We start from the raw sequence: 57,050 nt of genomic DNA, 5'->3' as shown, positions 1-57,050 counted from the left end.
TCGGGCGCGGAGACGGCGATCCGGGCGGCGAGCGCCACCTGGTCGGCATGGTCGACGGCCCCGGCGGCCCGCTTGCGCGCCTCGAACGCCTCGACCAGCGGCAGCAGCGCCACCCGCGCGCGCTGCCGCGCCAGCACGTCCAGCACCGGCTTGTACGGGCCGCGCTTGCCCCTGGCGTCGGGATAGCCGGCCACCTGCGCCTCGAGCCGCGCGGTCCACGCCCGCAGCGCGGCCGGGCTGAGGTCGTGCTCGCCGAGCTCGGCGGCCAGCGCCAGCACGTCCTCGGTGGTGGTCAGCGGGGTCAGCGGGACGTCGTCCATGTCGCCGGTCCAGCCGGAGACGACGGCGGCCGCGTGCCCCCAGCACATGGCCGGGCCCAGCACGCCGGCGCCGGGCTCGACGCCGATCCGCAGCCCGTGCTCGGCCACCAGCGACGCGGCGTAGCCGTGGTAGGTCGACACCGTCGGCATGGCGACGGCCAGGCGGTCGCGCAGCTGCGCGTCGGTCTCGGGGTGGCGGGCCAGCGCACCCAGCCGCAGCCGGATCCGCTCGTTGAGCTCGCTGGCGGCCTTGCGGGTGAAGGTCAGCCCGAGGACCTCCTCGGGGGCGACCAGCTCGTTGGCCACCAGCCAGCAGACGCGGGCGGCCATGGTCTCGGTCTTGCCGGACCCGGCTCCGGCGACGACGACCAGCGGCCGGTCGGCCGGCGCGGACACCACGCCGGCCTGCTCGGGCGAGGGCGCGTAGGACAGCCCGCAGCGGGCGGCGACCTCGGCGGGGTCGAGCAGCCGGCGCGTCCGCACCGGCTCGGGCACGCCACCGAACAGGTCGTCGTCGAAGGAGAGCTGGTCCTCCACCGGAGCCGGCGTGCGCCGACTCACGAGGTGACCTGCCGGCCGCGCTCGTGCAGCGGGCAGCTGCGCCGCGCCGGGCACCGCGAGCAGTGGCTGCCGGTGCGCACCTCGAAGGTGGCCGCGCCCATCCCCTCGCCCACCTCGGCGACCAGCTGCCCGGCCCAGGTCTCGCCCACCGGTACCTCCGGCGGCAGCGGGTCCTGCGCCTGCTCCTTGGCCTTCGTCCCGGTGCCGACCTGCAACAGCGCGGCCCCGCCGGGCGTGCTGCCGCGGTCGCCGAACGCGCCCGCGGCGACGGCCACCTGGTAGGCGGCCAGCTGCCCGTGGGTGTCGATCTCCTTGGCCTGCGTCCGGCCGGTCTTGAGGTCGACGACGACCAGGCGGCCGGCGTCGTCGCGCTCGAGCCGGTCCACCTGGCCGCGGATGCGGGCGCGACCCACGGTGACGTCGAAGTCCGCCTCGGCGGCCAGCACCTCGCGGCGGTTGGCCGCGTGCCAGCCGAGGAAGCGCTCGAGCATGTCGCGGGCCGCGATCCGCTGCCGCTGGTCGGCCCAGCCGGGACCGAGGTCGAGGGCGTCGAGCTCCTCGACCAGCGCGGCCCGCGCCTCGGCGGCCGGCAGTCCCTCGGCCACCTTCTGCGCGACCGCGTGCACCGCCGACCCGACCGTGCGGGTGCTGTCCGGGGCGGCCTCGGCGCCCACCGCGCCGAGGACCCACTTCAGCGGGCAGCGCTGGAAGGTCTCGATCGCCGACGGGCGCACCCGCACCGGGTCCTCGCCCGGTACCAGCGGGGCGTCGTCGGACAGCGGCGCGAGGCCCCACCAGTCGGCGGGCGAGGCGCCGGGGACGCCCTCGGCGGCCAGCCGGTGGAGCACCGCGGCGGCCGCCGAGCGACGGGCGGGGTCGGTCCGCGGGTCGCTGACCGCGCGGCGCAGGTCGGCCACCAGCGCCGGCAGCCGCAGCGAGCGCGGCAACGGCGTCAGCGGGCGCCCCTCGTCCGGCGGGGGGACGACGAGGTCGAGGAAGCGCGAGGCGGTGGCCCCGGCGTCGGGACCGTCCAGCGCGCCCTCGACGGCGGTCACCAGCAGCCGGCGGCGGGCGCGGGTGCAGGCGACGTAGAACAGCCGCCGCTCCTCGGCCAGCATCTGGGTGCGCCGGTCGACCGAGGTGCCGTCGACGCCGGCCACCCGCTCGACCAGCAGCTCGGTGCCGAGCAGGGTGCCGCGGTCGCGCAGGTCGGGCCAGATGCCGTCCTGCACGCCGGCGACGCAGACGACGTCCCACTCCAGGCCCTTGGACGCGTGCGCGGTGAGCAGCCGGACGGCGTCGGTGGCGGCGTCGCGCTCCATGCCGGTGAGACCGGGCAGCTCCTGGGCCGAGAGGTGCTCGACGAACGCGGCGACGGTGGCCGAGGGCAGCCGGTCGACGAAACCGGCGGCGGCGTCGAAGAGCGCGACGACGGCGTCGAGGTCGCGGTCGGCACCGGCGCCGGCGGCTCCCCCGGCGGCGCTGGCCCGGGCCCACCGGCCGGCCAGGCCGCTGCGCTGCCACATCGCCCACAGCACGTCCTCGGCCGTGCCGTCGCGGGCCAGCGCGACCCGGCCGGCCGCCAGCACCGCGGCGACCCGGCGGGCCGGACCGGCCAGGGCGGGGGGCAGCTCCTCCAGCAGCGCCTCGTCGGCCAGGGCGCCGGCCAGCGGCGCGCCCCGCTCGTCGGCGTCGACGCCGCGCTGGGCCTGGGCGGTGCGCACCGCCCGGCGCAGCCGGCGCAGGTCGAGCACCGTGGCGCCGCCCAGCGGGGACGCCAGCAGCGCCTCCGCGCCCGCCTCGTCGAGCGCGAGGGTGCCGGGCCCCGCGCCCGGCCGGGGCAGCAGCGCGCTCAGCGCCGCCAGCAGCGGCGCGACGGCCGGCTGCGCGGCGAGCGGGAGGTCGTCGGCGGACACCTCGACCGGCACGCCCGCCGAGGTGAGCGCGCGGCGCAGCGGGCCGATGGCCAGCACCGTGCGGACGACGACGGCCATCTGCGACCACGCGACGCCGTCGACCAGGTGCGCCCGGCGCAGCGTGTCGGCGACGTAGGCGGCCTCGACGGCGGCCGAGCCGAACACGTGCACCTCGGCCCGCCCCTCGTCGACGCCCTCGGCCGGCTGCAGCCGGCGGTGCTCCCACGGGCCGGGCAGCGCCTCGGCCACCCGGCGGCTGACGTCGAGCAGCACGGGGCCCGAGCGGCGGCAGACCCCGAGCGAGAGCCGCTGCGCGGACCGGCCGTCGGCGGTGCGGAAGCGGTCGGGGAACTCGACGATCCCGCGCGGCTCGGCGCCGCGGAAGGCGTAGATCGCCTGGTCGGGGTCGCCGACGACGACCAGGTCGCCGCCGCCCCCGCCGAGCAGCTCGAGCAGCTCGACCTGCGCGGGGTCGGTGTCCTGGTACTCGTCGACGAACAGCCAGCGGGCCCGGGCGCGCTCCTGGCGCAGCAGCTCGGGGTCGTCCTCGAGCTCGGCCATCGCGGCCCGCACCAGCTCGGCCGGGTCGTAGCCGGACGCGTCACCGCCGCCGGCGGTGGAGAACGCGGTGACCGCCTCGTACTGCTCCTGGAACGCCGCGGCGTGCAGCCACGCCTCGTTGCCGGTCTCCCGGGCCCACGCGGCCAGCAGGTCGGGGTCGACGCCGCGCTCGGTGGCCCGCAGCAGCAGCTCGCGCAGCTCGCCGCGGAACCCGGCGGTGGACAGTGCCGGCAGCAGCGACGCCGGCCAGCGCACCCCGCTCTCCCCGGCCAGGTCACCGCGCAGCAGCTCGGCGACGACGGCGTCCTGCTCGGCGGCGGTGAGCAGCCGGGGCGGCGCCTCCCCGCGCAGCAGCGCCGCCCGCCGGAGCACGCCGTAGGCGTAGGAGTGGAACGTGCGGGCGAGCGGCTCGCGGATCGTGCGGGCCACCCGCGCGGTGATGCGGGTGCGCAGCTCGGCGGCTGCCTTGCGGCTGAAGGTCAGGACCAGGATCTGCTCGGGGTCGACGCCGCGGTCGATGCGGGCGGCGACGGCCTCGACGATCGTCGTCGTCTTGCCGGTGCCCGGTCCGGCGAGGACGAGCAGCGGGCCGCCGGCGTGGTCGACGACGGCCTGCTGCGTGGGGTCCAGCAGCGGCGGGCGGACCGGCTCGGGGTGCGGCTGCACGAGCCGGTAGACCGGCGCCGACTCGTCCCCCCGGAGTGCCACCCTCCGATGACACCACGGTCCGCCGACAACGGCGGGCACCTCAGAGGAACGACGCGGACCCCAGCGCGGCGGCCGCTGCGGTGCAGGCGGCCGCCCGCACCGTGTTCCACCGGGTCCAGACGCGCAGGTGGCGGGCCCGGACGGCGTCACCCTCCGGTGTGCCCGGCACCGACCGCCGCAGCTCCTCGTCGAGCGGCACGTTCGCTACCGCGGTGACCAGGACCGCACCCGCGAGGTGGGCCGCGGCCCCGGTCAGCACCGGCGCCACCGGTCCCCCCGCCGGGCTGGACGGCCACGGCGGCCGGAGAACGCCGCGATGACCCCGGCCACGACCGCGCTGCCGAGGGCCGCGGCGAGCACGGGCGCCGTCGTCACCCCACCGGCTCCGGGTGCAGCGCACCGGCGAGCGCGGCGGCCCGGAGGTGCCCGGCCACGTCGGCCGGCGGACGGCCCAGGGCCTGCCGCACGCCGTCGCCGACCGCGCTGTTGCGGCCGTCGAGCACGGTCGTGAACAGGTACGTCATCAGCGCGACCTCCTCCGCCGGGACCCCCAGCCCGCGCAGCTCGGCGGCCCAGGCGTCGGCGGGAACGCGCTCGTACCGGACCGGCGGACCGCCGGCCCGCCCGACCTCCGCAGCCAGCTCCGCGAAGGTCAGCGCCCGTGGACCGGTGACCTCGTGGACGCGGCCGGCGTGCCCCGCGTCCACGAGCGCCGCCGCGGCGACGTCGGCCACGTCGTCGGCGTCGACGAAGGGCTCTCCCACGTCGCCCGCGGGCAGGGCCAGCAGCCCCGCGGCGACGGCGTCGCGGAACGCGCCCTCGGTGAGGTTCTGCACGAACCACGACGCCCGGACGACGGTCCACGCCGCCCCGCCGGACTCCGCGACGGCGCGCACCCGCGCCTCGGTGTCCTGCGCCTCGGGCTCTCCCCGGCCGGACAGCAGGACGAGCCGCTCCGCACCCGCGGCGACGGCGGCCGACGCGAGGTCGGCCACCGTCCCCGGCGCACCCGGGACGGCCAGGTCGGGCGCGAAGCACAGGTACACGGCGCGGGCACCGGCGACGGCGGCCGGCCAGGTGGCGCGGTCCGCCCAGTCGAAGGGAGGCGTGCCGGCGCGGGAGGCGACGCGGACGGGCAGGCCGCGGGCACGCAGCCGGGCGGCGACGCGGCGGCCGGTCCTGCCGGTGCCGCCGAGGACGAGGACGGGTCGGTCGGTCTCTGTCATGCCCCGAGCCAACCGCCGGGAACCGAGACGCGGAATGGTCGAGCGGCTCAGGGACATGCGTCGGCGTCTACGCTCCGCCCGTGGACGCCGTCGCCGCACTGCTCGACGGCCCGCGGGCGCGCGGGGCGTTCGTGCTGCGCTCGCTGCTCGCGCCGCCGTGGTCACTGCGGATCGAGGACCGGGCCCCGCTCACCCTCGTGACCGTCGTCAGCGGCCGGGCACACCTGCGCTGCGACGTCGACGGGGAGACGACGCTGACCGCCGGCGACGTCGCGGTGCTGCGCGGCCCGGACGGCTACACCGTCGCCGATCCCCCTGGCACCCCGCCGCAGGTGGTGATCGGCCCCGGTCAGGTGTGTACGCCCGTCCCCGGCTCCGGCGCACCGCCGATGACCGACCTCGGCGTGCGGACCTGGGGCAACACCGCCGAGGGGGGCGACGTCCTGGTCACCGGCACCTACCAGGCGCACGGCGAGGTCAGCCGGGGCCTGCTGGCCGCCCTGCCGCCGCTGCTGGTGCAGCGCGCCGGCTCGGTCGAGGGGCCCGCCGGGACCTGGCTGGCGCGCGAGGCCGGGCGGGACGGCCCCGGGCAGGCCGCCGTGCTCGACCGGCTGCTCGACCTGCTGCTGGTGGCCACGCTGCGGGCCTGGTTCGACCGGCCGGAGGCCGAGCCGCCGGGCTGGTACCGGGCGGCCGCCGACCCCGTCGTGGGTCCCGCGCTGCGGGCGCTGCAGTCCTCCCCCGCCCGCGCGTGGACGGTGGCCGCCCTCGCCGCCGAGGCCGGCGTGTCGCGGGCGGCGCTGGCCCGGCGGTTCACCGAGCTGGTCGGCGAGCCGCCGATGGCGCACCTGACGTCGTGGCGGCTGGCGCTGGCCGCCGACCTGCTCCTCGAGCCGGGAGCCACGGTGGCCGCGGTGGCGCGCAAGGTGGGCTACGGCACCCCCTACGCGCTGTCGGCGGCCTTCACCCGGGTGCGCGGCGTCAGCCCGCGGGACCACCGCGCGCGGGCTCGTCCCTCCCCGCCAGCCGGAGCAGCATCGTCCCCGGGTGCGGAGCGGACGGCACCGGCGTGAAGCCCAGGCGCTCGTACAGCCGGCGCGACGGGTTGCCGTCCTCGACGCTGAGGCTCAGCGCCGCGATCGACCGGCGCCGCGCCTCGGCGATCGCGGCCCGCAGGAGGGTCCCGCCGGTGCCGGCACCCCGGTAGCCGGGGAGGACGCACACGCTGAGCTCGGGGACCCCCGCGGCGACGGACCCGTAGCCGGGCCGCTCGGCCGGGAAGGAGCGCACCCACACGACCCCGGTGGGCAGGCTCCCGGCGGTCGAGACGAGACCGAAGTCCCCGGCGGCGGGGTCGATGCGGCAGTACTCCGCGAGCTGCGGATCGGCGTCGACCCCGGCGAAGGAGATCCGGTCCCCGCACCAGTTCACGTCCAGCCACGTGGCCACGCGCAGCAGCAGGCCGTCCGACGGCAGCAGCGGCCGGAGCCCGGTCCCCGTCACGGCCAGGCGACGGCGGCCAGGTCCACCCGGCCGTCGCGCACGGGCACCCCCTCGCCGGCGAGCAGTTCGAGCTGGCGCACCCGCACCGGCTCGGCGCACGTCCCGTCGGCGCGGACCACCCGGTACCAGGGCACCGCTCCCCCGCCGCCGGACAGCGCCCGGGCGACCCGCCGCGGCCCCACGCCCACGAGCCGTCCGATGGCCCCGTAGGTGCTCACCCGCCCCGGCGGGATCGACTCGACGACGTCGTAGACCGCCTCGTCGACGTCGGCGGGGTCCACACCGCCGGGGTCCGCGGCAGGCGGGCCGGCGGGCGTGCGGGCGCCCGGGCGGCGCGGCTCCCCGGGCGCCCGCGGGCTCACAGCTGGTAGTCGCTGTGCGCCGTCCACCAGGTGTACAGGCCGGCGAGGTCGGCCTGGGTGGTGCCGGGTGCGGCGACGATGCCCTCGACGAGCGCCGCGTCGTCGGTCCAGGTGATGACCACCGCGCCGTTCTCGGTGTCGATGGCGCACGCCACCAGGCCGGTGTTGCCCCCGCCGCCCCACGAGCCGACACCGGTCGTGGTGGTGCAGTCCTGGCCCTCGGGGACCTCCGACAGGCCCTGCGCCGAGACGTCGTTGGTGAAGACCGAGTCCATCGTCGCCTGGTCGGGGTACTGGAAGAACTCGGCCTGCTGCGGGCCGGGCTGCGTGGTGCTCGCGCCGCAGGAGGCGTGCGCGACGTCGCCGTCGCCGGCGAGCGCGGCGTCCGCGCAGTCGGGGAAGTCCGCCGGGACGATCGCCAGCAGGCTCCCTGCGGACCCCGGGGCGCCCGTGGACGGCGACGCGCTGGTCGACGACGGGGAGCTCGACGACGGAGGGGACGTCGAGCTGCTGCTCGAGGAGCTCGACGACGAGCTCGACGCCGTCGCCGCCGGCTCGGGGTCGTCGTCGCGCAGGACGAAGAACAGGACGACGGCGGCGACGACGACGGCCGCCACCAGGCCGGCGACGAGGGCGATGACCGGGCCGCGCCGTCGCGGGCCCTGACCGGGCCCTCCGGGCTGGCCGTACGGCCCCGGCTGGCCGGGTGGCCCGTACGGGCCGGGCTGGCCGTACTGCGGCGGCTGGCCGTACTGGCCGGGCTGCGGGGGCTGGCCGTACTGACCGGGCGGGCCGTACGGCGGCTGGCCGGGGCCGCCGGGGTACTGCCCAGGGGGCGGCTGGCTCATGGGGACCTCCTGCTGACGTGGAGTCGCAGGATACGAACGGCCGGGGGCCCACGGGCGGGTCCGCCACGGCGCGGGCACCCCGACGGGCTACCCGCGGCGGCCCAGCCGGGCCAGCAGCCGCTGCTGCGGCGAGGCGCCGTCGGGGAGCTCGACCGGCGGCGCGAACAGGCCGGGGACGCCGTCGCCGGGCAGCCGGGCGGCCATCCGCTCGGCGGCCCGCACCAGCGCCGGGTCCAGGTCCTCGTCCCCGCCGGTCGCGCGGGCGAGGTCCCAGGAGTGCACGGTGAGGTCGGTGGTCAGCTCCTCCACGTACTCCCCCGCCGGCGTCGGCCCGCGGGAGAGGTGCACCGTGCCGGACCGCAGGTCGGCGGCGGCCACGGCGGCCAGCGCCTCGTCCGCGACGGCCTCCCAGGCGGTGAGCGGGTCCGCCCCCAGCAGGGCGCCGGTCCCGGCCGGCACCCGCGCCGCGACGTCGTCGAGCGGCTCGCCGGCCAGCAGGCCGGGCACCCAGTGCGCCTCGCCGACGAGGTGGGCGACGAGGTCGGCCACCGTCCAGCCGGGCAGCGCCTCGAGGTCCCACTGCCCGGGCTCGACGGCGTCGACGCGGTCGGTGAAGGCGGCCTGCGCGCGCTGGAACAGCTCGAGCAGCTCGGTCGGGGACGGGGTCTCGGGCACGCGGCCAGTCAACACGGACGCCGAGGGCCCGGCACCCACAGACGGGTACCGGGCCCAGGCGACCGGATGGAACGGCCCGCTCGCAGGGACCCGCCGCGAGCTTGCGAGCGGTGGGGGCGAGGGGCTCCTGCTAGTACGTGGGGAGCGTCTTGTCGATCCGCGTCGCCCACGCCGTCACGCCGCCCTGGACGTGCACGGCGTCCTTGAACCCGGCGTTCTTGACCGCGGCCAGCGCCTCGGCCGAGCGCACGCCGGTCTTGCAGTGCAGCACGATCGGCCGGTCCTGCGGCAGCTGCGCCAGCGCGCGGCCGGAGAGGATCTCGTCCTTGGGGATGAGCTTCGCACCGGGGATGGAGACGATCTCGTACTCGTTGGGCTCGCGGACGTCGATGAGCTCGAAGTCCTTGCCCGCGTCCATCATGTCCTTGAGCTCGTCGACGGTGATCGTCGAGCCGGCGGCCGCCTCCTGGGCCTCGGCCGAGACGACGCCGCAGAAGGCCTCGTAGTCGATCAGCCCGGTGATCTGCTCGCCCTCGGGGTCCTTGCGCACCTTGATCGTGCGGAAGGTCATCTCCAGGGCGTCGTAGACCATCAGCCGGCCCAGCAGCGTCTCGCCGATGCCGGTGATGAGCTTGACCGCCTCGGTGGCCTGGATGGCGCCGATGGTCGCGCACAGCACGCCCAGCACGCCGCCCTCGGCGCAGGAGGGGACCATCCCGGGCGGCGGCGGCACCGGGTAGAGGTCGCGGTAGTTGGGCCCGTGCTCGTTCCAGAAGACCGACACCTGGCCGTCGAAGCGGTAGATCGAGCCCCAGACGTAGGGCTTGTCCAGCAGCACGCACGCGTCGTTGACCAGGTAGCGGGTCGCGAAGTTGTCGGTGCCGTCGACGATCAGGTCGTACTCGCGGAATACGTCCAGCACGTTGTCGCTGTCCAGCCGCACCTCGTGCAGGCGGACGTCGACGTACGGGTTGATCTCCTTGATCGAGTCCCGGGCGCTCTCGGCCTTCGACCGGCCGACGTCGGACTGCCCGTGGATGATCTGCCGCTGCAGGTTCGACTCGTCGACGGTGTCGAACTCGACGATGCCCAGCGTGCCGACGCCCGCGGCGGCCAGGTACATGAGCACCGGCGAGCCGAGCCCGCCGGCGCCGACGGCGAGCACCTTGGCGTTCTTCAGCCGCTTCTGCCCGTCCATCCCGACGTCGGGGATGATCAGGTGGCGGCTGTAACGGCGGACCTCGTCGATGGACAGGTCGGCGGCGGGCTCCACCAGGGGTGGCAGGGACACGCTTGCTCCTCGGATCTCGACCAGCGGCCCCGTCCGGCGGGGCCTGCGTTCGTCGGGGGAACAGGGTGGCACGCGGGTCTGTTCCCGTCGGTCCCGACCCGGCTCCACCACCGGCCGACCAGTCACGGCAGGGGGCGGTGCAGGCAACCGATCTTGGCCCTCAAGGATCGGAGTGACCGACCGGTACGACCTCGGACCCGCACTGACTGTGAGTCGTGCCAGGCGTCATGACTCGGTGACGGATCCGTGACGGCCGCCTCCTACTTTTGTGCCGCGCGGGGAGCACTGTCCCGTCCCAGCTCACCCGGCTGCACAGCACTCATGGGGAGAACCGTGCCAAGCCTGCAGAGCCGACCCGGCAAGGTGGTGGTCATCACCCTCTTGAGCCTCGTGGCGGCCGTCGTCTGCTTTGGGCTCCTGAGCTCATCTGGCGTCGTGGACAATGGTGTCGTCGAACTCGGAGGGGCCTTCGCAGGGTTCATCGTCACGGTGGTCACCCTGAACCGCGTCTGGGGACGCGATGACATCGAGACGGAAGCAGCCAAGAGCGGGCAACCGTTCTTGTACGAGGAAGTGGTCAAGACCCTTGACCTGCGTAGAGCGTCTCCTCACGCGTCCCCGCAACTGGCCCACCTGACGGACTACTACCGCGCTAAGCGCCTCGGCACTGCTCATACGCTGCAGATGCACTACGCCACGACAGCCGATGGAATCGACTGGCGCGGTAGTGCCACGCACCCCACCACAGCGCGCTGGCAGGAGGACGGCGTGTCACACACGGGGCCCGACGGGGAGACACTGAAACACGACTACAAGGTCGACTTGGATCTCCAAGACCTGGCTGTTGGTCAGTGCACTCCCGTGATCAACAGCATCGCGTATCGGAATGCCTTCCGAAATCTGGACGGAGAATGGTTCGAGACCCACATCGAACAGCCGACCGGCCACCTGACGATGATCGTCCTCGCTCCTGACGACATGCAGGTGACGAGCGCCGGTGCAGGGCGGTCGATCGGACGCGGCGACCTCGAACACACGGCCGAGGAGCCGGCGGTCATCGAAGACGGCAGCGTCATCTACTGGTCGGTGGACAGCCCGGTGCTGGGCGCGCGGTACGCCGTGTCATGGACGTGGTCGCGGCGCACCGCCCGTGAAACGCTCGCCAGTGGCCGGTAGGCCGACTACGGATACGGCCAGGCGTTCTTGGCGCAGCCGTCGAGGCCCAGGGTCTGCTGCTGCATCACCGGGGCGACCTGGCCGGCGCCGGGACAGGACTGGTGGCCGTTGCCCAGCGCGTGCCCGACCTCGTGGTTGACGACGTACTGGCGGTAGGTGGCGACGTCGCCCTGGTAGTCGGGGACGGCGGTCTCCCAGCGGGCCAGGTTGATGACCGCGCGCTCGCCGTAACGGCAGGAGGTGTAGCCGCCGGTGCCCACGCCCGGGCAGTACCGCTCCATGCTGCCGGGGTTGACCAGGCTCACGCGGAACTCGTAGGCGCCCGGGTCGGTCCCGTCCACGCGCTGGAAGGACATCCGGCCGCCGCTCCCCCACGACCGCGGGTCGCCCAGCGTGGCCTCCACGGCGGCGGCGAAGGTCACGCCGTCGACGCCGATGCCGTCCTCGACCTCGACGACGAAGCGCTGCAGCGGACCGGTGCCGTAGACCGCCGAGGTGCCCGGGACCACCGACACGCTGCCCGCACCCTGCTCCACGTAGGTGCCGGCCGCGGGCGCGCCGGGCACCTCGGCCGGGCCGGCGTCGCCCTCGGCCGCCGCCGTGGGGGTGGTCGTGGGCGCCGTCGTCGTCGGCGCCGCCGCGTCCGTCGAGCGCGGGGCCGGATCCGTGCTGCCCGCCGTCGCGCCGACCCGCGCCGCGGACCCACCGGCCGGGGCCAGGAGGTCGACCAGCGCGAGCACGGTCGCCACGGTGAGCAGCGGGATCGCGTAGGCACGCCAGCCCCAGCGGGCGGCGAACCGGCGCAGCCTGCTCCGCGGGCGACGGGACCGCCGGGGGTCGGACGGCCCGGGCCGGACGGCGCGGGGTCCAGGGGCGTGGGGTCCGGAGGCGTGGGGTCCGGAGGCGTGGGGTCCGGAGGCGTGGGGTCCGGAGGCGTGGGGTCCGGAGGCGTGGGGCGGCGCCGGGGGTGCGGAGGGCACCGGCGGGAGCGGGGGCAGGCCGCGCGTCGGCGGCCGGCCGGACGGAGGACCTGCCACGGTGCCGCCTCCTCGCCGCCTCGTGACCGGCAGCCGTGCGGCCGCCGGTCCTCCTGCCGGTTCCGTCGTCCTGCGGTCACGCAGTGTCGTGGGGTGCGTCACCGCGCGTCCAGGTCAGGTTCTCACGCGCCCCACCGGACACGCGCGACCCACCGACGGCGCGTCAGCCGGCGCGCGCCTCGTCGCCGTCGAGGTCGCCGTCCGAGGGGTGCGTGAGGTCCTCGAGCATCCCCAGCACCGCGCGGGCGGTCTCCTCCGGCGCCTCGAGCATCGCCACGTGCCCGACGGTCTCCAGCACCAGCAACCGCGCCCTCGGCACGACGGCGGCCAGCCGCGGGGCCAGACGGGGGTCGACCAGCCGGTCGCGGTCACCCCACACCACGAGGGTGGGCATCCGCAGGGAGGAGGCCAGCCGCCAGGCGTTGGCCCGCCCGACCCGGAGGTAGGACGTGATGAGGCCGCGCATGCTCCGGGTCAGCGCCCGGTTGGCCCACTCCTGCGCCGCCCGCTCGCGGGTCTCCTCGACCGCGGCGTCGATCCGCGCCGGCGGCACCCGCGCGGGCTCGCCGAAGCACATCTGCAGCATCCCGCGCACCGACTGCTCCGGCGTCACCCCGGCCAGCCGGCGTTCGGCGATCGTGGGGACGCCGGGCAGCAGGAGCAGCAGCAGCGCCCGACCGAAGGCCTGCGGCACCCGGTAGACCGGCATGGCCGGCGAGACCAGCGTCAGGGTCGCCACGAGGTCCGGGCGCCGGGCGGCGACCAGGAGGCTGACCAGCCCGCCGAGGCTGTTGCCGAGCAGGTGCACCGGCGCGCCCCGCCCCTCCCCGGGCCGGTCGCGGACGTGCTCGAGGACGTCGATCACGGCGCGCACGTGACCGCGGACGGAGTACGAGCCCCGCGACGGCGGCTGGGAGCGGCCGAAGCCCGGCAGGTCGACCGCCCAGCCGGCGCAGCGGACGGCGAGCAGCGCGGCCAGGTCGGTCCAGTTGGTGGACGCGCCGCCGAGCCCGTGGACGTACAGGGCGCGTTCGCGCGGGCCGCCGGGCGTCCCGGCCCACGGCGTGGTGCGCACGTACACCGAGCCGCCGCGGACCGGGACCTCCTCGCCGGGCCACGCGTCCGGAGGCGGGTCGGTGCTCGGCAGGGCCGCCGTCGACGTCCGGGCGGTGGACGACGGGGCGATCGACGGGGGCATCGGCAGACGGCGGATGCGCGCGCGACGGGCCTCGGGCACCCGGCGACGGTATGCCAGGCCGACGGGACGCGTGCGGCGGGTGACCCGCCGGTAACATCCCCGGCGCCATGCAGTCCTCGCGCCCGGTCCCCGTCCGCCGCACCTCGCGGCTGCCGCGGGGTGCCCGGCGGCTGCAGTTGCTGCAGGCCGCGCAGGAGGTCTTCGTCGCGCACGGCTTCCACGCCGCCGCCATGGACGACATCGCCGACCGCGCCGGCGTCAGCAAGCCCGTGCTCTACCAGCACTTCCCGGGCAAGCGGGAGCTCTACCTGGCACTGCTCGAGCAGCAGGTGACCGAGCTGACCGACCGGGTGCGCGAGGCGATGGCCGGCACCGAGGACAACCGGCAGCGGGTCCACGGCGCCGTCGGCGCCTACTTCGACTTCGTCGACGCCGACGGCGGCGCGTTCCGGCTGGTCTTCGAGTCCGACCTGCGCAACGACGAGGACGTCCGCACGCTGGTCGACCGCGGCAACCGGGCGTGCGTGGAGGCGATCGCCGAGGTGATCCGGGGCGACACCGGCAGCTCGCCGGAGCAGGCGCACCTGCTGGCCTCCGGGCTGACCGGGCTGGCCGAGACCAGCGCCCGCTGGTGGCTGGCGCAGAAGGGCACCGTGTCGCGGGACGAGGCCGTGTCGCTCATGTCGGCGCTGGCCTGGCGGGGCATCTCCCGCTTCCCTCGGGTCGAGGGCGACCCTCCCTCCTGAGCGGCTCCCCCGCCGGGCCATGCTCGTTCGCTGACGGCGCAGCTCCGCGCCGGGGCCGGGTGCCCGGCGCTGGACTAGCGTGGTCGACAGCCGTGCAACCCGAGGAGGCATCCCGAGTGGAAGTCAAGATCGGTGTCCAGCACTCCCCCCGGGAGCTGGTCGTCGACAGCCCGAACACCCCCGAAGAGATCGCCGCCGCCGTGGCCTCCGCCATGTCCGGTGGCACGAAGGACGGGTTGTTGACCCTGGAGGACGACCGGGGCCGCCGCGTCCTCGTCCCGGTCGACCGGATCGCCTACGTCGAGATCGCCCAGCCCGACCAGCGCCGGGTGGGCTTCGTCTCAGGCAGCTGACGCCCAGCACGTCCCGACGGGGCGTCCCCGCATCCGCGGGGACGCCCCGTCGTCACGTCGAGGGGACGGACGGACCCACGTGAGCCGCCCTGCGAGGCGCGTGCGAGGAGCGGGGGCGATCCGGAGGATCGCGACGTCATCGTGTCAGGGGTTGAGGCCGAGGGTCTTCATGCGCTCGGTGTGCGCGGCGGTGATGCGCTCCTGGAGCCGGACGACGCCGGTCAGGTCACCGGTGCCGCCCATGATCAGCCGGGCCAGGCCGTCACGCTCGGCGATGACCGCCTGCGACTGGGAGATCGCCTCCCCCACCAGGCGGCGGCCCCACAGCGCCAGCCGCCCGGCCAGCGTCCGCTGCGCGGCGATCGCGGCCCGCACCTCGCGGACGGCGAAGTCGGCGTGCCCGGTGTCGGCGAGCGTCTCGAGGATGAGCGAGCGGTCCGGCTCGGCGAGGAAGCCCGCGATCTCGCGATAGAAGTCGGCGGCCAGGCCGTCGCCGACGTAGGCCTTGACCAGGCCCTCGAGCCACGTGCGCGGGCGGGTGCCCTCGTGGAAGCCGTCGAGCGCGGCGACGAACGGGCTCATGGCCACCGTGGGGTCGGCGCCGAGCTCGGTCAGCCGCTGCGTCAGCCGGTCGTGGTGGGCCATCTCGGCGGCGGCCATGCGCGCGAGGGCGGCGCGGCCGGCGAGGGTGGGCGCCATCCGCGCGTCCTCCGCGAGCCGGTCGAACGCCGTCAGCTCCGCGTAGGCCAGCACGCCGAGCAGGTCGGTGACGGCTCGGGTGTCGACCGTGGTCACGTGCCACCTCCGGGTAGGGGTCGGGGCGGGCGGCCCGCGCGGCGACCGAGGCTAATCGCTGTCCGCGCTACCATGGGAACAGGCGAGCCGCCAGGTTCGCTGGTATCTGTGCGCTGACGAACGTCGGACGACGTCCCGAGGAGCCCCACTGGGCACCGGGTGCGTCCCCCGGATCCCCCCGGTCCGCTGGCCGTGTCGGCGCTGGAGACGCATCCCGCGACACCCGACCGCGGAGCGCCCGGGCGACGACGTCGTCGCCCCTGGCCGCTCCCCCAGCCACCAGAGGCGAGAGCACTGACCTCCACCGAGAACACCCCTGTCGAGAACGTCCCCACCACGCCCGAGCTCGAGCACGCCGAGACCGGCGCGCCCGCTCCGGAGCAGCTCGAGCAGACCGTCGAGTCCCTCGGCGGCGCGCCGGTCGAGGAGACCGCCCCGCTGTTCAGCGACTTCGACGTCCATCCCGACGTCGTCGCGGCCCTCGTCGACGCCGGCATTACCCGCACCTTCGCCATCCAGGAGCTCACCCTCCCGCTGGCGCTGGCCGGCCACGACCTCATCGGCCAGGCGCGCACCGGCACCGGCAAGACCCTCGGCTTCGGCGTCCCGATGCTGCAGCGCGTCGTCCCGCCGGCCGAGGGCGGTGACGGCGTCCCGCAGGCGCTGGTCGTCGTCCCCACCCGCGAGCTGTGCGTGCAGGTCGCCCGTGACCTGGCCACCGCGGGCAAGAAGCGCGGCACCCGCGTGCAGGCCATCTACGGCGGCCGCGCCTTCGAGCCGCAGGTCGCCGCGCTGCAGGCCGGCGTCGAGATCGTCGTCGGCACCCCGGGCCGGCTGCTCGACCTGGCCCAGCAGGGCCACCTGATCCTGGGCAAGGTCCGCGTCCTCGTCCTGGACGAGGCCGACGAGATGCTCGACCTCGGCTTCCTGCCCGACATCGAGCGGATCCTCGCGATGGTCCCGACGCAGCGTCAGACGATGCTGTTCTCGGCCACGATGCCCGGTCCGATCGTCACGCTGTCGCGGTCGTTCATGACCCAGCCGACCCACATCCGGGCGCACGGCAACGACGAGGGCTCGACCGTTCCGCAGACCACCCAGTTCATCTACCGGGCGCACAACCTGGACAAGCCCGAGCTGCTCTCCCGCGTGCTGCAGGCGCGCGGCCGCGGCCTGGCGATGGTCTTCTGCCGCACCAAGCGCACCGCGCAGAAGGTCGCCGACGAGCTGGTCGACCGCGGCTTCGCGGCCGCCGCCGTGCACGGCGACCTCGGCCAGGGCGCCCGCGAGCAGGCGCTGCGCGCCTTCCGCAGCGGCAAGGTCGACGTCCTGGTGGCCACCGACGTCGCCGCGCGCGGCATCGACGTCACCGGCGTCAGCCACGTCGTGAACTACCAGTGCCCCGAGGACGAGAAGACCTACGTGCACCGGATCGGCCGCACCGGCCGCGCCGGCCGCGAGGGCGTCGCCGTCACGCTGGTCGACTGGGACGACATCCCGCGGTGGCAGCTGATCAACAAGGCGCTCGACCTGCCGTTCGCCGACCCGCCGGAGACCTACTCCACCTCCCCGTGGGTGTACAGCGACCTCGACGTGCCCGAGGGCGCCAAGGGCCGGCTGCCCCGCTCGCAGCGCACCCGCGAGGGCCTCGACGCCGAGGTGCTCGAGGACCTGGGCGAGACCGGCAAGAAGGCGAAGGGCGCGGGCCGCGCGCCCGCCCGTGGCGACGCCGGCCCCGAGTCCTCCCGCACCGAGTCCTCCCGCACCGACGAGGAGCGCCCGGCCCGGTCCTCCCGGCCCCGCCGCCGGACCCGCGGGAGCGGTGCCGCGGCCGAGGCCGTCGCCGCCCCGCACGCCGGGTCCGCCGAGGGCGACGGGACCGCCCCCGCGGCTCCCGCCGTCGACACCGCCGACTCCGGCGAGGGCTCGGACGCGCCGCGCCGGCGCCGCCGTCGTCGTGGCGGTCGTGGTCGCTCCGGCGCCCCCACCGGGTCCGACGCGGCCGGCTCCGGCCGCGAGGACTCCGACGGCTCGGGCGACGGCGGCGACTCCGAGTCCGCCGCCTGAGCCGGTAGGCCGTGGCGCTGCGTCCCCCGCCGCCGCGGGTGTGGATCTGGACGGCGGCGGCGCTCGCGCTGGTCGTCGTCGCCACCCTGCTGTGGCGGGGGTCGAGCGTCGCGGCCACCGACAGCACCACCGCCTTCGCGCCGGAGGTCCCCGCGCAGGCCCCGTCCGGGGACCTGGCCCGGGTCTGGTCGGTCGGCACCGACGTCCCGCTGCCCCCCGGCGTCGTCGAGGGCGGCCGGGTGGTCGTGCCCTCCGCCGACGGCGTGACGGCGCTGGACCCGGCCACCGGCGAGGAGGCGTGGCACTACCGCCGCGCCGACGCCGCGCTGTGCGGCCTGAGCGCCAGCAACGGCCTGGTGGTCGCCGTCTTCCGCGGCGGCGACCGCTGCGACGAGGCGCTGGCGCTCACCGCCGCCACCGGCGTGCGCGCCTGGACCCGCAACCTCAGCCTGCGGGGGGACGCGACGATCGCCGGCACCGACCAGGTCGTCCTCGCCAGCAGCGACACCGGGATCGTCGTGATCGACCCGGTCGGCGACAACGTCCGCTGGCGGTCGGCCGCCGAGCCGGGCTGCACGCTGGTGGACACCGCCGTCGGCAGCGCGGGGGTGGCGCTGCTGCAGCGCTGCGAGGGCACCGCCGCCGTGCAGGTGCGGTTGTTCGACTCCTTCTCCGGCCAGGCCCGCTGGACCCGCGACCTGGCCGTCGCCGACGGCACCGACGTGCGGCTGGCCGGCGTCGACCGCCTCGTCGGCGTCGTCGCCGGCGACGCGCTGCTGGTCCACCGCCCCGACGACGGCGCACAGCTGCAGGAGCTGGTGCTCCCGTCCGCCACCGACGGCGGCGCGGAGGGCGACCCCGTCCTGCAGGTCGGCGTCGGCGACGTCGCCCTGGTGTGGGCGCGCGGCACCGTCGCGGCGCTGGACCGCACCTCCGGGGCGCAGCTGTGGCAGGTCCCCGCCCTCGGCCTGCCCACCGCGTCGGCCGTGGGCAAGGGCGAGGTGGGGCAGGCCGGCGTGTGGGTCCCCGAGTCCGACGGCCTGGTGCTGCGCGACCCGGCCACCGGCGTCGAGACCGCCCGGGTGGCCGTCGAGGACGCGCCCGCGCCCGGCGGCCGGGCCGCCGTCGTGGGGCCGGTGCTGGTCTACGCCCTCCCCGACCGGGTGGCCGGCTACCGGTGAGTCCGGGTCGCGGCGGCGCGGTCCCGGACGGCGGGGTTCACTGGGGACCATGGTCCTGCCCGGCACCTCGCACAGTCCCGACCTCGCCATCGCCCCCGACGACCTGCGCCAGCTGGCCGACCACGACGCCTCACCGCGCACCCTGCCGGGCCGGGCCGGGCCGCTGGCCGCGCTGGACACCGGCGGCGACGGACCCAGCGGCACGGTGCTGCTGGTCGCCGGCTACACGGGCAGCAAGGAGGACTTCGCCCCGCTGCTCGCCCCGCTGGCCGCCGGCGGCTACCGCGTCGTGGCGATCGACCAGCGCGGGCAGTACGAGTCCCCCGGCCCCGACGACCCGGGCGCCTACTCCGTCGCCGAGCTCGCCGCCGACGTCGTCGACGTGGCGCACCTGCTGCGGGAGGAGACCGGCACCCCGCACCTGCTGGGGCACAGCTTCGGCGGGCTGGTCGCCCGGGCCGCCGTCCTGGCCGACCCGGAGGCCTTCCGGTCGCTGACCCTGCTGGGGTCGGGGCCCTCCCGGCTCGTCGGCCCGCGGGCCGACCTGCTCGAGCACCTCGGCCCGCTGCTGGAGCGGGGCGGCGTCCAACTGGTGCACGCCACGCTCGAGCAGCTGGCCATGACCGACGAGCGCGCCCAGGTGGTGCCCGAGGTCACCCGCGCCTTCTACGCCCGCCGGTTCCTCGCCTCCGCCGCCGCCGGGCTGCGCGGCATGGCCGACGCCATGACCTCCGAACCCGACCGGGTCGCCGAGCTGGCCGCCGCCGGGATCCCGGTGCTCGTCGCGCACGGCGCCGCCGACGACGCGTGGACGCCGGCCGCGCAGGCGGAGATGGCCCGGCGGCTCGGCGCCCGCCACGAGGTCATCGCCGGCGCGATCCACTCCCCCGCCGTGGAGAACCCGTCCCGCACCCTCGAGGTGCTCACGACGTTCTGGTCGGCGCTGTCGGACGACGCCCGGTGACCGGTTCCCGGCCCTCGGCCCGCGACTGGTCGGCCGAGGAGGACCTGCTCGGCTTCTTCGGTCCCGACAGCGTCACCTGGAAGGTGCACGCCGACCCGGTCTACAGCGTCGGCGGGCTGCGCGCGCTGCTGCTGCAGGCGCTGCACCCGGTGGCGATGGACGGCGTCGCCCGCAACTCCACGTTCCGCGAGTCGCCGTGGCAGCGGCTGGTGCGCACCGCCGAGTACGTGGACGTGCTGACCTTCGGCACCCGACGGGATGCGGTGCGCGCCGTCCGGCGGGTCCGCGGGCTGCACCGGCCGCTCGGCGGCACCGAGGAGACCACCGGGCGCAGCTACCGCGTCGACGACCCCGACCTGCTGCTGTGGGTGCACAACTGCGAGGTCGACTCGCTGCTCGACGTCGCCCGCCGGGTCGGCGTGGTCACCGCCGCCGAAGCCGACCGCTACGTGGCCGAGCAGGTCACCGCCGCCGAGCTCATCGGCGTCGACCGCGCCGACGTCCCGGCCTCGGTGGCGGAGCTGGCGGACTACTTCGAGCGGCTCCGGCCGCAGCTCGCGCTGACCCCGGCCGCGCGCGACGCCTGGCGCTTCCTCGTCGTCCCGCCGATGCCGCGCTGGGTGCAGATCCTGACCCCGGCGCGCCCGGCGTGGGGTTCGCTGGCCTCGCTGGGCGTGGCGACGCTGCCGCCGTGGGCGCGGAAGCTGGCCTCGCTGCCCGGCCTGACGCTGACCGACGCGGCGGCGACGGCGGCGCTGCGCGCGTTCCGCACCGGGATGCTGGCGCTGCCCGAGCGCGCCCGGCACTCCCCGGTCCGGCGGGCCGGGTTCGAGCGGACGGCGTCCGCGACGGCAGTGGGCGCCTAGCTGCCGTCGGGGCTGCCGTCGGGCTGCTCCTGGTCGGCCGGCAGGAAGCTCCACGTCTCGCGCGGCGGGGTCGCCGCCTGGCCGGCCGGGCAGCTGGGGCGGAAGTCGCACCAGCCGCACTGCCGGCCGGTGACGGTCGGGAACGCCTCGTCCGGCGGCACGCCGTCCTCGAGCGCCTGGGTGGCGACGGCGATGTCGGCGGCGACGTCCTCGGCGCGGCGCACGTGGTTGGCCAGCGACCGCTCGGTGTGCTCGAAGGAGGCCACCGTGCCGCTGGGCAGGTGGTGCAGCTCGACCCGGCTGCACGGCCGGCGCAGCGTGCGCCGCACGCCGAGCACGTAGGCGGCGAGCGCCGCCGACCCGCGGGCCTCGTCATCGGTGCTGGGCACCCGGCCGGTCTTGTAGTCGACGACGACCAGCTCGTCGCCGCGCTGGTCGATGCGGTCGACCCGCCCGGTCAGCGCCAGCTTCTCGGTGGTGCACGAGACCTGCCGCTCCAGTCCGACCGGCTCCTCCGCGGGGTCCAGCGACTCGACGTAGCCGGTGATCCAGCCGGCCGCGGTGGCGCGCCACCGGGCGGCCTGCTCGGCGTCGCGGAACCCGTTGGCGCTCCAGACGCCGTAGAGCAGCTGCCGGGCCGCTCCGGCCGTGCGGCGCGCCCGCGGCTGGTCCCACCAGGAGCGCAGCGCGGCGTGCACCGCCGACCCGACCGAGTTGTGCGCCCACGGCGGGCCCTTGGGCGGCGTCGGCCGGTCGACGTAGGCGTACCGGTAGCGGCGCGGGCAGTCGGCGAAGGTGGCCAGCTTGCTCGGCGTCGCGGGGAAGAGCCGGCGCGGCATGCCGGGCATCTCCAGCTGCGCGCCGTCGGACTGCCTCATCCGGTCACGCTAACCGGCGTCACCGCCTCAGCCGGCCAGTGGCACGCTGCCCGTGGACGCAGCCACCAGTGCCTCGTACTGGGCGGGGTCGGTGGTGCACGCACCGATCGGCGTCGCCTTGTTGGCGCCGTGGTAGTCGCTGGACCCGGTCACCAGCAGGCCGAGGTCGCCGGCCAGGCCGCGCAGGTGCGCGCGCTCGGCCGGGCTGTGGTCGGGGTGGTCGACCTCCAGGCCGACCAGGCCCGCGCCGGCCATCGCGGCGATCGCGTCGTCGTCGACCACCCGGCCGCGCCGGGTGGCCAGGCCGTGCGCGAACACCGGCACGCCGCCGGCGGCGCGCACCATGCGGATCCCCTCGAGGACGTCGGTGTCGGCCTTGGTCACGTGGAAGGGGCTGCCCTGGTGCAGCAGGGTGGCGAAGGCCTGGTCCACCGACTCGACGACGCCGGCCTCCACCAGGGCGCGGGCCACGTGCGGGCGGCCCACCACCGCGCCGCCGCTGGTGTCGAGGATCCGCTGCCACTCGACCGGGTAGCCGGCCGCGGCCAGCGCGGCGACGATCCGCTGCCCGCGGGTCAGCCGCTCCTCGCGCAGCCGCCGGCGCTCCTCGGCGAGCTCGAGGGAGTCGGGGTCGAAGAGGTAGGCCAGCAGGTGCACGCTGACCGGCCGGCCCTCGGCGGGGAACCAGCGGGCCGACAGCTCCATGCCGGGGACGACGGTCAGCCCGTCCGGGCGGGCCGCCGCGGCGCTCGCCCACCCGTCGGTGGTGTCGTGGTCGGTGAGGGCGACGACGTCGAGGCCGGCGGCGCGGGCGGAGGCGACCAGGGCGGCCGGGCTGTCGGTGCCGTCGGAGACCGACGAGTGGGTGTGCAGGTCGATGCGCATCGGCCTCCAGCCTCCCCCAGCCCTGCGGCCCGCGCTCAGCTCCCGCCGGGCGCCCCGGGCAGGCGCGGGATCGGCTGGGTGTCGCGCCGCTGCTCGGGCGGCGTGGAGTTCCCGTTCTCCGGGTTGCCCTCGTCGTCGCCCCCCGCGGCCCCGCCCCAGTCGCTGCCGAACAGGAGCTCGCTCACCTCGCGGTAGAGCAGGTCCGCGCGCGGCAGGAAGGTGATCTGGGACAGCGCCTGCTGGGAGCCGGCCGACTCGAAGCGGAAGGTGCCGTAGCCGAGGACCTGGCCCAGCACGGTCTCCTTCCAGGTCAGGTCGGTGATCCGGCGCAGCGGCAGCAGGGTGACCGTGCGCGCGATGATCCCGGAGGTCAGGAGCACCCGGCGGCGCGTGACGATGAAGTGCCGCATCCACCACTCGCCGGCCCGCAGCGCGAACCAGCCCAGTGCGCCGACGGCGACGAGCAGGCCGACGCTGGAGCTGAACCGGTTGTCCGGGTCGAGGGTGAGCACCCACAGGCCCACGACCAGCACGGCCAGGGCCCTGGCGCCCGGCCACAGCAGCACCGCCCAGTGCCGGCGGGTGGCCACGACGGCCTGCTCGCCGGGGAGGAGGTACTTGGCGGCGTCCTTGGCCCACCGCGGCGGGCGGCCGCCGGCCGGGCCGCTCACGCCGGCCTAGACGAGCGAGCCGACGAAGGCCGCGATCGAGGACGCGGCGTCCCCGAGCGCCTCCCCGGCGCTCTTCACCATCTCCGCGGAGGCCTCGGGCTTCTGGATCACGTAGAAGATGACGAAGGCGACGGCCAGCCAGACGAGGACCTTCTTCAGGTTCACGGCCACCTCCGGGGATCTGCTCGGACCGGCGGGCACGGCGCCCGCTCGGGTCGGCCCGGGGGCCGGCCCCATGGGTAACACAGGCCCCACGGTCCACCCGACGGACACGCCGGGCCGGGACCGAGCTGTCGCCCGAGCCTGCCGTCCTCCTGTTCTCCTACCCTGCCGTCCTACTGCCCCGGCAGCAGGTGCTCGCTGGGCGGGCCGAGCGGGAGGTCGGGGTACAGGCGGTCGCGCAGGTCCAGCAGGCGCAGTTCCTCGGCCAGCAGCCAGCCGGCCGACATCGGCCACATGACCAGCCACAGCCACACGCCGTAGGCCTCGCCGACGAAGGCCGCCCGGTCGTCGGGGGTGGGCACCGCCCACAGGGGTGCGCGCTGGCCGGCCGCCTCGACCGCCGCCGACGAGGGGCCGGTGATGACGTCACCGGGGTCGAGTCCGGGCAGTCCCGCATAGCCGCAGCCCACCCCCATCCCGGGTTCCTCGGCGACCAGCACCAGTTCGGCCGCCCCACCCAGGGGCGCCGGCCCGGCGCAACCGACGACGATCGCCCGCGCCCCGGGCTCCCCGCCCCAGGCCAGGCCGGTCACCGTCCAGCCCGAGGGCACGGGGTCGGGCACCCACGCGGGCACCCGGGCGTCGGCGGTGACGGCCGCGATGGCGTCGTGGGCGATGAGCGCGGTGTGGTGCAGCGGGGTGACCGCGCCGTGCACGTGGCACCAGGCCACCGCCGAGTCCCCGGGGCGCACCACGAGTGCTTCGCCGCAGCGGGGACAGACCGGGGAGGCGCTCATCGGATGACACCGTCCTGTCACACGGGGCCGACGTCAAGCGCAGTCGGACGGTGCCGGGTCGGGTCACCGTACCCTGCGGCCGTGGCACCCGACTCCCCCGGCGGACCGTTGCCGGTGCAGGCCTGCGTGGGCGCCGTGGTCCTCGACGCGCAGGGGCGGCTGCTGCTGATCCGCCGTCGCAACGCCCCGGGTCGGGGGCTGTGGTCGGTGCCGGGCGGGCGCGTGGAGCCGGGCGAGACGCTGTCCGCCGCGGTGGTCCGGGAGGTCCGGGAGGAGACCGGGCTGGCGGTCCGGTGCGGCGCGGAGGTCGGCCGGGTGAGGATCCCCGGCGACGGCGTCGTCTACGACGTCGCCGACTTCGTCTGCACGCTCGCCGACTCCTCCGCGGTGCCGGTGCCCGGCGACGACGCCGACGCGGTCACCTTCGCCGAGACAGCCGACCTCGACCGGCTGCCGTGCACGCCGGGGCTGGTGGCGACGCTGCGCGGCTGGGGCGCGCTGCCGTCCTGACCTCGGACCGGCAGCGCGCCCCGTCACGCCGGGTTCAGGAGCGCGGCCTCGGCTCCGGGCGGCCGGGCTGCTCGCCGCCGCGGGCCTCGCCGTAGGAGCGCTTGGGCACCATGACCTTGCGCCGGAAGACGCAGACGACCGTGCCGTCCTGCTTGTAGCCGATCGTCTCGACGTGGACGACGCCGCGGTCGTCCTTCGACCGCGACTCCGACTTGTCCAGGACGGTGGTCTCGCCGTAGACGGTGTCGCCGTGGAAGGTCGGCGCCACGTGCCGCAGCGACTCGACCTCCAGGTTGGCGATGGCCTTGCCCGACACGTCGGGCACGCTCATGCCGAGCAGCAGCGAGTAGACGTAGTTGCCGACGACGACGTTCTTCCCGAAGTCCGTGGTCTCCGCCGCGTAGTGGGTGTCCAGGTGCAGCGGGTGGTGGTTCATCGTGATGAGGCAGAACAGGTGGTCGTCGTACTCGGTGACGGTCTTGCCGGGCCAGTGCTTGTAGACCGCACCGACCTCGAACTCCTCGTAGTACCGACCGAACTGCACGGTTGCTCTCCCGACGTCGTCGTGCGGTGGACGGGCACGGCGCCGCGCGCGGACAGGGCCGTCCCGGGCCGGGCAGGCCAGTTGCCCACCACGCGGCGCCGGTGACCCATCTGGACGGCCGCCGATCCTACGATGCCCGCGTGGTCCCTCCGCTCCGCGCCGGCGACCCCGCCGAGGCGGACGTCGTCGTGCTCTCCCCGGGCGGTCGCCGCGTCCGCCTCGCCGCCACGCTCGTCACCCTCGCGCTGGTCCTCGCCGGGACGCTGTGGGGCACCGACGCCTCGTTCCCGTTCGGCCCGTTCAAGATGTACTCGACCCGCGCCGACGCGAACGCGCCGGTCGTCTCCACCCGCGTCGTCGGCCTCACCGGCGCCGGGGAGGAGGTGCGCCTGTCCGGCGGCGAGGTGGGGCTGCGCCGCGCCGAGTTCGAGGGGCAGCTCCCCCGTCTGGTCGACGACCCGACGCTCCTGGTGACGCTCGCCGAGACCTACGCGCGCCGCCACCCGGAGGCTCCCTCCCTCGTCGACGTGCAGGTGGTGCAGCGGCACTTCGAGCTCGCCGACGGCCTGCCGACCGGCGAGTGGACCGACCGCGTCCTCGTCGCCCAGGACCTGGAGGCCGGCTCGTGAGCACCGCCTCGTCCGCCCTCACCGCCGTGCGCGGGCTGCGCGGCTTCTGGACCCGCCCGGTCCCGCTCGCCCGGATCGCGGTGTTCCGCACCATCGCCTACCTGTTCGTCCCCGTCGACGTCTTCCTCACCACCGCGTGGGTGCGCGCGCACGCCGAGGTTCCGACCGCCTGGTACCAGCCGCTCGAGATCGCCCGGGTGCTGCACCTGCCCACGCCGACGTCGACCGTCGTCCACGTCGTGCAGTGGGCCCTGGTGCTCGCCGCCCTGGCCGCGGCCACCGGCCGCGCGCCCCGGCTGCTCGGGACCGCGGTCTTCGTGCTGTACCTCGAGTGGATGGTCATCGCGATGAGCTACGGCAAGGTCGACCACGACCGCATCGCCTACCTCGTCGCCCTGGCGGTCCTCCCCACCATCGGACGGGTGCACTGGCGCGACCGCCGCCGGTCCGAGGCGGCCGGCTGGGCGATGGCGGCGGTGATGGTGACCGTGATGCTCACCTACTTCCTCGCCGCCTGGGCGAAGATGCGCTTCGGCGGCTGGGACTGGGCGACCGGCTCGACCATCACCCGGGCGGTGGTGCGCCGCGGCACCGGCCTGTCGGAGTGGACGCTCGACGTGCCCGGCCTGCTCGTGGCCGTGCAGTGGGCGATGCTCGTGCTCGAGTTCGCCGCGCCGCTGATGCTGCTCGTCCGGTCCGACCGGGCCCGTGTGGCGCTCGTGGTGTTCCTGCTCGGCTTCCACCTGATGGTGTTCGGCGGCCTGCGGATCATCTTCCTGCCGCACTGCGTGGCGATCCTGTCGATCCTGCCCTGGGAGCGTGCGCCCGAGGTCCTGGCCGCGGCGCGCCGGCGGCTGCAGCCGGGACGGGCCGCCGCGCTGGCCACCGCACCGCCCGGCTGAGCACCCCCGGCTGAGCCCCGGTCAGACCAGCGCACCGATGCGCGCGGCCATCTCGGCCTCGTGCTGCTGATAGGACGCCGCGACCGCCGACAGCAGTGCGCCCATCCCGGTCAGCGCGTCGCTCACCCCCTGCGCCGAGACCCGCCACTGCTCGTAGAGCGCGCTGAACTGCACCGCGGCCTGGCTGTCGGTCCAGCCGTCGAGCACCGAGCCCGTGACGGTGCTCGACAGCGTCGCGTGCCGCGAGGCGGTCTCGGCCGCCTCGGTCTGGCAGCGCCCGGCCATCGACTGCAGGGTGGCGATGTCGACCTTCATGGCTCCTCCTGTCCGTCCCGGGCACCTCCCGGGATGGGTGCGGACGCTAGGCCGGAGCCGCTCCGGGAGCGCTCCGCCGTCCACAGCGCCGCCTCCCGTCCACAGCCGGGCGCCGCGACCGCCGGACCGCGGCAGGCAGCGGGAGCGTCGCGCCCGTGTCCGCCCCCCTCCCCTCCGGTACCGGGACCCGCTGCTGGACCGTGGTCGGTGCCGAGGGCGCCGTCGACGTCGAGGTCCGTGCGGCCGACGACGCCCCTCTCGACGTCGTCCTGACCGACCTGGCCGCGGCCCTCGGCACCGCGCCGGCCGGGCTGTGGTCCGGCACCACCCGGCTGCCCGGGGACCTGCCGCTCTCTGACGACCGGCTCCTGCACGGCGTGGTCCTGGGCCTCGGCCGCCCCGTCCCACGCTCCGGGGAGTCGACCGGCAGCCCGCTGGAGCTGCACGTCGTGGGCGGCCCCGCGGCGGGGACCACCGTCCCGCTGGTCACCGGCCGGCACGTCCTCGGCCGGGGCGCCGGAGCCGCGCTGCCCCTCCCCGACCCCGGCGTCTCCCGGAGGCACGTCGCGCTCGAGGTCGGTGCCGGCGGGATCACGGTGGCCGACCTCGGCTCCACCAACGGCAGCCGGCTCGACGACGCCGACCTCGGCGGCACCGCGCAGGAGTGGCGGCCGGGTGCAGTGCTGCGGCTGGGCGCGAGCTCGGTGACCGTCACCGGCCCGCGGGACGGCCGGGCCGGCTCGCGTCCCGCTCCCGGGGGCCGCCGGCTGGTGCGCCCTGGTGCCCCTCCCTCCTCGCACCGCCCGGAGGTGGAGGTGGTGCTCCCCGCTGCGCCCCCGGCGCCTCACCACCGGCGGCTGGGCTGGGTGGCCGTGCTGCTGCCCGCCGTCGCCGGGGTCGCGCTCGCGGTGCTGCTGTCCACGCCCACCTTCCTGTTCTTCGCGCTGCTGGGTCCGCTGGTGGCAGTCGGGTCGTGGGCCTCGGACCGGTGGAGCGGATCCCGCACCGGGCGGCGGGCGAGTGCCGCGCACGCGCAGGAGCTGCGGGCGGCCCGGGCCCGGCTGGCCGACGCCGTGCAGTCCGACGTGCGGGCGGCACGGGCGGAGACCCCCGACCTCGCGGCGCTGGCCGCCGCGGCGCGGAGGGGGACGACGCTGCTGTGGTCCCGCCGCGCCGGGGATCCCGCCGTCGCGACCGTGCGGATCGGCACCGGCGCGGGTTGCACCCGGGTGGTGCGCGTCGAGGAGGGCCGGCGGGTGCCCGAGCCGGCGGCCGACCTGCCGGTGACCGTGGACCTGCGCCGCACCGGGGGGCTGGGCGTGACCGGTCCGCGGGAGCCGGCGCTGGGAGTGGCGAGGGCCGTGCTCACCCAGCTGGTGACCCTGGCCGCGCCGGGTGAGGTGGACGTCGCCGTCCTCACCACCGCGGGGCGCCGAGCGGACTGGGTCTGGGCGCGGTGGCTGCCGCACCTGCCGGCCGGCGCCGTCTCCGTGCGCCCGCCGGGAGGACCGGCGGCCGCCGCGGCTGACGCGGCCCTGGCGACCTGGCTGACCGGACTGGCCGAGGGACGCGCGGCCTCCGGCCCGGCGGCGGGAGTGCTCGTCCTCGTCGTCGACCGGCCGGTCGACGCGGCGCTCGGGGAGCTGCTGCGCGCCTGCCGGGACGGGGGTGTGGTCCTGCTCGCGCTCGCCCGCCGCGGGGAGGAGCTCGGCGGCTGCGTCGGCGCGGTCCTCGAGGTGGGCGGTGAGACCGGGGACACCGGACTGCTCGCCCTCGGGGACGACGCGGCGCCCGGCGGGGTCGTCGTCGACCGCCTGCCGTCTCCCGTCGCCGCCCGGCTGGCCCGCGACCTGGCTCCGCTGGCGCCGGCCCGGCAGGCCGCGGGACTGCCGCGCACGGTGCGCCTGCTCGACCTCGTCGGGGACGGTGCGGCGGAGGTCCCGGTCCCCTGGTCCCGCGCGAGGTCGTCGCTGAGCGCCCTGCTGGGGATGACCGCGGACGGCGTGGCCGCGGTCGACCTGGTGCGCGACGGGCCGCACGCGCTGGTGGCCGGCACGACCGGGTCGGGGAAGTCGGAGCTCCTGCAGACGCTGGTGGCGGGGCTCGCGCTCGCGCACCCGCCGGACCGCTGCTCCTTCCTGCTGGTCGACTACAAGGGCGGGGCCGCCTTCGCCGAGGCGGTGGCGCTGCCGCACACCGTGGGGCTGGTGACCGACCTGGACGCCGCAGCCACCGCCCGGGCGCTGCGGTCGCTGACCGCGGAGCTGTCCCGCCGCGAGGCGCTGCTGGCGGCGGCCGGTGTCCCGGACCTCGCGGCCCTGCCGGCGGAGGTCGGGCTCGCGCGGCTGGTGATCGTCGTCGACGAGTTCGCCGGGCTCGCCGAGGAGCTCCCCGAGTTCGTCAGCGGGCTGGTGGGGATCGCCCAGCGCGGCCGTTCCCTCGGCGTGCACCTCGTGCTCGCCACGCAGCGCCCGGGCGGCGTCGTGTCCCCCGAGATCCGGGCCAACTGCTCGCTGCGGCTGTGCCTGCGCACCACCGACGAGTCCGACTCGCGCGACGTGCTGGGCAGCGCGGTCGCCGCGACCGTGCCGGCGGACCGTCCGGGACGCGGGTACGTGCGGATCGGCGGCGGGCGGCCGGCGTCCTTCCAGGCGGCGCGGGTGGCGCTCGGCGCGGACGCGTCGTCCGCCGGCCCGGCGGTGACCCGCTGGTCGTGGCCGGGGACACCGGCCCCGGCGCCGGCCGGAGCCACCGCCGGCCCGACTGACCTGGCGCGGATCACCGCTGCGACCACCGCGCGCGCCGGCGCGGCGGGCCTGGACCGGCCGCACCGGCCGTGGCAGCCGCCGCTGCCCGACCGGCTCTCCGCGGCCGAGCTCACCGCTGCCGCCCTGCCCACCGGGGGCGAGCGGCCCGCGACCCGGTTGCCGGTCGGGCTGGTCGACCGTCCCGACCGGCAGTCGCGCGAGCCGCTGGTCCTCGACCTCGCCTGCGGCGGCGGATGGCTGGCCGTCGGCGGACCGGGCAGCGGGCGCACCACGCTGCTGCGCGCGGTGCTGGCCGAGGCGGTCGAGCACCTGCCGCCCGAGCACCTGCACGTGCACGTGCTCGACCACGGCGGCGGCGCGCTCGCCGCGGAGGCGGCCGTGCTGGCGCACACCGGCACGGTCGTCGGTGCGGCCGACGCCCTGCGCACCGTCCGGCTGGTGTCCCGGCTGGCCGGGCAGGTGGCCGGGTCGCGGGTCGGGACCGGCGCGAGGACCCCGGCGGTCCTGCTCCTCGTCGACGGCGTGGACGCGCTGCTGGCCCAGCTCGACGAGTCGGTGCCCGGATCGGGGTCCGCCGACTTCCTGCGGCTGGTCCGCGACGGCGGCGCGGCCGGCCTGACCTGCGTGATGACCGCCGACCGGGCGGTCCCCGGCGGACGGCTGGCGGCGGCGGCGGGCACCCGCCTGGTCCTCCCCCTGCCCGACCGCGCCGACTACGCGGTGGCCGGGGTTCCGGTGCGCGCCGTCCCCCGTTCCCGCCCGCCGGGCCGGGCGCTGCTGGGTGAGGAGGCGCTGGAGTGCCAGCTCGCCCTGCCCCGGCCGCTGCGGCGGACGGCGCCCGACGCCGCTCCGGGCAGCCGGGCGCTCACCATCCCCGAGCTGCCCGCTGACCCGCCCTCGGTCCCGCTCCTGCCCGGGACGGACGCCGCCGGCCTGCTGCGCGGCGTGCCCCTCGGCCCCGGCGGCGACGAGGGGGACGTGCTGCTCGTCGACCTCGCCCGCGCCGGCGGGCTGCTCGTCGTCGGCCCGCCCCGCAGCGGCCGCACCGCCACGCTGGAGGCCGTCGGCGCCACGCTCGCCGGGGCCGGGGTCCCGGTGCTGCGCGTGGTCCGCGGCCGCCGCACTCCCGGCGGCGATCTCCCGACCGTGGCCGCCGACGACGTCCCCGGCTGGCGCGCGTGGTGCGAGGACCTGGGCGGGCACCCCGGCGCCGTCCTCCTCGACGACGCGGGCCCGCTCGCCGACTCCCCCGTGGGCGCGGCCCTGGCGGCCGGCGAGCGCGGCGGCGTCGACGGGGGCGTCCTCGTCCTGGCCGCCGGGACGGCGGGTGAGCTGGGCGCCGCCTTCCGGGGCCCGGTCGCCGAGCTGCGCCGCGGCCGCAGCGGCGTGCTGCTGTGCCCGGGGCCCGGGGACGCCGACCTGCTCGGGATCCGGCTGCCCCGGACGCCGGTGCCGGTCCGGCCGGGCTCGGGCTGGCTGGTCACCGCGGGGGTCCCGCAGCGGGTCCAGGTCGCCCGCACCCGGTCGGCGGGGTCGTGACCGTCCGGTCAGAGCAGGTCGAGCGCCGGGCCGATCTCCTGCGTCGCGTACCAGGCCAGCTCGTGCCCCTCGGCCTGGTCGACGACGAACTGCGCCTCGTCACTGCCGAGGTCGGCCTCGAGCACCACGGCCACGGCGGCCCGCACGTCGTCCTCGGCCTCGGCGCCGTCGACGTGCGCGCTGGCCACGTCCGCGAGCGGGACGTCGACGCTCACCCGGACCGCGCCCGGGTCGGTGTCCGGGTCGTCGACGGGGGTGACCGCCTCGTCCGGCACGTCGGCGGCGAGCACGACGCGGCGGCGGGCGGCCGTGGGGTCGACGTCGACGAGGCGCAGGCTGGCGCGGGCGGCCGTGAGCAGCGCCGCGTACTCCAGCTCCTCGACGTCGGCCGCCGCGTCGCTGAGCGCGTAGTGCTCGCGCAGCTGCGGGGTGACGGCGAAGCCGGTGTGCGGCCCGTGGAGCCGGCCCTCGTCCACCAGCGTCCGCAGGACGCTCGTCGTCGCCGGCAGGTAGATCCGCACCCGGCCGCTCCTCTCCTGTCGGGAAGGGCGACCGTATCCCGCACGCCCGGCCGGAGGGCCGCCGCCGGGTCAGCGCACCGACTCGGCGAGCGCCCCGGCCTCCTGCTCGAGCAGGTCCGCCAGGACGTCCACGTCGCCGACGCCGTCCCGGTCGGCGTTGAGCCCGACGTAGACGTGGCCGTCGTAGCTGGTCATCCCGACCGCCAGCCCCTGCCCGCCGACCAGCGGCACGACCGGGAACACCTCCAGCATCCGGCTCCCGGCGGCGTAGAGCGGCACCTGCGGGCCCGGGACGTTGGTGACGACGAGGTTGAACATCCGCCGCGACAGGCCGCGGGCCGCGCGGGCGCCGAGCGCGTGCAGCGTGGGTGGCGCGAAGCCGGTCAGCGCGATCAGCGTGTCCGCACGGACCGAGCGGCCCGAGCCGGTCACCCCGCGCATGGCGTAGCGCAGCCGGGCCAGCCGCACCCGGGGGTTGGGCTCCCCGACGGGCAGGTCGACCAGGTGGGCGACCACGCTGCTGCCGGGCGCCTCCTGCTCCTCCCCCTGCACCGACACCGGGACCAGCGCCCGGACCGCCGTCGAGCCGAGGACCGGCTCGCCGCGGGACAGCAGCCAGTCGCGGAGGGCGCCGGTGAGCACGGTGAGCAGGACGTCGTTGACCGTGCCGCCGTGGGCCTTGCGGACGGCCCGGAGGTCCTCGAGGTCGATCCGGGCGACGGCGACCCGGCGCTGGGTGCCGACGGTCCGGCTGAGCGGGCCGTGCGGTGCCGGGAGGACCGCCGAGCCCGCCGCGCGCACCAGGCCCGTGGCCACGCCCCGCATCCGGGACGCGGTGGAGCGCAGGTCCTCGACCGCCGACCGCGCCGTCTCCAGCACCGCCGTCGGCCGCTGCACGTAGTCGGCCAGCGCGTCGCGGACCAGCTCGACGCGGCCCGGGACGGGCTGCGGCGCCCACGTGTCGGTCGACGGCACCGGAGCGTCCGGCGAGGGGTCCAGCAGGACCTGGGCCAGGTCGACGGCGCCCAGCCCGTCGACCAGCGCCGGATGGGTCTTGGTGACCACCGCGACCCGGCTCCCGGACAGCCCCTCGACCAGGTAGACCTCCCACAGCGGACGGCTCCGGTCCAGGGGACGGGAGGTCACCCGGGAGACCAGGTCGAGCAACTGCGTCCCGGTGCCCGGACGCGGGACCGCCGAGCGCCGCACGTGGTAGGCGACGTCGAAGTCGGGGTCGTCGGCCCACACCGGGTCGGCCAGGTGCCCGGGCACCGGCACGATCCGCTGGCGGTATCGCGGCACCAGCGGCAACCGGGCCTCCACCAGCGCGGCCAGGGCGTCGAGGCCGCCCTCGACCGGCTCGAGGACCAGCACCCCGGAGACGTGCAACGGCGCCCCGGTCTCCTCGAGGTAGAGGAACGACGCGTCCCGGGTGCTCAGCCGCTCGGCCATCGTCCTCCTCCGGATCGGGAGCCCACCGTACGTGGCAGGCCGGAGCGGGTGCACCCGCCGAGGTGGGGACCGGCTCCCCTCGGTGCCGGCCTCATCCCGCCCTGCGGCGCGTGCGCCCCCGCCGGCCGGCAGCCGGCTCGGGCACCCGTGCCAGTCCCGCGGCCAGCGACCGCAGGGCGGCGCGCAGCGGGGACCCGGGGGCCACCTCCGCCAGCGTCCGCCCGGAGGCGAGCGCGGCGTCGGTGGCGCGGCGGTCGGCCGGCAGGAAGGTCCGGACCGCACGTCCGGCGAACCGTTCCAGCGCGCCGGCGATCTCCTGGCGCGGGTCACCGGGCACCGGCCCGCGGCGCACCTGGTTGACCACGACGGCCGGCTCGACCTCCGGCAACAGGTCGCGCAGCTGGCCGAGGGCGCGGATGGTCCGCTGCAGCGCCACCGGGTCGGCCCCGCTGACGCACAGGACGTCGTCGGCCTGCTCGAGGACGGCCACCGTGGCGCCGTTGCGCCGGGGCGCGGCCGTGTCGAAGGACAGCTCCTCGTCCTCCTCGAGGTTGAAGGCGCAGTCGACGACCACGAGGTCGGCGGTCCGGCGGGCCTCGGTGAGCACCGCGGCGACCGCGCTGGGCCGCAGCTCGGGCCAGCGGTCGGCGCGCGCCAGCCCGGTCAGCACGGCCAGGTGCGGGCGGACCGACCACGCCAGCCGGGCCAGTGCAGCCTCGTCGAGCGTCCCCGAGGCCGCCTGCCGCGCCGCACCGGCCAGTCCCGGGGACTCGTCGAGCAGCCCGAGCACCTGCGCCACCACGCCGCCGTACACGTCGGCGTCGACGAGCAGGGTCGGCACGCCCAGGCGGGCGGCCTCGTCGGCCAGCCCGACCGCGACCGTGGTCCGGCCCGGAGCCCCGGTCGGGCCCCACACCGCCACGACCCGGCCGCGCGGGGGACGCCGTTCCGCCGACCCCGCGGACGACGGGAACGGGGCGGGCAGCGCGGTCCGCGGGTCGGCGACGTCGTGCCCGGCTCCCGGGACGCCGTCGACGGCGTCCCGCAGCGCGCGGACGACCTCCGCGGCGGAGGCGTCGGCCGGCAGGACGGTGGGCACGCCGAGGGCACGCAGCCGGTCGCCGGCACGCTCGTCCGCGGGGTCGGCCAGCCCGACGACCGCCACGCCCGCGGCCGTGAGCCGGGCGACGGTGTCGCCGTCGAGCCGGTGCAGGTCCGCCGACAGCAGCGCGGCCTGGGCGGTGCCGGTGGCCGCGGTGGCCAGCAGGTCCGAGGCGTCGACGCACCGACGCACGACGGTGACGCCGTGGTCGGCACGGTCGAGCGCGCCGACCAGCGCCGCCTCCCAGGCTGCTCCGGTGACTGCGGTGACGACCTGCAGCGCCATCAGGCGGCAGGGGCGGCGGGCACGCCCGCCGCCGGGTCGAGGGGCGGGACCGTGGGATCGACGGCCACCGGCGGGACCGCGGGCGGCGCCGGCTGGACGGGCGGGGGCGAGGGCGGCGGCGCGGTGCCAGGGGCCGGGGTCGAAGGGGCGGTGGAGGGAGCCGGCGTCGAGGTGGTGGCGGGAACCGGCGACGAGGACGCGGCTCCCGCTCGCGGTGCCTGCGTCGGCGTGGTGCTCTCGACCGACCCGTGCACCACCACCACGAGCGGGCGGCCACCGATCGCGGCCAGCACGCCCGGCGCGTCGTCGGCGGGCACGGCGACCACCACCTGCACGGTCGTGGTCGCCGTCGACAGCACGCCCTCCGCCCGGCCGCTCACCGCCTGCACCGGCGCGGCACCGACCACGAGCACGACCCCCTCGCCGGTGGCGGTGCCCGCGGGGTCGGTGACGCCGTAGACGTCCACGACCGCACCCCGGGCCAGGCCCGGCGGCACGTAGCCGGCCTGCACCGGCAGCGCCACCTGCACCAGGTCCCCGGGCTCCTCGAGGACGGTCCGCGGCAGGAGCTCGCCGGCCCGCACCGCCCGGGCGAGCGTGCGGCCCGCGGGGTCGGTGCCGGCGGAGAGGTAGGCGCCGGCGGCGTCGCCGAGCCGCACGTCCACGGCCGTGAGGTCCTCGGGCCCCAGCACCGTGCCGGCGGCGAGGTCGGCGGTCACCGACCAGACCGGCACGGTGGCGTCGGCACCGGCGAGCACACGCGCCCCCAGCAGCACCGAGCCCAGGACGAGGAGGACGCCGAGCACCAGGCGCAGGTCCAGCCACCGCGGTGGGCGAACCCGGCGCGGGACCGGACCGACCGGCGCCTCCCCGGCCGGGGCGGCCTGCACCGTGCGCGTCGCAGCGCTCACCGCAGCGTCCCTCCCTCCGATGGCCGGGGCTCGCCCGGCGGCCCGCCGACCCGGCGGGCGTCCGATCCGACCGGCGCGGGCAGGCGCGGTCGGACGCAGATGATGCGGTACGGACACGGATGCGTGCACCGGCCGTCCACACGTTCGGGTGTGGACGGGAAGCGTGCGGGTGAGTGCGTCCTGACACACTGGCTCCGACCGGACGGAGAGCCCATGCCCACGCCACGTTTCCTGACCCTCGACGACGTCGCCGAGATCCTCAACGTCTCGTGGTCGCAGGCCTACGCGCTGGTGCGGCGGCGGGAGCTGATCGCCATCCAGATCGGCGGCCGCGGACAGTGGCGGGTCGAGGTCGACGAGCTCGAGCGCTTCATCCAGCAGAAGTACGCCGAGGCCCGCGCCGGCGCGGTGCCCCCGCCCGGGGAACCGGCGGAGGTCCCCGCCGGGCCGGTCGCCGACGAGGAGGCCCCCGCCCCGCCCGCCGCACGCGGGCGGCGCGGCAGCCGCTGACCTCAGGCGGCGCCGGGCACCAGGGTCCGCACCACCGCGACCGCCGACAGGCCCACCGCCCGCACGCCGCGCACCGAGCCCGCGCGGCGGAAGTCGTCGGCCGCGTGCTCGGCGAGCTCCACGAAGTCGGCGCCGACCCGGTCGACCGTCCCGGTCAGCACCCCGCCGTCGTCGAGGACGACGGTCACCGCGCTGCGGTCGCGCGCGAGCCCGCGCAGCGCCCGACGCAGGTCCAGCGCGGCCCGCACCGTCGAGGGCGGCCCGGCCGGCACGGTCGTGCGCACCAGCCCCGACACGGTGAGGACGGCGGACAGCGCGATCAGCACGTCGCGTCCCGATCCGTCGTCGAGCAGCGCCCAGTCCGGGCCCGTGTCGGTGAGCACACCGGCCACCTCCCCGGCGCCGCGGCAGCGCAGCGACACCCGCCCGCCGACCGCGCCGCCGAGCCGGTCGCCCAGCCGGAGGGCACCGAACTCCGCCCGTGACCGGGCCGGGAGCTGGGCCCGCTCCTCGGCGGCCTCGGCCTCCTCGAACTCCGCCTGCAGGTCGGCGAAAAGCTGCTGCCAGCGCATGCTGCAGAGCCTAGATCCACAACGACGCTTGCGTTTGGTTGCGTTTGCTTGCTTAGGTACGTCGACGTCAACCGGAGGAGGGTCCGTGTCAGCACGTCGACTGGTCGTCACGACGGCTGCCATGGCCGCGGTCGCGGTCGGTCTGCGCGCGCTCACCCCTGACCTCGCCGCGGTGGTGTACACAGGCGGGGACCTGCAGTCCCTCGTCGACAGCGGCGGGCCCGAGGCGCTGCTGCTCGCCGGGGTCGCCGCCCTCGCCTGGGCGGTGTGGGTCTGGGGCGCGCTCGGTCTGGCGCTGACCGCGCTGTCGGCGCTGCCCGGGCTCGCCGGAGCCGCCGCCGGCCTCGTGCTGCGCTGCGTCGTCCCCGCGTCCGGGCGGCGGGCCGCCGCCCTGGCCCTCGGGATCGGCCTGGCCACGGCACCGGCCGTGGCCGGCTGCGCGACCGCGGCGCCGTCCCCGGCCGTCGTCGCGGCCGCTGCCGAGACGACGGCGCAGGCGGTGGCAGGGGTCCCGGACTGGCCCGCCGAGGCACCCGCCGACGCCGCACCCGCACTGCCCGACTGGCCGTCTCCCGCGCACGGCGACCACGTCGTCCTGCGCGGCGAGTGCCTCTGGACCATCGCCGCCGCCGACCTGCGCAGCCGCACGGGCGCCGAGCCGACCGACGCCCGGGTCGCCGACGCCGCCGGCCGCTGGTGGGCGGCCAACGCGGCCGTCATCGGCCCCGACCCCGACCTGCTGCTGCCCGGTCAGGTGCTGCGCCCACCGCCGTGACGGGCGCCAGTCACCACCGCCACCGCCACCACCACCACCACCACCACCAGCGCACCACCTCACCCGGCCGCTCCCCCGGCTCTCGTCGTCCCGCCACCGACCCGACCCCGGGAGCTCCTGTGACCGCGTCCCCCCAGCCCGGCACGTCCGCCGCGCCCGCCGAGGCCCCCGCCGCTCCGCTCCGGACGCTGCGGCTCAGCATCGTCCCGGCCCTGCACCCGCCCCTGACCGGACCCGCCGTCGCCTTGGTCGACCCCGCCACGCCACCGCCCCGCCCACCGCACCGGCCCGGTCCGCGCCCCGCGCCGGAGGGGCGTCGGACCCGGTCGCGCGACCTGTTCGGCCCCGCCTGGTCGGTGCGGGCCGATCTGCCCGACCCGCGCGCCGCGGGCCGGCTGCTGGTCACCACGGCTCTCGAGGCGCTGGCGGGCCTGCGGCCGCTGACCCAGGTGCAGCGGCTGACCTCGCCGGGCGTCCACGCCGCGCTGGTGTCCGGACGGCGGCCCGCCTGGTGCGCCGCGGGCACCGGGCCGCTGCTCGTCGGGCCGGTGCACGTCTGCGAGCCGGTGGACGGCGTGGCCGAGGTCAGCACGGTCGCGCGCCGGAGCGGCCGGGCGCACGCGGTCGCCGCCCGCCTCGAGGGCGTCGACGGGCGCTGGCGCTGCACCGCGCTGTCCATCGGCTGAGACGACGGCGCCCCGCCGACCACACGGGTCGGCGGGGCGCCGGGGCGGTGCGACGGCGCGTCAGCGCGAGGGCGCTCCGTGGCAGGACTTGTACTTCTTGCCCGAGCCGCAGGGGCACGGGGCGTTGCGAGCCGGCTCCTTGGTGCCGGTGACCGTCGCGGACTTCGCCGCCTTGGCCGGGCCGCTCTCCTTGGGCGAGGCGTCGAGCGAGGGCGCCGAGTAGCTCAGCTCCTCCGCCGAGCGGTGCGGCTCGTCGAGGCCCTTGACCGCCAGCTGCGGCCCGGTACCGGACGGGGTCGGCGTCTCCAGCTCCGCGGCGGGCGCGGCGGGCGCCGCGTGCCTGGGGCCGGTCTTGCGGGCGGTCGGCCGCCCGGCCGGGGCGCCGGTCGAGGGCCGGGCCCCCGGCCCGCCCGCCGGCTTGCCCATCGACACCGGCGTGGAGCCGCCGCCGTCAGCGGGGACGGCGGGAGCGGACGCGGCGGGAGCGGGCGCGGCGGGAGCGGGCGCGGCGGGAGCGGGCGCGGCGGGAGCCGGCGCCGGAGCGGCCGCCTGCTGCGCCCCCTCCTGCTGAGCTGCCTCCTGCTGGGCTGCCTCCTGCGCCGCCTTCTGCCGGGCGAGCACACGCGCGGTGCCCTCCTGCGCGGCGGCCAGCGCCTTGGCCTCGGCCTCCGACTGCTGGGCCTTCGTCTCGGACTCCTGCTGCTCCTTGGTCTTGACCTCCAGGTTGAACAGGAAGCCGACCGACTCCTCCTTGATGCCGTCGAGCATCGCCTTGAACATGTCGTAGCCCTCGCGCTGGTACTCCACGACCGGGTCGCGGTTGGCCATCGCGCGCAGGTGGATGCCGGCCCGCAGGTAGTCCATCTCGTAGAGGTGCTCGCGCCACTTGCGGTCGAGCACGCTGAGCAGCACCCGCCGCTCGAGCTCGCGCATGACCTCCGAGCCCAGCGTCGTCTCACGCGCCTCGTACGCGCGATGGGCGTCCTCGAGCAGCTCGGTCTTCAGCACGTCGGCGGTCAGCGCGGCCTGCTCGCCGTCGGCCACCCGGTCGAGCAGCTCCGCGCGGTCCAGGCCCACCGGGTAGAGCGCCTTGAGCCCGGTCCACAGCACCTCGAGGTCCCAGTCCTCGGCGTAGCCGGTCTCGGTCGCACCGTCGACGTAGGCGGCGACGACGTCGTCGAGCATGTGCTGCACCTGCACGTGCAGGTCCTCGCCGTCGAGGACCTTGCGACGCTCGTCGTAGATGACCGTGCGCTGCCGGTTGAGGACCTCGTCGTACTTGAGGACGTCCTTGCGGACCTCGAAGTTCTGCTGCTCGACCTGCGTCTGCGCCGAGCGGATGGCCCGGGAGACCATCTTCGACTCGATCGGCTGGTCGTCGGGGACCCGCAGCGTGGTCATCATCGACTCGAGCATCGGGCCGTTGAACCGGCGCATCAGGTCGTCGCCGAGGGAGAGGTAGAACCGCGACTCCCCCGGGTCGCCCTGCCGGCCCGAGCGGCCGCGCAGCTGGTTGTCGATGCGGCGGCTCTCGTGCCGCTCGGTGCCGAGCACGTACAGCCCGCCGGCCTCGGCGACCTGCTCGTGCTCGGCCCTGACCTGGTCCTTGGCCGTGGCGAGCGCCTCGTCCCAGGCGGCCTCGTAGTCCTCCGGCGTCTCCGACGGCGACAGCCCGCGGGCGCGCAGCTCCTCGTCGGCGATGAACTCGGGGTTGCCGCCGAGCTGGATGTCGGTGCCGCGGCCGGCCATGTTGGTGGCCACGGTGACCGCGCCGAGCCGTCCGGCCTGGGCGACGATCGACGCCTCCCGCGCGTGGTTCTTCGCGTTGAGGACCTCGTGCGGGATGCCGCGGCGCAGCAGCAGCTTGGACAGGACCTCGGACTTCTCGACGCTGGCGGTGCCGACGAGGATCGGCTGGCCGGCCTCGTGCCGCTCGGAGATGTCGTCGATGACCGCGTCGAACTTGGCCTTCTCCGTCTTGTAGATGACGTCGGAGCGGTCCTCGCGGACCATCGGCCGGTTGGTCGGGATGGGGACGACGCCCAGCTTGTAGGTCTGCGAGAGCTCGGCCGCCTCGGTCTGGGCGGTGCCGGTCATCCCGGAGAGCTTCTCGTAGAGCCGGAAGTAGTTCTGCAGCGTGATCGTGGCGAGGGTCTGGTTCTCGTCCTTGATCTGCACCTTCTCCTTGGCCTCGATGGCCTGGTGCATGCCCTCGTTGTAGCGGCGGCCGGCCAGCACGCGGCCGGTGAACTCGTCGACGATGAGCACCTCGCCGTTGCTGACGATGTACTGCTGGTCGCGGTGGAAGAGCTCCTTGGCCTTGAGCGCGTTGTTCAGGTAGCCGATCAGCGGGGTGTTGACCGCCTCGTAGAGGTTGTCGATGCCGAGCTGGTCCTCGACGAACTCCACGCCCTCCTCGGTGACGGCGACCGTGCGCTTGGCCTCCTCCACCTCGTAGTGCACGTCGCGCCGCATCAGCGGCACGATCCGCGCGAACTCGACGTACCACTTGCCGGCGGACTCGGCCGGGCCGCTGATGATCAGCGGGGTGCGGGCCTCGTCGATGAGGATCGAGTCGACCTCGTCGACGACGGCGAAGTGGTGGCCGCGCTGCACGAGGTCGGCCTTGCTCCAGGCCATGTTGTCGCGCAGGTAGTCGAAGCCGAACTCGTTGTTCGTGCCGTAGGTGATGTCGGCGGCGTACTGCTCGCGGCGGTGCGCCGGCTTCTCGCCGGAGAGGATCGTGCCGACCGACAGGCCCAGGAAGCGGTGCACCCGGCCCATCCACTCGGCGTCGCGCTTGGCCAGGTAGTCGTTGACCGTGATCACGTGCACGCCGTCGCCGGTCAGGGCGTTGAGGTAGGCCGGCAGCACGCCGGTCAGGGTCTTGCCCTCACCGGTGCGCATCTCGGCGATGTTGCCCAGGTGCAGCGCGGCACCGCCCATGAGCTGCACCCGGAAGTGCCGCTGGCCGAGCGTGCGCGTGGCCGCCTCGCGGACGACGGCGAAGGCCTCCGGCAGGAGCGCGTCGAGCGTCTCGCCGTCGGAGTACCGCTCCTTGAACTCGTCGGTCTTCGCCCGGAGCTCGGCGTCGGTGAGGGGCGAGACGTCGTCCTCGAGGGACTCGATCGCGTCGGCGATCCGGTCCAGTCGTCGGAGGATCTTGCCCTCACCGGCTCGGAGAAGTCTGGAGAACACCACGACACCAGCGTAGGCGGCGCACCCCTCGGCCCGGGGACGCCGCACTCGGCTCCCGCGGCAGGCCGGCCCCCTCAGCGGACGACGAGCCGCCGCTCCCGCGGGTCGACGACGACCTCGCGCGCGCCCTGCCGCATCCCGTCGAGCACCGCGCGCACCACGTCGTCGCGGTCGTGCCCGGCGGGCAGTCGCGGCGGGGTGCCGGCCAGCGCGCGGTCGACCAGCCCGGTGTCGACGTGCGGCGGCCGGACGTCGAGCACGGCCACGGACCGGCCGCGCAACTCACGGCGCAGCACCGCGGCCCACGCCGACAGCGCCGCCTTGCTCGCCGAGTACTCCGCCATGCCGAGCGTGGGGGCGTCGGCCACGACCGCCGACAGCAGCACGACCGCGCCGCCGTCGGCCAGGTGCGGCAGCGCGGCGCGGACCAGGCTCATCGGGGCCATCGTGTTGACGGCGAACAGCTCCTCGGTGACCGCGTCGTCGGCGTCGGCCGCCGGACCGAAGGCCACCACGCCCCACGCGACGACGACGGAGTCGAGCCCGCCCAGCGCCGCGGCGGCGGCGTCGACCGCGGCCCCGACGGAGTCGACGTCGACGGCGTCCGCGGCCTGTGCCGGTGCACCACCGAGCTCGCCGGCCAGCGCCTCCAGCCGGGCGGCGTCGCGCCCCGACAGCGCCACCTGCGCGCCGGCCGCGGCGAGCGCCCGGGCCAGCGCCCCGCCCAGCACGCCCGTCGCCCCGGCGACCAGCACCCGCGCACCCGCCAGCTCCACGCGCGGCCGGTGCCCGCCGCGGGCGGGACCTAACCTCCTCGGCGTGGCCCACGATCCGCACGACCTCGCGCCGGAACTGCTCGCCTTCCTCACCGAGCGCCACCTGGCCACGCTGACCACCCTGCGCGCCGACGGCTCACCGCACGTGGTGCCCGTCGGCGTCACCTACGACCCGGACACGGGCACCGCCCGCGTCATCACCTCGGGGACCTCGGCCAAGGCCCGGCACGTGCGCGCCGGGCAGGCCCGCGTGGCGGTCTGCCAGGTCGACGGCCGCCGCTGGCTGACCCTGGAGGGGACGGCGGTGGTGCGCGACGACGCGGCGTCGGTGGCCGACGCCGAGGCGCGCTACGCGCGGCGCTACCGCACACCCCGGGAGAACCCGGCGCGGGTCGTCGTCGAGATCTCGGTCGACCGGGTGCTCGGCAACCCCTGAACGAGGACCCCGTCCTCCCCACCCTTGGCGAGCTCAGGGCGGGCCCCCGGACGGGGCCGAGACGCGTCAGCGGACCATGGCCGACCATCTGTCCGTGGAGCCCTCCGGCACCGACCTGACCACCGAGGTGGTCCGCACCGCCCGCCTGGTCCTGCGGCCCTTCACCGACGACGACGTCGACGCCGTGCACCGGGCGACGCAGGACCCCGAGGCGCTGCGCTGGATCACCGGGGCCCCGGTGCCCTACACGCCCGCCGACGCCCGCGCCTTCGTGGACACGGTCGTCCGGCAGCGCGCGGAGGGCACCGGCCTGTCGGTGGTGGCCGATGCCGGCGACGGACTCGTCGGGACCGGCGGCCTCATCCTGGGCGGGCGGCACCTCGGACCCGAGATCGGCTACTCGGTGGCGCCGTGGGCCCGGCGCCGCGGCTACGCCACCGAGATCGCCGACGGCCTGGCCCGCTGGGCGTTCGCGCACGGCGCGCCGCGGGTGCACCTGGTGGTCGACGTGGACAACGGCGCCTCGCAGGAGGTGGCCGCGCGCGCCGGGTTCACCCGCGAGGGCGTCGTCCGCGCGGCGCTGCCCCGGCGGGGCGGCACCCGCGGCGACGCCGTCCTGTTCGGCCGGCTGGCCACCGACTGAGGACGCGCCGCCTGCGGACACGGCGGAGGGGCCGCGCCGGTGCGGCACGGCCCCTCCCCCGGGTGCGGGTCAGCGCGGGACGGCGGCGGGTTCGGCCGGTGCCTCGCTGTGCGCGTGCGCGGTCCCCAGTGGCGGCTCGACCAGGCGGATGAGGCCGTAGTCGAAGGCGTGCCGGCGGTAGACGACGGTCGGCTGCCCGGTGTCGGCGCACTGGAACAGGAAGAAGTCGTGCCCCACGAGCTCCATCTCGTGCAGGGCCTGGTCGACGGTCATGGGCACGGCCGGGTGGTGCTTCTCCCGCACGACACGGCCGGGCAGGTGCTCGTCGAGGTCGGTGACCAGTGGTTCCCCGGCGAACTGCTGCTCGACGTCGGGGATGCCCAGCGCCGGGGTCTCCAGCGGCGCGGCGGGGGTGGCGGAGACGCGCACGGTGGGCGGGGTACGCCGGCCGTGGTGCACGCGGCGGCGGTCGTTGGCCCGCCGCAGCCGGTTGTCGAGCTTGGCGCTGGCCAGGTCGAGCGCTGCGTGGAAGTCGGGCGCGCTGGCCTCGGCACGGACCACGGGTCCCTTGCCGCGGAGGGTGATCTCCACACGCTGACAGTTGGCGGACTGGCGGGGGTTCTTCTCGTGGAACAGTTCGACGTCGATCCGGGACAGCTTGCCGTCGAACCGTTCGAGCTGGCCGACCTTGTCCTCGACGTGCTGCCGGTAGTGCTCCGGCACCTCCACGTTGCGGCCACGGACCACGATCTCCATAGGACCTCCCGGTCGTCGGGTGTGACCAATGGCACGCTAGTCGCTGTTCCGGCGACCGGACAGTCGATCGAGACGCCCCGGCGGGACACCCCGCGGGACCTGCGCGGAACCGCCCGGGAGTCCTCCTCCAGACCCGGGCCGCGGGGTCGCCGCGACCACCGCGGCCAGCACCGTCGTGTCGCCGTCCCGGCGCGGAGCCCGCAGCGCGGCGGCCGCCTCGGTGAGCGTGGCGCCGCTGGTCACGACGTCGTCGACGACCACGAGCAGCGCTCCGGCCGGGAGCGTCCCGGGGCGGACGGCGAAGGTGCCGGCCAGGTTGGCCCGCCGCTGCGCCACCGTCAGCCCCGCGGAGTCCCGCACCCGCCCGGCCCGGGTGAGCAGCCGGGCGCAGCCGGCGTCGACCCCGGCGGCGCGCAGGTCCGCGACGGCGACGGTCGCCAGCTCCCGCACGCAGTCGCGGCCGCGCACACGCAGCGCCGCCCGCGACGGCGGCACCGGGACCAGCAGGACCGGCCGTCCGGGCAACAGCACGGCGTGCACCCCGACGGCGAGCGCCAGCGCCGCCCCGAGCGGGCCGGCGAGCTCCGCGCGGCCGTGCTCCTTGAAGGCGGCGACGGTGGGGCGCACCGGCCCGGCGTAGGCGCCGGCGGCCACGGTGGGCGGCATCCCCCACGGCGGCCGGCGCGGCGTCGCCTCGCGCGGGGCGACGAGCGCGGCGGAGCAGCGCCGGCACAGCGCGGGTCCGGGGACGCCGCAGCCGGCGCAGGTGCGCGGGAGGACGAGGTCGACGAGGCTGCCGGCCAGCGCCGCGCCCCGTCCCCCCACCGCCCCAGCCTGCGGCCTGCCCCCGGGTCGCGACCGGCCGCGGCCGGATCTGTGGAGAGCGGGTCCGGAGGTGGCTAGGCGGGGTAGAAGGGCTCGGTGCCCGGTACCGGCGCCTGGCCGCGGACGAGCGTCACCCACGTGCCGCCGGTCAGCTCCCACACCGCCCCGCCGGCGCTGACCAGCGCCTGCTGACCGGGCGCGGCGGCCAGTGCGGTCGGCGGGCTGGGCAGGCCGGAGGTGGGCACCGTGGCCAGCCCCCACCCGTCGACGCCGACGACGTAGGGCACCACGCCGTCCTCCCCGCCGTCGGCGAGGACCATCAGGCTGCCGGCGGTGCGCCAGGCGACGTCCACGACCGAGGGCAGCGAGGGCGCCACCTCGCGGAGGTCGCGCAGCGCCACCGGCCCCTCCTCGGAGCGCACCACCGTGCCGACGAGCAGCACCGCCTCGTCGCCACGGCTGACCACCACGGCGGCGCGCACGCCGTCGGGCGAGAGCTGCAGCACCGTCGTCCGGCCCAGACCGGCCAGGGTCGGGGCGTTCACCGGCTGCGGCGAGCCGGTCGCCGGCACCCGGACGACGGTGCTCTCGTCGCGGACCACCCAGAACTCCGGGCGGGTGGCGGCGACCGTCGGGACCGACAGCCGGCCCGCCGGCACCACCGGGGCGAGGTCCCCGCCGTAGGGGCCCAGCAGCAGGGACGCGGTGCCACCGGCGACGGAGACGCCGGCCATGGTGGTCAGCGCGCTGGTCCGCGGATCGGCCGAGACCGCCGCGCTGGTCAGCCCGTACGCGCCCAGACCGGCCGGCCCGGGCGCGGGCTGCCCGTCGACGGTCATCAGCCGGCCGGCGTCGAGGTAGTGGCCGGCGGCGTCGGCGGGGACGGAGTCGGGACTGAAGGACGCCCAGTCGTCGGTGCGCTGGGCGGTCGGCGCGCCGTCGACGGTCACCGGCTCGCCGTTGGTGCGGACCTCCACGGAGTTGGTGCCCTCGACCTGGTCGAGGGTGAAGACCAGCTGCGCCGAGAGCTGCGCGAGCTGCTGCGGCGAGAGGTCGTCGAGGCCGGCGAGGTCGACGACGACCGTGGACCCGGAGACGGTGACCGCCCGGGTGAGCGTGACGCCGCCGAGGGCGTTGCCGACGCCGGCGGCCAGGGCCGGCGAGGGACCCTCGACCAGCCGCTGCACCAGCGTCGTCGGCTGGGCCTCCCCGGAGATCAGGTAGCGCGGGTCGGGCACCACCCGCGTCTGCGTCGGGTCCACGAAGTAGACGGCGAGGTCGTCGTAGAGGCGCTCGAAGTCGGGCACGAGCATGACCAGCCCGTCGGGCGGGTTGGCGATCCGCCACTCGCCGTCGACCTCGGTGAGGGTGAACTCGTGGGTGAAGACCGTGTCGCTGGCGGCGGTGAAGACGCCGCGCGGGTCCACCGTGCCGACCTGGTCGCCGGTCATGACGACGGCGCCCGAGCCGGTGGCCACCGTGGCGTAGTCCGGGCCCACGAGGGTGATGCCGGACTCGTCGCTCCAGGTCGCGCCCGCCTCGGGGGTCAGGTGCTCGACGGCGACGGGATGGCCGTTGACCGAGCTCGCGGCGGCGTCGACGAACCCGCGGACGATCTCCTCCGTCGTCGCGCCGGCGCGCGGCCCGAGCGGCTCGATCCCCACGTCGCCGGTGGGCCGGGCCGCGGCGTCGGTGATCGCCTGCGGCGCGGACCCGGTGGGCACGGTCGAGCACGCGGCCAGCAGGGCCAGCAGGAGGGCGGCCAGCGCCGCGGGCAGCCGCCTCACGGGCGCCGCACCCCGGGCCGGCGCACGATCGTCGGACGCAGCGGCAGCGGGGAGCTGGTGAGGTCGGTGCCCGCCACGAGCGGCACGGTGAGCCGGAACTGCGCCCCGAGCCCGGGCTGGCCCCACACCTGCAGCCAGCCGCCGTGCAGCCGGGCGTCCTCCAGGCTGATCGACAGGCCCAGGCCGCTGCCGCCGACGGTGCGCACCCGCGACGGGTCGGCCCGCCAGAACCGGTCGAAGACGTGCTGCGCCTCGGCGGAGGAGAGCCCGACGCCGTGGTCGCGGACGGTGACCGCGGCCGCCGTCCGGTTGGCCGCCAGGGTGACCTCGATCGGCTGCCCGCTGCCGTGCTCGACGGCGTTGCCGACCAGGTTGCGCAGGATCCGCTCGACCCGCCGCGCGTCGACCTCGGCGATCACCGGGTCGGCCGGGCCGGTCACCCGCAGCTCGCAGCCGTGCCGCTCGGCCAGCGCGCTCATCCCGTCGACGACCCGCCCGACCAGGGAGCCGAGGTCGGTGGGCGCCCAGTCGAGGACGGCGGCGCCGGCGTCGTAGCGGCTGATCTCGAGCAGGTCCGACAGCAGCCGCTCGAAGCGGTCGAGCTCCTCGTACAGCAGCTCGGCCGAGCGGGCCAGGTGCGGCGCGAACTCGTCGCGGGACTCGTGCAGGATCTCGGCGGCCATCTGCACGGTCGTCAGCGGGGTGCGCAGCTCGTGGCTGACGTCGGAGGTGAACCGCTGCTGCAGCTGGGACAGGCCCTCGAGCTGGGTGATCTGCCGCTGCAGGCTGTCGGCCATCGCGTTGAAGCTGGTGGCCAGCCGGGCCAGGTCGTCCTCGCCGCGGACGGTCATCCGCTCCTCGAGCTGCCCCTCGGCCAGCCGTTGTGCGGTGCCCGCCGCCCGGCGCACCGGGTCCACGACCAGCCGGGTCACGAGCACGCCGATCCCGGCCACGAACAGGGTGAGCGCGATGCCGCTGATCGCCACGGTGCTGCGGATCAGCGAGAGCGTCTCCTCCTCCTGGTCGAGGGGGAAGGCGTAGTACAGCTCGATCTCCTCGGTGGAGGAGACGTCGCCGGGCACCGGGGCGCCGACGAGCAGCGTGGGCCGGGGCTCGCCGGTGTCGTCGGGCACCGGCGCGTACTGCGTGTACTGGCCGCCGCCCTGCACGCCGGCGCGCAGCTCGGGCGGCAGCGCCGGGTACACGCCGGGCCGGCTGACCGCGGGCGGCCGCTCGGTGTTGCCCGTCCGGTAGACCATGACGACGTCGAAGTCACCGGCCGAGCCGCCGCGGGTGAGCAGCCCGTTCACGGTGCGCCCGAGGGTGGCCCGGACGCTGGCGGCGTCGCCGGCGGCGATGCCCACCACCTCCGACCGGGCGTAGACGACGCCGGCCTGCGCCTGGTCGATCGCCGCCTGCTGCTTCACCGACAGCAGCTGCGTGCGGATCTGGCTGAACAGCACCAGGCTGACGATGACGACGACGGTGCCGGCCACGACCATCGTGATCGCGCCGATGCGGACGTGCAGCGACTTCCGCCAGGCCGAGACCGCCCGGCCGGCCAGCCGCCGGGAGCGGATCCGCGCCCGGACCGCACGCCGGCGCAGCCCGCGCCGCACGGTGCGCAGGTCCCGCGGGCGCGGCCGGGGGCGGGCCGGGACCGGAGCGTTCCCGGTCCCGCCCGCTGCTGCCGCCGGCGGCGCCGGGTGGGTGGTGCTCACCGGCGGCCCGCGGCGCTTCCCGCGGTGGTCACGGGGGGCCGGCCTTGTACCCGACCCCGCGGACGGTCAGCACGATCTCCGGCTTCTCGGGGTCGCGCTCGATCTTGGCGCGCAGCCGCTGCACGTGGACGTTGACCAGCCGGGTGTCGGCGGCGTGCCGATAGCCCCACACCTGCTCGAGCAGCAGCTCGCGGGTGAACACCTGCCGCGGCTTGCGGGCCAGGGCGACGAGCAGGTCGAACTCCAGCGGGGTCAGCGGGATGGCCGTGCCGTCGCGGGTGACCTGGTGGGCCGGGACGTCGATCTGCACGTCGCCGATCGACAGCGACTCGGCCTGGCCGGTCTCGCCGCGGCGCAGCTGGGCGCGCACCCGGGCGACGAGCTCCACCGGCTTGAACGGCTTGGTGACGTAGTCGTCGGCACCGGCCTCGAGCCCCTGGACGACGTCGATCGTGTCGCCCTTGGCGGTGAGCATGACGATCGGGACGGCCGACTGACCGCGGATGTCCTGGCAGATCTGCAGGCCGTTGCGGCCCGGCAGCATCAGGTCGAGGAGGACGAGGTCGGGACGGGTCTGCTGGAAGACCGACAGCGCGCGGTTGCCGTCGGAGACGAAGGCGGGGTCGTAGCCCTCGCGCCGCAGCACGATGCCGAGCATCTCGGCGAGGGCGGCGTCGTCGTCGACGACCAGGACACGGCCGCGACTGGGCCCGTTGTTCGCTGCGGTCGGAGGCACGTGACCATTCTGCGACGTCACGGCCAGATAACGGTGGCGCCGGACCGGAGGGACCGGTCCGGCGCCACCATCCGTCACCTCAGTAGCGGTAGTGCTCGCTCTTGTACGGGCCCTCGACCGGGACGCCGATGTAGTCGGCCTGCACCTTGCTCAGGGTCGTCAGCTTCACGCCGAGCGCGTCGAGGTGCAGCCGGGCCACGTGCTCGTCGAGGTGCTTGGGCAGCACGGTGACCGTCGGCGTCTTGCCCTCGTAGGCCGCGCGGTTGCCCCACAGCTCGATCTGCGCGAGCACCTGGTTGGAGAACGAGGCGCTCATGACGAAGCTCGGGTGCCCGGTGGCGTTGCCCAGGTTCAGCAGCCGGCCCTCGGAGAGCAGGATGATCGTGTGGCCGTCGGCGAAGCGCCACTCGTCGACCTGCGGCTTGATCGTCGTCCGCTCGATGCCCGGGGTGCGGGCCAGGCCGGCCACGTCGATCTCGTTGTCGAAGTGGCCGATGTTGCCGATGATCGCCTGGTGCTTGGTCTGACCGAGCTGCTCGGCGCTGATGATGTCGCGGTTGCCGGTGGCCGTGATGATGATGTCGGCCTTGCCGATGACCTCGTCGAGCGTGGTCACCTCGTAGCCGTGCATCGCCGCCTGCAGGGCGTTGATCGGGTCGATCTCGGTGACGATGACGCGGGCACCCTGGCCGCGCAGCGACTCCGCGCAGCCCTTGCCGACGTCGCCGTAGCCGCAGACGACGGCGACCTTGCCGCCGATCATCACGTCGGTGGCGCGGTTGATGCCGTCGATGAGCGAGTGCCGGCAGCCGTAGAGGTTGTCGAACTTGCTCTTGGTGACCGAGTCGTTGACGTTGATCGCCGGGAAGAGCAGGCGGCCGTCGCGGGCCAGCTCGTACAGGCGCATGACGCCGGTGGTGGTCTCCTCGGTGACGCCCGCGATGCCCTGGCCGATGCGGGTCCAGTAGCCGGCGTCGGAGGCCAGCGTGCCGCGCAGCACGTCGAGGATGACGCCGTACTCCTCGGAGTCGGCCTCGGTCGTGTCGGGCACGGCGCCGTCGGCCTCGAAGCGGGTGCCCAGGTGCACGAGCAGGGTGGCGTCGCCGCCGTCGTCGAGCAGCATGTTCGGGCCCACGACGTCGCCGTTCCCGTCGCGGAACTCGAACAGGCGCTGGGTGCACCACCAGTAGTCCTCGAGGGTCTCGCCCTTCCAGGCGAAGACGGGGACGCCGGCGGGCTCCTCCGGGGTGCCCTCCCCCACGACGATCGCCGCGGCGGCGTGGTCCTGGGTGGAGAAGATGTTGCAGGAGACCCAGCGGACGTCGGCGCCGAGCGCGACGAGGGTCTCGATGAGGACGGCGGTCTGCACGGTCATGTGCAGCGAGCCGGCGATGCGGGCGCCGGCCAGCGGCTGCTCGTCGCCGTACTCCCCGCGCAGTGCCATCAGGCCGGGCATCTCGTGCTCGGCGAGCCGGATCTCCTTGCGGCCGAACGGCGCCAGGGAGAGGTCGGCGACCTTGAAGTCGGCCTCGCCGTTCGAGGTGGTCAGGGGACGGGTGCCGGTAGAGGCGGTCATGTCGCTCCAGGGTCGATGCCCCTGCCGCGGGCGGCGGGGGCTCGGGGTCACTGAGATGAGCGAGCATGCCGAGGCTTCGGCGGGGCTCGTGCCGTCCCCCAGGATAGCCGGGGCGGTCCACCCGACGGGCCGGCCCGGGACGACGCGGGGACTCAGCCCTCGCAGCCGACGCCGTCGCCGTCGCCGTCCAGGGACGCGTTCCAGCCCGGATCGCCCTCGCGGAGGGGCGCGGCGTCCGCGGCGCGCACCGCCGCGCAGTCCGGATAGGGCGTCGCCGGGGCCGTCGGCACGGTCGCGGGCAGCTGCGGGGCCGGCAGCGGGTCGCGCGAGGGCAGCGGCTGGTCCGGGCAGGTGCCGAGCACGCCGGCGACGGCGTCCCGCTCGGCGCGGGTCATCCACAGCCCGTAGCTCACCTTGACCGCGACCTGGCGGGCCACGTAGGCGCACCGGTAGGACCGGGTCGGGGGCAGCCAGCTGGCGGCGTCGGAGTCGCCCTTGGACTGGTTGAGCGGGCCGTCGACGGCGAGCAGGTTGAGCGGGTCGTTGGCGAACTCGGTGCGGCGCGCGGCGTCCCACTGCTGCGCGCCCTTCTGCCACGCGTCCGACAGCGGGACGACGTGGTCGATCTGCACCGCCTCGCTGGTCCCCTCACCGCGGCGGAACTCGATGGTGCGGCCGGAGTAGGGGTCGGCGAGGGTGCCGGCCTCGACGACGCAGTCGCGGGTGCCCGGCTCGAACACCTCGCCGGTGAGGTCGCGCGCCAGGACGTCGTTGCGGGTGTCGCAGCCGTTGTGGTCGGTGTCGACCCAGCCGTTGCCGAACTCGTCGCGGGAGTAGCCGGTCTGCGGCGCACGGCCCCGGACCTGCACGGAGTCCAGCGCCTCCAGGGCGCTGCCGGCGGACGGGACGGCGGGGGCGTCCCCGAGGAGCTCGGCGCAGCCCGAGGTCAGCGCGGCCGTCAGGACCACCGCCAGCACTGCGCGCAGCGGGAGCGGGCGGCGGGGCACGACCGACGCTACGTCCGCCGCCGCGCCGTCCTCCGCCGCGACACGCGGCCGGCGTCAGCGCAGATCCGTCAGCGCAGGTTCGTGGTGGCCCGGTAGAGGACGGCGGGACCGCGGGCGATCACCGGCGCACCGGCCGGCACGAAGGCAGATTGGCCCTTCGGCAGCCGGACCTCCTCCTCCCCGGACTCGAGGACCGCCTCGCCCTCCGTGCACAGCAGGACCTGCGGGCCGCGGGTGCCGAGGGAACCGGCCTGCTCGTCGAGCTGGCAGCGGGTGAGGTCGAAGTCGTCGACCGGAACCGGGTAGCGCAGGCCGCCGGGGCCGAGCACCGGGTGCAGCACCGGGACCTTGCCGTCGGAGAAGTCGAGCACCTCGATGAGCGCGGCGAGGTCGACGTGCTTGCTGGTCAGCCCGCCGCGCAGCACGTTGTCCGAGCTGGCCATGACCTCCACGCCGGCTCCGGACAGGTAGGCGTGCAGGTTGCCGGCCGGCAGGAACACCGCCTCGCCGGGGGCCAGCTTGAGGTGGTTGCACATCAGCGAGATGACGACGCCGGGGTCGCCCGGGTAGGTCTCGGCCAGGGTGGTGGCCCAGCGGTAGGTGTTGATGAACTCCGGGTCGTGGGCGGACACGAAGGACGCCGCCTTCTGCGCGACCACCTCGACGAGGTGCGTGCGCCGCTTCCCCGACAGCGCGAGCAGCTGCGGGATGGCCGCCTGCAGGCCGCCGCGGGCCAGGGCCGCGATCGTCGGCTTGAGCTCGGGCAGCTGGAGCTTGGCCAGGCAGTGCAGCGACTCCTCCACCGGGCGGAAGCCGCACAGCGCCTCGAAGGTGGTCAGCGCGAGCAGCAGCTCCGGCTTGTGCCACGGGTCCTTGAAGGTCCTCGTCGGGTCGTCCCTCGGGACACCGGCGGCCTCCTCGGCGGCGAAGCCGGCCCGGGCCTGCGCCATGGTCGGATGGGCCTGCAGCGACAGGGGCGCCTCGGCCGCCAGCACCTTCATGAGGAAGGGCAGCCGGGCGCCGAAGGTCCCGGCCACCTCGGGGCCGAGGAGCTCCGCGGGGCTCTCCGCGATCGCCTTGTCCAGCGGGGTGCCGGTGGACAGGACGCTCGGCTGGTCGGGGTGACCGCCCATCCACAGCTCGGCGTAGGGCCGGTCGGCCGGCACCGGTTCACCGAGCAGGTCGGGGATGACCGTCCGGGAGCCCCAGCGGTAGTGCCGGACGGCGTTGCTCATCTGCCACATCGCCCCGGAGGCTACCGACCTGCACGGATGTGACCGAGCACGTCGTCACCCTCCCGGGTGGCCGTGACACCTCGGGACGGGCGACCGTCACCCGGTCAGTGGGTCCCGGCCTCCGCCTTGCGGCGGTGCAGCGTGAGGTTCAGCACGAGCACGACCAGCGCGCCGACGACGAGGCCGACCAGCGCGCTGGCGAACGTGTTCACCAGCCACCCCACGACCCCGCCGAGGGCCCCGGTGGCGTCGTGCGCCAGCTCCTCCAGGTGGTGCACGACGCCGTACACGGCGTGCAGCCCGAGCTCGTCGCTGCCGACCAGCAGGATGTGGCCACCGACCCACAGCATGGCGGCGGTCCCGATGACGGTGAGGGCGCTGAGCAGCTTCGGCATGCCCTTGACGAGCCCGCGGCCGAAGGGGGCCACGCCCTTCTTGCCGGTCTGGGACAGGCGCAGCCCGGCGTCGTCCATCTTCACGATCAGGCCGACGACGCCGTACACCAGGACGGTGATGGCCACGGCGACGACCGCGAGGATGATCGCCCGGGACCAGAAGCCCTCGCTGGCGACCTCGTTCAGCGAGATCACCATGATCTCCGCGGACAGGATGAAGTCGGTGCGCACCGCTCCGGACACGATCGTCTTCTCGTCCGGCATCGCGTCCTCGACCGAGGCGTGCTCGTCGTGGTGGCCGCTGAACCGGTGCCAGATCTTCTCGGCGCCCTCGTAGCAGAGATAGGCACCGCCGACCATGAGGATCGGGGTCAGCGCCCAGGGCAGGAACTGACTGAGCAGCAGGATCGCCGGGAGGATGATCAGCAGCTTGTTGCGCAGCGACCCGACGGCGATCTTCCGGATGATCGGGATCTCCCGGTCGGCCGACAGGCCGCGCACGTACTGCGGTGTGACGGCGGTGTCGTCGACCACGACGCCCGCGGCCTTGATGCCCGCCCGCCCCGCGGCGGCCCCGACGTCGTCGATGGAGGCGGCGGCGGCGCGCGCCAGCAACGCCACGTCGTCGAACAGGGCTACGAGTCCACCGGCCACGGGAGGTCCTTCCAGTCGGTCAGCAGTCGTGTCGTGTCATCGCACGGTCGGGTCGGTGCGCTCCGTGCCGGTACCCCGGGCCGGCGGATCGGACACCGGCCAACGGGTCACCGCCGCAGCGCCCTCTCCTGGTCGAGCACCAGCGCCAGGTAGACGGCGCTGAAGTCGGCCACCGCCAGCTGCCGCGCGAGGCGGGGCAGCCGGCCGTGCCGGTCGGCGTCGCCGTGCTCGGCCAGCCCGCTGACCGGCACGTTGCTGGCCGCCGCGGTGCGCAGCACCTCGGTCATCGCCTCGTGCGCCGAGCGGGGCTCGCGCTCGCCGGCGCCGTCGTGGTGGGCGGCGTCGGTGTCGCGGATGGTGAGCAGCCGCAGCCGGCGGCCCTCGTCCTCGGCACGGTCGCGGAAGAAGTCGTCGGCCTCGCGCGGCGCCAGCGGGCCACCCAGGACGGCGCAGGCGGCCACCCGCTGGTCGGGCAGCCGGAAGCCGCTGGTGGGGAGGCCGGCGAGGGTGGCGAGCTGGTCGGCGAACCGGGCCGCCGCGGTGTCGGCCAGCGGCCCCTCGGCGGCGATGACCGGGAAGGCGTCGAGCAGCTCGAGCGCCAGCGTCTTGGCCGGGTTGGTGAACGACTCGCGGGCCGGGCCGCACTCCCCGGCGACCTCGTCGAGGGCCGAGGCGACCGCCTCGAGGTCGGCGGCCTCCGGGCGCAGGAGGCCGAGGTCGGTGGCCAGCCGCAGCAGCGGGGTGAGCAGCGACCACAGCGTGGTGTGCCGGACCCGCGCGCGCGGCAGCGGGACGTAGGGCATCCGCGCGGTCGAGCAGGCCGCCCGCAGCGGTGCGTCCTCGGCGCCGATGCCCAGCAGGGTCACGCCGCGGCGGGCCGCCTCGTAGGCCGGGGTGACCGCGTAGCGACCGGCGCCGGTCCGGGTGGCGACGACGGCGATGTCGGTCGGGCCGGTCCACACCGGCAGGTCCGGGCCCGGGACGACGTCGACGGTGACCGGGCTGGACGGGCCGAGCAGCGCCCGCAGCACCGACGCCGCCACCGCGCCCTCGCGCCGGGCGACGATGACCAGGCCGCGCGGGCGGCCGCCGCCGGTGACGCGGTCCAGCCCCGCCTCCTCGGTCAGCCGCGCGGTCTCGCGCACCTGCGCACCCGCACCGGCGACCGCGGGCAGCAGGCCGCGCGGGTCGCGGGCGCGCAGCACGTCGAGGTCGTCGAGGACCTCCTCGGCCAGCTCGGGCGAGGTCACGGGGTGGCCGTTCCCGTTCCGCCGCGCGGTCGAGCCTCGTCCAGCAGCAGCACCGGGATGCCGTCGCGGACCGGGAACGCCCGGTCGCAGGTGGTGCACACCAGCTCGCTCGCCGCCTCGTCGACGGTGAGCGGGCTGTGGTGGGTGTCGGGGCAGGCGAGGACCTCCAGCAGCAGCGGGTCCAGCCCCAGCGGTCCCGACGTCGTCCCCTGCGTCACGCGCGCACCATCCCCAGCACCCGGTCCCTGAGCTGTTCCATCCGCGCCCGGTCGGGCGCTTCCACGTTGAGCCGCAGCAGCGGCTCGGTGTTGCTGGCCCGCAGGTTGAACCACGACCCGTCGGGCAGGTCGACGGTGAGGCCGTCGACCTCGTCGAACGTCGCGCCCTCGGCCTCGAAGGCCTCGCGGACGCCGGCGGTGCTCGCGGCGGCGTCGGCCACCGTGGAGTTGATCTCCCCGGAGGCGGCGTAGCGGCTGTAGGCGGCGGTCAGCTCCGACAGCGTCCGGCTCTGCTCGCCGAGGGCCGCGAGCACGTGCATCGCGGCGAGCATGCCGGTGTCGGCCCGCCAGAAGTCGCGGAAGTAGTAGTGCGCCGAGTGCTCGCCGCCGAAGACGGCGTCGGTGCGGGCCATCTCGGCCTTGATGTAGGAGTGGCCGACCCGGGTGCGCACCGGCTGCCCGCCGTGCTCGCGCACGATCTCGGGCACCGCGCGCGAGGTGATCAGGTTGTGGATGACCGTCGTCCCCCGGCCCTTGGCCAGCTCGCGGACGGCGACCAGCGCGGTGATCGCCGAGGGGCTCACCGGCTCGCCGCGCTCGTCGACGACGAACACGCGGTCGGCGTCGCCGTCGAAGGCCAGGCCGATGTCGGCGCCCTCGCGGCGGACCGCCTCCTGCAGGTCGACCAGGTTGGCCGGGTCCAGCGGGTTGGCCTCGTGGTTGGGGAAGGTGCCGTCGAGCTCGAAGTACAGCGGGACGACGTCGAGCGGGAGGCCGTCGAGCACCACCGGGACGGTGTGCCCGCCCATGCCGTTGCCGGCGTCGACGACGACCCGCAGGGGGCGGATCCCCGACAGGTCGACCAGCGAGCGCAGGTGGGCGGCGTACTCCGCCAGCAGGTCGCGCTGGGCGACCTCGGCGACCCGCGCGGGTGCACGGTCGTAGGTGTCGCGCTCGGCCCACTCGCGGATGGTGACCAGCCCGGACTCCTGCCCCACGGGGGCGGCTCCGGCGCGGCACAGCTTGATGCCGTTGTACTGCGCCGGGTTGTGGCTGGCGGTGAACATGGCGCCGGGCACGTCGAGGGAGCCGGCGGCGAAGTAGAGCAGGTCGGTGGAGCCGAGCCCCGCCTCGACGACGTCGACCCCGCGGGAGAGGACGCCCTCGGCGAAGGCGCGGGACAGGGGCACCGAGGAGGGGCGCATGTCGTGCGCGGTGACCACCGCGGTGGCGCCGCTCTCGGCGCTGACGAACTCGGCGAAGGCGGCACCGATGCGCCGCGCGACGTCCTCGTCCCACTGGTCGGGGACGACGCCCCGGACGTCGTAGGCCTTGATGATCGCCGACAGGTCCGTCACTGCCCACCCTCGCCTGGACTGGCCGGAGGCGGTCCCCCGGTCCGGACGACCTTATCGGCGGGCCCGGACCCCGGCCCGGGAGGGACGATCAGTCGAGGTCGGGCAGGACCCGGAGGTGTCCGCGGCGGGTGCCGCGGCCGTCGTCGGCCGGGGGCCGCGGCGGCTCGGGACGGGCCGCCTCGCGGACGGCGTCGGCGAGGGCGAGCAGGTCGTCACCGGTCGGGCCGGAGTCCTCGACGTCGATCTCGTGCCGGACGACCTCCCACCCGCGCGGCACGGTGAGCCGCTCGGCGTGGAACTCGCAGAGGTCGTAGCTGTGCGGCTCCGAGTACGTCGCCAGCGGACCGACTACCGCGGTCGACTCGGCGTAGACGTAGGTCAGGGTCGCCGCAGCCGGTTGCGCGCAGCCGCTGCGACTGCAGCGACGTGACTGCCTCACCACCGGTTCCTCACGCAGGGCACAGTAGCGGCGTACCCCGGGAGTCGGCGACAGACTCACCGAGTGGGAGTCCCTCGCTTCCCATCCAACCCGACGTCCCCGCGCGTCCCGTCACCGGGGTGGACGAGCCGCCCGCCTCCGGAGTTCCCGCTGACCGCCTCCCCCGGCGCGCCGTACGCTCCTCCCGCCATGAGCCGACCCGTCCGCCCCGACCGTTCCGGGCCCGCCCGGTCCCGCCGCGACCGGCACGGCCGGGGACTGCGCGGGCGCCT

The 57,050-nt window shown here is 76.2% G+C and carries 57 protein-coding genes (2 of these 57 only partly in view); 18 read left to right on the top strand and 39 right to left on the bottom strand.

Features of this window, described 5'->3' with window-relative positions; translation table 11 throughout:
• The 4 genes from HLV61_RS06085 to HLV61_RS06070 all read right to left on the bottom strand — a co-directional run.
• Positions 1-881: the 5' end (the start) of an ATP-dependent helicase gene (locus tag HLV61_RS06085; RefSeq protein ID WP_369253499.1), read on the bottom strand. 2,578 nt of this gene lie to the left of the window's left edge; 881 of the gene's 3,459 nt are visible here — the first part of the coding sequence; its start codon is at positions 879-881; the stop codon falls past the left edge of the window.
• A complete protein-coding gene (locus tag HLV61_RS06080; RefSeq protein ID WP_369253498.1) occupies positions 878-4,066 on the bottom strand; it encodes an ATP-dependent helicase in 3,189 nt (1,062 codons plus the stop codon). Before HLV61_RS06080 ends, HLV61_RS06085 begins: the two co-directional genes overlap by 4 nt.
• Before the next feature lie 40 nt (positions 4,067-4,106).
• Positions 4,107-4,334: an anthrone oxygenase family protein gene (locus HLV61_RS06075; RefSeq protein WP_369253497.1), complete on the bottom strand. Its 228-nt coding sequence runs from the start codon at positions 4,332-4,334 to the stop codon at positions 4,107-4,109.
• 103 nt (positions 4,335-4,437) lie between these two features.
• Positions 4,438-5,292: an NmrA family NAD(P)-binding protein gene (locus HLV61_RS06070; RefSeq protein WP_369253496.1), complete on the bottom strand. Its 855-nt coding sequence runs from the start codon at positions 5,290-5,292 to the stop codon at positions 4,438-4,440.
• A gap of 80 nt (positions 5,293-5,372) precedes the next feature.
• On the opposite strand from HLV61_RS06070, the gene HLV61_RS06065 reads away from it, so the two are divergent.
• Entirely contained in the window at positions 5,373-6,365 is a 993-nt protein-coding gene (locus HLV61_RS06065) for an AraC family transcriptional regulator (protein ID WP_369253495.1), read from the top strand.
• On the opposite strand, the gene HLV61_RS06060 is transcribed toward HLV61_RS06065, so the two are convergent.
• The 5 genes from HLV61_RS06060 to moeZ form a co-directional block, all read right to left on the bottom strand.
• Entirely contained in the window at positions 6,274-6,795 is a 522-nt protein-coding gene (locus HLV61_RS06060; RefSeq protein ID WP_369253494.1) for a GNAT family N-acetyltransferase, read from the bottom strand. The genes HLV61_RS06065 and HLV61_RS06060 overlap by 92 nt on opposite strands.
• Positions 6,792-7,076, bottom strand: a complete 285-nt coding sequence (locus HLV61_RS06055; protein WP_093577996.1) for an MGMT family protein — start codon at positions 7,074-7,076, stop codon at positions 6,792-6,794. Before HLV61_RS06055 ends, HLV61_RS06060 begins: the two co-directional genes overlap by 4 nt.
• A gap of 77 nt (positions 7,077-7,153) precedes the next feature.
• Positions 7,154-8,005, bottom strand: coding sequence for a hypothetical protein (locus tag HLV61_RS06050; RefSeq protein WP_369253493.1), 852 nt, complete (start codon positions 8,003-8,005; stop codon positions 7,154-7,156).
• Between the two features lie 87 nt (positions 8,006-8,092).
• Positions 8,093-8,680: a TIGR03086 family metal-binding protein gene (locus tag HLV61_RS06045; RefSeq protein WP_369253492.1), complete on the bottom strand. Its 588-nt coding sequence runs from the start codon at positions 8,678-8,680 to the stop codon at positions 8,093-8,095.
• Positions 8,681-8,810: 130 nt separating this feature from the next.
• A complete protein-coding gene (gene moeZ / locus HLV61_RS06040) occupies positions 8,811-9,971 on the bottom strand; it encodes an adenylyltransferase/sulfurtransferase MoeZ (protein WP_369253491.1) in 1,161 nt (386 codons plus the stop codon).
• A 333-nt stretch (positions 9,972-10,304) separates the two neighbouring features.
• Between moeZ and HLV61_RS06035 the strand changes: the two genes are divergently transcribed.
• Complete coding sequence (locus HLV61_RS06035; protein ID WP_369253490.1) at positions 10,305-11,147, top strand: hypothetical protein; 843 nt, start codon at positions 10,305-10,307, stop codon at positions 11,145-11,147.
• Between the two features lie 5 nt (positions 11,148-11,152).
• Here the strand turns inward: HLV61_RS06035 and HLV61_RS06030 are convergent, their stop codons facing one another.
• Both HLV61_RS06030 and HLV61_RS06025 read right to left on the bottom strand, forming a co-directional pair.
• Complete coding sequence (locus tag HLV61_RS06030) at positions 11,153-11,896, bottom strand: DUF3152 domain-containing protein (protein ID WP_369253489.1); 744 nt, start codon at positions 11,894-11,896, stop codon at positions 11,153-11,155.
• A 451-nt stretch (positions 11,897-12,347) separates the two neighbouring features.
• Positions 12,348-13,421: an alpha/beta fold hydrolase gene (locus HLV61_RS06025; RefSeq protein WP_369253488.1), complete on the bottom strand. Its 1,074-nt coding sequence runs from the start codon at positions 13,419-13,421 to the stop codon at positions 12,348-12,350.
• A gap of 68 nt (positions 13,422-13,489) precedes the next feature.
• Between HLV61_RS06025 and HLV61_RS06020 the strand changes: the two genes are divergently transcribed.
• Positions 13,490-14,128, top strand: coding sequence for a TetR/AcrR family transcriptional regulator (locus HLV61_RS06020; RefSeq protein WP_369253487.1), 639 nt, complete (start codon positions 13,490-13,492; stop codon positions 14,126-14,128).
• A gap of 116 nt (positions 14,129-14,244) precedes the next feature.
• Complete coding sequence (locus HLV61_RS06015; protein WP_369253486.1) at positions 14,245-14,481, top strand: DUF3107 domain-containing protein; 237 nt, start codon at positions 14,245-14,247, stop codon at positions 14,479-14,481.
• A 144-nt stretch (positions 14,482-14,625) separates the two neighbouring features.
• Here HLV61_RS06015 and HLV61_RS06010 read toward each other — a convergent pair whose 3' ends face one another.
• On the bottom strand, positions 14,626-15,276 hold the full coding sequence (locus tag HLV61_RS06010) for a ferritin-like fold-containing protein (RefSeq protein ID WP_369253485.1): 651 nt from the start codon (positions 15,274-15,276) through the stop codon (positions 14,626-14,628).
• A gap of 192 nt (positions 15,277-15,468) precedes the next feature.
• On the opposite strand from HLV61_RS06010, the gene HLV61_RS06005 reads away from it, so the two are divergent.
• From HLV61_RS06005 to HLV61_RS05990, 4 genes are read left to right on the top strand one after another with little or no spacing between them, the layout of a single operon-like run.
• Positions 15,469-17,343, top strand: a complete 1,875-nt coding sequence (locus HLV61_RS06005; protein WP_369253484.1) for a DEAD/DEAH box helicase — start codon at positions 15,469-15,471, stop codon at positions 17,341-17,343.
• Between the two features lie 11 nt (positions 17,344-17,354).
• A complete protein-coding gene (locus HLV61_RS06000) occupies positions 17,355-18,524 on the top strand; it encodes an outer membrane protein assembly factor BamB family protein (RefSeq protein ID WP_369253483.1) in 1,170 nt (389 codons plus the stop codon).
• 49 nt (positions 18,525-18,573) lie between these two features.
• On the top strand, positions 18,574-19,488 hold the full coding sequence (locus HLV61_RS05995) for an alpha/beta fold hydrolase (protein WP_369253482.1): 915 nt from the start codon (positions 18,574-18,576) through the stop codon (positions 19,486-19,488).
• Complete coding sequence (locus HLV61_RS05990; RefSeq protein WP_369253481.1) at positions 19,485-20,354, top strand: oxygenase MpaB family protein; 870 nt, start codon at positions 19,485-19,487, stop codon at positions 20,352-20,354. Before HLV61_RS05995 ends, HLV61_RS05990 begins: the two co-directional genes overlap by 4 nt.
• Here HLV61_RS05990 and HLV61_RS05985 read toward each other — a convergent pair.
• The 5 genes from HLV61_RS05985 to HLV61_RS05965 form a co-directional block, all read right to left on the bottom strand.
• The gene (locus tag HLV61_RS05985; RefSeq protein ID WP_369253480.1) at positions 20,351-21,232 is read right to left on the bottom strand and encodes a RecB family exonuclease; all 882 of its coding nucleotides are present in this window, start codon (positions 21,230-21,232) and stop codon (positions 20,351-20,353) included. The two genes, HLV61_RS05990 and HLV61_RS05985, sit on opposite strands and share 4 nt — an antisense overlap.
• A gap of 27 nt (positions 21,233-21,259) precedes the next feature.
• The gene (locus HLV61_RS05980; protein WP_369253479.1) at positions 21,260-22,117 is read right to left on the bottom strand and encodes a PHP domain-containing protein; all 858 of its coding nucleotides are present in this window, start codon (positions 22,115-22,117) and stop codon (positions 21,260-21,262) included.
• Between the two features lie 35 nt (positions 22,118-22,152).
• Positions 22,153-22,788, bottom strand: coding sequence for a PH domain-containing protein (locus tag HLV61_RS05975; protein ID WP_369253478.1), 636 nt, complete (start codon positions 22,786-22,788; stop codon positions 22,153-22,155).
• Between the two features lie 6 nt (positions 22,789-22,794).
• A complete protein-coding gene (locus tag HLV61_RS05970) occupies positions 22,795-22,953 on the bottom strand; it encodes a hypothetical protein (protein WP_369253477.1) in 159 nt (52 codons plus the stop codon).
• A gap of 170 nt (positions 22,954-23,123) precedes the next feature.
• Complete coding sequence (locus HLV61_RS05965; RefSeq protein WP_369253476.1) at positions 23,124-23,747, bottom strand: DUF6758 family protein; 624 nt, start codon at positions 23,745-23,747, stop codon at positions 23,124-23,126.
• An 81-nt stretch (positions 23,748-23,828) separates the two neighbouring features.
• On the opposite strand from HLV61_RS05965, the gene HLV61_RS05960 reads away from it, so the two are divergent.
• Positions 23,829-24,257, top strand: coding sequence for an NUDIX domain-containing protein (locus HLV61_RS05960; RefSeq protein ID WP_369253475.1), 429 nt, complete (start codon positions 23,829-23,831; stop codon positions 24,255-24,257).
• A gap of 34 nt (positions 24,258-24,291) precedes the next feature.
• On the opposite strand, the gene HLV61_RS05955 is transcribed toward HLV61_RS05960, so the two are convergent.
• Positions 24,292-24,801 carry a MaoC family dehydratase gene (locus HLV61_RS05955; protein WP_369253474.1) on the bottom strand — a complete coding sequence of 170 codons (510 nt, stop codon included), beginning with the start codon at positions 24,799-24,801 and terminating at the stop codon, positions 24,292-24,294.
• A gap of 140 nt (positions 24,802-24,941) precedes the next feature.
• Between HLV61_RS05955 and HLV61_RS05950 the strand changes: the two genes are divergently transcribed.
• On the top strand, positions 24,942-25,430 hold the full coding sequence (locus HLV61_RS05950) for a hypothetical protein (protein WP_369253473.1): 489 nt from the start codon (positions 24,942-24,944) through the stop codon (positions 25,428-25,430).
• Entirely contained in the window at positions 25,427-26,332 is a 906-nt protein-coding gene (locus HLV61_RS05945) for an HTTM domain-containing protein (protein WP_369253472.1), read from the top strand. The genes HLV61_RS05950 and HLV61_RS05945 overlap by 4 nt, the downstream gene beginning before the upstream one ends.
• 21 nt (positions 26,333-26,353) lie before the next feature.
• On the opposite strand, the gene HLV61_RS05940 is transcribed toward HLV61_RS05945, so the two are convergent.
• Positions 26,354-26,647 carry a WXG100 family type VII secretion target gene (locus HLV61_RS05940; protein ID WP_369253471.1) on the bottom strand — a complete coding sequence of 98 codons (294 nt, stop codon included), beginning with the start codon at positions 26,645-26,647 and terminating at the stop codon, positions 26,354-26,356.
• A gap of 155 nt (positions 26,648-26,802) precedes the next feature.
• Between HLV61_RS05940 and HLV61_RS05935 the strand changes: the two genes are divergently transcribed.
• Positions 26,803-30,954 (top strand): FtsK/SpoIIIE domain-containing protein, encoded by a 4,152-nt coding sequence (locus HLV61_RS05935; RefSeq protein WP_369253470.1) that lies wholly within the window; start codon positions 26,803-26,805, stop codon positions 30,952-30,954.
• Positions 30,955-30,962: 8 nt separating this feature from the next.
• On the opposite strand, the gene HLV61_RS05930 is transcribed toward HLV61_RS05935, so the two are convergent.
• From HLV61_RS05930 to HLV61_RS05915, 4 genes are all read right to left on the bottom strand, one after another.
• Complete coding sequence (locus HLV61_RS05930; RefSeq protein ID WP_369253469.1) at positions 30,963-31,475, bottom strand: DUF6912 family protein; 513 nt, start codon at positions 31,473-31,475, stop codon at positions 30,963-30,965.
• A gap of 69 nt (positions 31,476-31,544) precedes the next feature.
• Complete coding sequence (locus HLV61_RS05925) at positions 31,545-32,927, bottom strand: WS/DGAT/MGAT family O-acyltransferase (protein ID WP_369253468.1); 1,383 nt, start codon at positions 32,925-32,927, stop codon at positions 31,545-31,547.
• 91 nt (positions 32,928-33,018) lie between these two features.
• Entirely contained in the window at positions 33,019-34,314 is a 1,296-nt protein-coding gene (locus HLV61_RS05920) for an AAA family ATPase (protein WP_369253467.1), read from the bottom strand.
• Positions 34,314-35,225 carry an SAF domain-containing protein gene (locus HLV61_RS05915; protein WP_369253466.1) on the bottom strand — a complete coding sequence of 304 codons (912 nt, stop codon included), beginning with the start codon at positions 35,223-35,225 and terminating at the stop codon, positions 34,314-34,316. The genes HLV61_RS05920 and HLV61_RS05915 overlap by 1 nt, the downstream gene beginning before the upstream one ends.
• Positions 35,226-35,438: 213 nt before the next feature.
• On the opposite strand from HLV61_RS05915, the gene HLV61_RS05910 reads away from it, so the two are divergent.
• Positions 35,439-35,735: a helix-turn-helix domain-containing protein gene (locus HLV61_RS05910; RefSeq protein ID WP_369253465.1), complete on the top strand. Its 297-nt coding sequence runs from the start codon at positions 35,439-35,441 to the stop codon at positions 35,733-35,735.
• Positions 35,736-35,737: 2 nt separating this feature from the next.
• Here the strand turns inward: HLV61_RS05910 and HLV61_RS05905 are convergent, their stop codons facing one another.
• On the bottom strand, positions 35,738-36,307 hold the full coding sequence (locus HLV61_RS05905) for a hypothetical protein (RefSeq protein WP_369253464.1): 570 nt from the start codon (positions 36,305-36,307) through the stop codon (positions 35,738-35,740).
• 85 nt (positions 36,308-36,392) lie between these two features.
• On the opposite strand from HLV61_RS05905, the gene HLV61_RS05900 reads away from it, so the two are divergent.
• Positions 36,393-37,082 carry a hypothetical protein gene (locus tag HLV61_RS05900; RefSeq protein ID WP_369253463.1) on the top strand — a complete coding sequence of 230 codons (690 nt, stop codon included), beginning with the start codon at positions 36,393-36,395 and terminating at the stop codon, positions 37,080-37,082.
• A 119-nt stretch (positions 37,083-37,201) separates the two neighbouring features.
• Positions 37,202-37,768 (top strand): Rv3235 family protein, encoded by a 567-nt coding sequence (locus HLV61_RS05895; protein WP_369253462.1) that lies wholly within the window; start codon positions 37,202-37,204, stop codon positions 37,766-37,768.
• A gap of 60 nt (positions 37,769-37,828) precedes the next feature.
• Here the strand turns inward: HLV61_RS05895 and secA are convergent, their stop codons facing one another.
• Both secA and HLV61_RS05885 read right to left on the bottom strand, forming a co-directional pair.
• A complete protein-coding gene (gene secA / locus HLV61_RS05890; RefSeq protein ID WP_369253461.1) occupies positions 37,829-40,969 on the bottom strand; it encodes a preprotein translocase subunit SecA in 3,141 nt (1,046 codons plus the stop codon).
• Between the two features lie 71 nt (positions 40,970-41,040).
• Entirely contained in the window at positions 41,041-41,742 is a 702-nt protein-coding gene (locus HLV61_RS05885; RefSeq protein ID WP_369253460.1) for an SDR family NAD(P)-dependent oxidoreductase, read from the bottom strand.
• Between the two features lie 43 nt (positions 41,743-41,785).
• Between HLV61_RS05885 and HLV61_RS05880 the strand changes: the two genes are divergently transcribed.
• Complete coding sequence (locus HLV61_RS05880; RefSeq protein ID WP_369253459.1) at positions 41,786-42,178, top strand: pyridoxamine 5'-phosphate oxidase family protein; 393 nt, start codon at positions 41,786-41,788, stop codon at positions 42,176-42,178.
• 94 nt (positions 42,179-42,272) lie between these two features.
• Positions 42,273-42,821, top strand: coding sequence for a GNAT family N-acetyltransferase (locus HLV61_RS05875; RefSeq protein WP_369253458.1), 549 nt, complete (start codon positions 42,273-42,275; stop codon positions 42,819-42,821).
• Positions 42,822-42,890: 69 nt separating this feature from the next.
• Here the strand turns inward: HLV61_RS05875 and hpf are convergent, their stop codons facing one another.
• The 13 genes from hpf to HLV61_RS05810 all read right to left on the bottom strand — a co-directional run bounded on the left by hpf (position 42,891) and on the right by HLV61_RS05810 (position 56,778).
• On the bottom strand, positions 42,891-43,577 hold the full coding sequence (gene hpf, locus HLV61_RS05870; RefSeq protein WP_369253457.1) for a ribosome hibernation-promoting factor, HPF/YfiA family: 687 nt from the start codon (positions 43,575-43,577) through the stop codon (positions 42,891-42,893).
• 36 nt (positions 43,578-43,613) lie between these two features.
• Positions 43,614-44,402: a ComF family protein gene (locus HLV61_RS05865; RefSeq protein WP_369253456.1), complete on the bottom strand. Its 789-nt coding sequence runs from the start codon at positions 44,400-44,402 to the stop codon at positions 43,614-43,616.
• Positions 44,403-44,476: 74 nt separating this feature from the next.
• A complete protein-coding gene (locus tag HLV61_RS05860) occupies positions 44,477-46,189 on the bottom strand; it encodes an LpqB family beta-propeller domain-containing protein (protein WP_369253455.1) in 1,713 nt (570 codons plus the stop codon).
• The gene (gene mtrB / locus HLV61_RS05855) at positions 46,186-47,910 is read right to left on the bottom strand and encodes an MtrAB system histidine kinase MtrB (RefSeq protein ID WP_369253454.1); all 1,725 of its coding nucleotides are present in this window, start codon (positions 47,908-47,910) and stop codon (positions 46,186-46,188) included. Before mtrB ends, HLV61_RS05860 begins: the two co-directional genes overlap by 4 nt.
• Positions 47,911-47,938: 28 nt before the next feature.
• The gene (mtrA, locus tag HLV61_RS05850; RefSeq protein WP_369253453.1) at positions 47,939-48,646 is read right to left on the bottom strand and encodes an MtrAB system response regulator MtrA; all 708 of its coding nucleotides are present in this window, start codon (positions 48,644-48,646) and stop codon (positions 47,939-47,941) included.
• Between the two features lie 79 nt (positions 48,647-48,725).
• Positions 48,726-50,222, bottom strand: a complete 1,497-nt coding sequence (gene ahcY / locus HLV61_RS05845; protein WP_369253452.1) for an adenosylhomocysteinase — start codon at positions 50,220-50,222, stop codon at positions 48,726-48,728.
• A gap of 152 nt (positions 50,223-50,374) precedes the next feature.
• Positions 50,375-51,229 carry a GmrSD restriction endonuclease domain-containing protein gene (locus HLV61_RS05840; protein WP_369253451.1) on the bottom strand — a complete coding sequence of 285 codons (855 nt, stop codon included), beginning with the start codon at positions 51,227-51,229 and terminating at the stop codon, positions 50,375-50,377.
• Positions 51,230-51,297: 68 nt separating this feature from the next.
• Positions 51,298-52,473 carry a mannose-6-phosphate isomerase, class I gene (gene manA / locus HLV61_RS05835; RefSeq protein ID WP_369253450.1) on the bottom strand — a complete coding sequence of 392 codons (1,176 nt, stop codon included), beginning with the start codon at positions 52,471-52,473 and terminating at the stop codon, positions 51,298-51,300.
• A gap of 95 nt (positions 52,474-52,568) precedes the next feature.
• Positions 52,569-53,513: a DUF808 domain-containing protein gene (locus HLV61_RS05830; protein ID WP_369253449.1), complete on the bottom strand. Its 945-nt coding sequence runs from the start codon at positions 53,511-53,513 to the stop codon at positions 52,569-52,571.
• A 107-nt stretch (positions 53,514-53,620) separates the two neighbouring features.
• Positions 53,621-54,763 (bottom strand): SIS domain-containing protein, encoded by a 1,143-nt coding sequence (locus HLV61_RS05825; RefSeq protein ID WP_369253448.1) that lies wholly within the window; start codon positions 54,761-54,763, stop codon positions 53,621-53,623.
• Positions 54,760-54,981: a Trm112 family protein gene (locus HLV61_RS05820; protein WP_369253447.1), complete on the bottom strand. Its 222-nt coding sequence runs from the start codon at positions 54,979-54,981 to the stop codon at positions 54,760-54,762. The genes HLV61_RS05825 and HLV61_RS05820 overlap by 4 nt, the downstream gene beginning before the upstream one ends.
• Positions 54,978-56,339: a phosphomannomutase/phosphoglucomutase gene (locus tag HLV61_RS05815; protein ID WP_369253446.1), complete on the bottom strand. Its 1,362-nt coding sequence runs from the start codon at positions 56,337-56,339 to the stop codon at positions 54,978-54,980. Before HLV61_RS05815 ends, HLV61_RS05820 begins: the two co-directional genes overlap by 4 nt.
• An 88-nt stretch (positions 56,340-56,427) precedes the next feature.
• The gene (locus HLV61_RS05810; RefSeq protein ID WP_369253445.1) at positions 56,428-56,778 is read right to left on the bottom strand and encodes a DUF3499 domain-containing protein; all 351 of its coding nucleotides are present in this window, start codon (positions 56,776-56,778) and stop codon (positions 56,428-56,430) included.
• A 189-nt stretch (positions 56,779-56,967) separates the two neighbouring features.
• Here HLV61_RS05810 and HLV61_RS05805 point away from each other — a divergent pair, with 189 nt between their 5' ends.
• Positions 56,968-57,050, top strand: the 5' portion of a protein-coding gene (locus HLV61_RS05805) for a metallopeptidase family protein (protein ID WP_369253444.1). Its footprint extends 397 nt past the window's final position; 83 of the gene's 480 nt are visible here — the first part of the coding sequence; it begins with the start codon at positions 56,968-56,970; its stop codon lies beyond the right edge, outside the window.

This window comes from Geodermatophilus amargosae, assembly GCF_041028265.1.
GTDB classification, from domain to species: domain Bacteria; phylum Actinomycetota; class Actinomycetes; order Mycobacteriales; family Geodermatophilaceae; genus Geodermatophilus; species Geodermatophilus amargosae_A.
The sequence above is the reverse complement of the archived record's forward strand: the minus strand, read 5'-3'. Positions and strand labels throughout refer to the sequence as shown.

What these genes read in the sequence shown, in the direction of transcription:
- HLV61_RS05965 (WP_369253476.1), bottom strand. Translation starts at nt 23,747, where the DNA reads ATGAGCGCCTCCCCGGTCTGTCCCCGCTGCGGCGAAGCACTCGTGGTG.
- HLV61_RS05940 (WP_369253471.1), bottom strand. Translation starts at nt 26,647, where the DNA reads ATGAAGGTCGACATCGCCACCCTGCAGTCGATGGCCGGGCGCTGCCAG.
- ahcY (WP_369253452.1), bottom strand. Translation starts at nt 50,222, where the DNA reads ATGACCGCCTCTACCGGCACCCGTCCCCTGACCACCTCGAACGGCGAG.
- HLV61_RS05995 (WP_369253482.1), top strand. Translation starts at nt 18,574, where the DNA reads ATGGTCCTGCCCGGCACCTCGCACAGTCCCGACCTCGCCATCGCCCCC.
- HLV61_RS05920 (WP_369253467.1), bottom strand. Translation starts at nt 34,314, where the DNA reads ATGGCGCTGCAGGTCGTCACCGCAGTCACCGGAGCAGCCTGGGAGGCG.
- HLV61_RS05925 (WP_369253468.1), bottom strand. Translation starts at nt 32,927, where the DNA reads ATGGCCGAGCGGCTGAGCACCCGGGACGCGTCGTTCCTCTACCTCGAG.
- HLV61_RS05980 (WP_369253479.1), bottom strand. Translation starts at nt 22,117, where the DNA reads ATGCGCATCGACCTGCACACCCACTCGTCGGTCTCCGACGGCACCGAC.
- HLV61_RS05905 (WP_369253464.1), bottom strand. Translation starts at nt 36,307, where the DNA reads ATGCGCTGGCAGCAGCTTTTCGCCGACCTGCAGGCGGAGTTCGAGGAG.
- HLV61_RS06050 (WP_369253493.1), bottom strand. Translation starts at nt 8,005, where the DNA reads ATGAGCCAGCCGCCCCCTGGGCAGTACCCCGGCGGCCCCGGCCAGCCG.
- HLV61_RS06020 (WP_369253487.1), top strand. Translation starts at nt 13,490, where the DNA reads ATGCAGTCCTCGCGCCCGGTCCCCGTCCGCCGCACCTCGCGGCTGCCG.
- HLV61_RS06070 (WP_369253496.1), bottom strand. Translation starts at nt 5,292, where the DNA reads ATGACAGAGACCGACCGACCCGTCCTCGTCCTCGGCGGCACCGGCAGG.
- manA (WP_369253450.1), bottom strand. Translation starts at nt 52,473, where the DNA reads ATGTGGCAGATGAGCAACGCCGTCCGGCACTACCGCTGGGGCTCCCGG.
- hpf (WP_369253457.1), bottom strand. Translation starts at nt 43,577, where the DNA reads ATGGAGATCGTGGTCCGTGGCCGCAACGTGGAGGTGCCGGAGCACTAC.
- HLV61_RS05910 (WP_369253465.1), top strand. Translation starts at nt 35,439, where the DNA reads ATGCCCACGCCACGTTTCCTGACCCTCGACGACGTCGCCGAGATCCTC.
- HLV61_RS05985 (WP_369253480.1), bottom strand. Translation starts at nt 21,232, where the DNA reads ATGAGGCAGTCCGACGGCGCGCAGCTGGAGATGCCCGGCATGCCGCGC.